General features: G+C 52.7%; 56 protein-coding genes and 2 tRNA genes (2 of these 58 only partly in view). 26 read left to right on the forward strand and 32 right to left on the reverse strand.

Annotation, left to right across the window (positions count from 1 at the left end; translation table 11 throughout):
- A protein-coding gene (locus B1H58_RS04775; RefSeq protein WP_085068230.1) for a fimbrial protein crosses the window boundary here: on the reverse strand, positions 1 to 226 show its start. It extends 296 nt beyond the left edge of the window; the window shows 226 of its 522 coding nt (coding positions 1-226); the start codon lies at positions 224 to 226; its stop codon lies beyond the left edge, outside the window.
- Positions 227 to 803: 577 nt separating this feature from the next.
- On the opposite strand from B1H58_RS04775, the gene B1H58_RS04780 reads away from it, so the two are divergent.
- Positions 804 to 1,289, forward strand: coding sequence for a winged helix-turn-helix domain-containing protein (locus B1H58_RS04780; RefSeq protein WP_085068232.1), 486 nt, complete (start codon positions 804 to 806; stop codon positions 1,287 to 1,289).
- A 38-nt stretch (positions 1,290 to 1,327) separates the two neighbouring features.
- Positions 1,328 to 2,620: a DUF445 domain-containing protein gene (locus tag B1H58_RS04785; RefSeq protein ID WP_085072232.1), complete on the forward strand. Its 1,293-nt coding sequence runs from the start codon at positions 1,328 to 1,330 to the stop codon at positions 2,618 to 2,620.
- On the opposite strand, the gene B1H58_RS04790 is transcribed toward B1H58_RS04785, so the two are convergent.
- From B1H58_RS04790 to lptF, 4 genes are all read right to left on the reverse strand, one after another.
- Positions 2,621 to 3,760, reverse strand: coding sequence for a YsnF/AvaK domain-containing protein (locus tag B1H58_RS04790; RefSeq protein WP_085068233.1), 1,140 nt, complete (start codon positions 3,758 to 3,760; stop codon positions 2,621 to 2,623).
- A 30-nt stretch (positions 3,761 to 3,790) separates the two neighbouring features.
- Entirely contained in the window at positions 3,791 to 4,198 is a 408-nt protein-coding gene (locus B1H58_RS04795; protein ID WP_085068234.1) for a DUF2382 domain-containing protein, read from the reverse strand.
- Positions 4,199 to 4,788: 590 nt separating this feature from the next.
- Positions 4,789 to 5,865 (reverse strand): LPS export ABC transporter permease LptG, encoded by a 1,077-nt coding sequence (gene lptG / locus B1H58_RS04800; protein WP_085068236.1) that lies wholly within the window; start codon positions 5,863 to 5,865, stop codon positions 4,789 to 4,791.
- A complete protein-coding gene (lptF, locus tag B1H58_RS04805) occupies positions 5,865 to 6,965 on the reverse strand; it encodes an LPS export ABC transporter permease LptF (RefSeq protein WP_085068238.1) in 1,101 nt (366 codons plus the stop codon). Before lptF ends, lptG begins: the two co-directional genes overlap by 1 nt.
- A gap of 262 nt (positions 6,966 to 7,227) precedes the next feature.
- On the opposite strand from lptF, the gene pepA reads away from it, so the two are divergent.
- The 4 genes from pepA (at position 7,228) to B1H58_RS04825 (ending at position 12,911) form a co-directional block, all read left to right on the forward strand.
- Complete coding sequence (gene pepA / locus B1H58_RS04810; protein WP_085068239.1) at positions 7,228 to 8,736, forward strand: leucyl aminopeptidase; 1,509 nt, start codon at positions 7,228 to 7,230, stop codon at positions 8,734 to 8,736.
- Between the two features lie 205 nt (positions 8,737 to 8,941).
- Entirely contained in the window at positions 8,942 to 9,412 is a 471-nt protein-coding gene (locus B1H58_RS04815; protein WP_085068240.1) for a DNA polymerase III subunit chi, read from the forward strand.
- A 5-nt stretch (positions 9,413 to 9,417) separates the two neighbouring features.
- A complete protein-coding gene (locus B1H58_RS04820; RefSeq protein ID WP_085068242.1) occupies positions 9,418 to 12,273 on the forward strand; it encodes a valine--tRNA ligase in 2,856 nt (951 codons plus the stop codon).
- Between the two features lie 134 nt (positions 12,274 to 12,407).
- On the forward strand, positions 12,408 to 12,911 hold the full coding sequence (locus B1H58_RS04825; RefSeq protein WP_085068243.1) for a GNAT family N-acetyltransferase: 504 nt from the start codon (positions 12,408 to 12,410) through the stop codon (positions 12,909 to 12,911).
- A 171-nt stretch (positions 12,912 to 13,082) separates the two neighbouring features.
- Here the strand turns inward: B1H58_RS04825 and B1H58_RS21285 are convergent, their stop codons facing one another.
- Complete coding sequence (locus B1H58_RS21285; RefSeq protein WP_418304139.1) at positions 13,083 to 13,430, reverse strand: putative T6SS immunity periplasmic lipoprotein; 348 nt, start codon at positions 13,428 to 13,430, stop codon at positions 13,083 to 13,085.
- A gap of 686 nt (positions 13,431 to 14,116) precedes the next feature.
- On the opposite strand from B1H58_RS21285, the gene B1H58_RS21360 reads away from it, so the two are divergent.
- Positions 14,117 to 14,176, forward strand: coding sequence for a hypothetical protein (locus tag B1H58_RS21360; protein WP_472462603.1), 60 nt, complete (start codon positions 14,117 to 14,119; stop codon positions 14,174 to 14,176).
- On the forward strand, positions 14,170 to 14,496 hold the full coding sequence (locus B1H58_RS04835) for a DUF1493 family protein (RefSeq protein WP_085068245.1): 327 nt from the start codon (positions 14,170 to 14,172) through the stop codon (positions 14,494 to 14,496). The genes B1H58_RS21360 and B1H58_RS04835 overlap by 7 nt, the downstream gene beginning before the upstream one ends.
- 30 nt (positions 14,497 to 14,526) lie before the next feature.
- On the opposite strand, the gene miaE is transcribed toward B1H58_RS04835, so the two are convergent.
- Entirely contained in the window at positions 14,527 to 15,297 is a 771-nt protein-coding gene (miaE, locus tag B1H58_RS04840) for a tRNA isopentenyl-2-thiomethyl-A-37 hydroxylase MiaE (RefSeq protein WP_085068247.1), read from the reverse strand.
- A 66-nt stretch (positions 15,298 to 15,363) separates the two neighbouring features.
- On the reverse strand, positions 15,364 to 15,780 hold the full coding sequence (rraB, locus tag B1H58_RS04845; RefSeq protein WP_085068248.1) for a ribonuclease E inhibitor RraB: 417 nt from the start codon (positions 15,778 to 15,780) through the stop codon (positions 15,364 to 15,366).
- 160 nt (positions 15,781 to 15,940) lie between these two features.
- On the opposite strand from rraB, the gene argF reads away from it, so the two are divergent.
- The 7 genes from argF (at position 15,941) to nrdG (ending at position 24,056) form a co-directional block, all read left to right on the forward strand.
- Positions 15,941 to 16,960, forward strand: coding sequence for an ornithine carbamoyltransferase (gene argF, locus B1H58_RS04850; RefSeq protein WP_085068250.1), 1,020 nt, complete (start codon positions 15,941 to 15,943; stop codon positions 16,958 to 16,960).
- A 238-nt stretch (positions 16,961 to 17,198) separates the two neighbouring features.
- Complete coding sequence (pyrB, locus tag B1H58_RS04855; protein WP_085068252.1) at positions 17,199 to 18,131, forward strand: aspartate carbamoyltransferase; 933 nt, start codon at positions 17,199 to 17,201, stop codon at positions 18,129 to 18,131.
- A gap of 12 nt (positions 18,132 to 18,143) precedes the next feature.
- Positions 18,144 to 18,605: an aspartate carbamoyltransferase regulatory subunit gene (gene pyrI / locus B1H58_RS04860; protein WP_085068253.1), complete on the forward strand. Its 462-nt coding sequence runs from the start codon at positions 18,144 to 18,146 to the stop codon at positions 18,603 to 18,605.
- Positions 18,606 to 18,683: 78 nt separating this feature from the next.
- Entirely contained in the window at positions 18,684 to 19,070 is a 387-nt protein-coding gene (gene ridA / locus B1H58_RS04865; protein ID WP_085068255.1) for a 2-iminobutanoate/2-iminopropanoate deaminase, read from the forward strand.
- 523 nt (positions 19,071 to 19,593) lie between these two features.
- A complete protein-coding gene (gene treC, locus B1H58_RS04870; protein ID WP_085068256.1) occupies positions 19,594 to 21,261 on the forward strand; it encodes an alpha,alpha-phosphotrehalase in 1,668 nt (555 codons plus the stop codon).
- Positions 21,262 to 21,474: 213 nt separating this feature from the next.
- Positions 21,475 to 23,595: an anaerobic ribonucleoside-triphosphate reductase gene (nrdD, locus tag B1H58_RS04875; RefSeq protein WP_085068258.1), complete on the forward strand. Its 2,121-nt coding sequence runs from the start codon at positions 21,475 to 21,477 to the stop codon at positions 23,593 to 23,595.
- The gene (gene nrdG / locus B1H58_RS04880; protein WP_085068259.1) at positions 23,592 to 24,056 is read left to right on the forward strand and encodes an anaerobic ribonucleoside-triphosphate reductase-activating protein; all 465 of its coding nucleotides are present in this window, start codon (positions 23,592 to 23,594) and stop codon (positions 24,054 to 24,056) included. Before nrdD ends, nrdG begins: the two co-directional genes overlap by 4 nt.
- A 56-nt stretch (positions 24,057 to 24,112) precedes the next feature.
- Here the strand turns inward: nrdG and B1H58_RS04885 are convergent, their stop codons facing one another.
- Positions 24,113 to 24,745, reverse strand: a complete 633-nt coding sequence (locus tag B1H58_RS04885) for an NAD-dependent epimerase/dehydratase family protein (protein WP_085068260.1) — start codon at positions 24,743 to 24,745, stop codon at positions 24,113 to 24,115.
- A gap of 150 nt (positions 24,746 to 24,895) precedes the next feature.
- On the opposite strand from B1H58_RS04885, the gene B1H58_RS04890 reads away from it, so the two are divergent.
- Complete coding sequence (locus B1H58_RS04890) at positions 24,896 to 25,417, forward strand: type 1 glutamine amidotransferase domain-containing protein (RefSeq protein WP_085068262.1); 522 nt, start codon at positions 24,896 to 24,898, stop codon at positions 25,415 to 25,417.
- A 92-nt stretch (positions 25,418 to 25,509) separates the two neighbouring features.
- On the opposite strand, the gene B1H58_RS04895 is transcribed toward B1H58_RS04890, so the two are convergent.
- Positions 25,510 to 25,950 carry a YhbP family protein gene (locus B1H58_RS04895; RefSeq protein ID WP_085068263.1) on the reverse strand — a complete coding sequence of 147 codons (441 nt, stop codon included), beginning with the start codon at positions 25,948 to 25,950 and terminating at the stop codon, positions 25,510 to 25,512.
- An 89-nt stretch (positions 25,951 to 26,039) separates the two neighbouring features.
- On the opposite strand from B1H58_RS04895, the gene B1H58_RS04900 reads away from it, so the two are divergent.
- The gene (locus tag B1H58_RS04900; RefSeq protein WP_085072233.1) at positions 26,040 to 26,342 is read left to right on the forward strand and encodes a GIY-YIG nuclease family protein; all 303 of its coding nucleotides are present in this window, start codon (positions 26,040 to 26,042) and stop codon (positions 26,340 to 26,342) included.
- Here B1H58_RS04900 and B1H58_RS04905 read toward each other — a convergent pair.
- Together B1H58_RS04905 and ubiT are read right to left on the reverse strand one after the other, a co-directional pair.
- Entirely contained in the window at positions 26,323 to 26,832 is a 510-nt protein-coding gene (locus tag B1H58_RS04905; protein ID WP_085068264.1) for a GNAT family N-acetyltransferase, read from the reverse strand. The genes B1H58_RS04900 and B1H58_RS04905 overlap by 20 nt on opposite strands.
- A complete protein-coding gene (gene ubiT / locus B1H58_RS04910) occupies positions 26,826 to 27,350 on the reverse strand; it encodes a ubiquinone anaerobic biosynthesis accessory factor UbiT (protein ID WP_085068266.1) in 525 nt (174 codons plus the stop codon). The genes B1H58_RS04905 and ubiT overlap by 7 nt, the downstream gene beginning before the upstream one ends.
- Positions 27,351 to 27,554: 204 nt before the next feature.
- Here ubiT and ubiU point away from each other — a divergent pair, with 204 nt between their 5' ends.
- The 3 genes from ubiU (at position 27,555) to B1H58_RS04925 (ending at position 30,621) form a co-directional block, all read left to right on the forward strand.
- Positions 27,555 to 28,550, forward strand: a complete 996-nt coding sequence (ubiU, locus tag B1H58_RS04915; RefSeq protein ID WP_085068267.1) for a ubiquinone anaerobic biosynthesis protein UbiU — start codon at positions 27,555 to 27,557, stop codon at positions 28,548 to 28,550.
- Between the two features lie 9 nt (positions 28,551 to 28,559).
- Positions 28,560 to 29,438 (forward strand): U32 family peptidase, encoded by an 879-nt coding sequence (locus B1H58_RS04920; protein ID WP_085068269.1) that lies wholly within the window; start codon positions 28,560 to 28,562, stop codon positions 29,436 to 29,438.
- A 172-nt stretch (positions 29,439 to 29,610) separates the two neighbouring features.
- Entirely contained in the window at positions 29,611 to 30,621 is a 1,011-nt protein-coding gene (locus tag B1H58_RS04925) for a luciferase-like monooxygenase (RefSeq protein WP_085068270.1), read from the forward strand.
- Between the two features lie 65 nt (positions 30,622 to 30,686).
- On the opposite strand, the gene B1H58_RS04930 is transcribed toward B1H58_RS04925, so the two are convergent.
- From B1H58_RS04930 to rlmE, 16 genes are all read right to left on the reverse strand, one after another.
- Positions 30,687 to 32,615, reverse strand: a complete 1,929-nt coding sequence (locus B1H58_RS04930; RefSeq protein ID WP_085068271.1) for a DEAD/DEAH family ATP-dependent RNA helicase — start codon at positions 32,613 to 32,615, stop codon at positions 30,687 to 30,689.
- A gap of 178 nt (positions 32,616 to 32,793) precedes the next feature.
- Positions 32,794 to 33,678: a lipoprotein NlpI gene (gene nlpI / locus B1H58_RS04935; RefSeq protein WP_085068273.1), complete on the reverse strand. Its 885-nt coding sequence runs from the start codon at positions 33,676 to 33,678 to the stop codon at positions 32,794 to 32,796.
- 126 nt (positions 33,679 to 33,804) lie between these two features.
- Positions 33,805 to 35,934 carry a polyribonucleotide nucleotidyltransferase gene (pnp, locus tag B1H58_RS04940; protein WP_085068274.1) on the reverse strand — a complete coding sequence of 710 codons (2,130 nt, stop codon included), beginning with the start codon at positions 35,932 to 35,934 and terminating at the stop codon, positions 33,805 to 33,807.
- Between the two features lie 287 nt (positions 35,935 to 36,221).
- Positions 36,222 to 36,491 (reverse strand): 30S ribosomal protein S15, encoded by a 270-nt coding sequence (gene rpsO, locus B1H58_RS04945; RefSeq protein ID WP_085068276.1) that lies wholly within the window; start codon positions 36,489 to 36,491, stop codon positions 36,222 to 36,224.
- Between the two features lie 106 nt (positions 36,492 to 36,597).
- Complete coding sequence (gene truB / locus B1H58_RS04950; protein WP_085068278.1) at positions 36,598 to 37,542, reverse strand: tRNA pseudouridine(55) synthase TruB; 945 nt, start codon at positions 37,540 to 37,542, stop codon at positions 36,598 to 36,600.
- Positions 37,542 to 37,946 carry a 30S ribosome-binding factor RbfA gene (rbfA, locus tag B1H58_RS04955; protein ID WP_085068279.1) on the reverse strand — a complete coding sequence of 135 codons (405 nt, stop codon included), beginning with the start codon at positions 37,944 to 37,946 and terminating at the stop codon, positions 37,542 to 37,544. The genes truB and rbfA overlap by 1 nt, the downstream gene beginning before the upstream one ends.
- 99 nt (positions 37,947 to 38,045) lie before the next feature.
- Positions 38,046 to 40,736, reverse strand: a complete 2,691-nt coding sequence (infB, locus tag B1H58_RS04960; protein WP_085068281.1) for a translation initiation factor IF-2 — start codon at positions 40,734 to 40,736, stop codon at positions 38,046 to 38,048.
- Between the two features lie 17 nt (positions 40,737 to 40,753).
- Complete coding sequence (nusA, locus tag B1H58_RS04965) at positions 40,754 to 42,241, reverse strand: transcription termination factor NusA (RefSeq protein WP_085068282.1); 1,488 nt, start codon at positions 42,239 to 42,241, stop codon at positions 40,754 to 40,756.
- 24 nt (positions 42,242 to 42,265) lie between these two features.
- Entirely contained in the window at positions 42,266 to 42,718 is a 453-nt protein-coding gene (rimP, locus tag B1H58_RS04970; RefSeq protein ID WP_157130228.1) for a ribosome maturation factor RimP, read from the reverse strand.
- A 210-nt stretch (positions 42,719 to 42,928) separates the two neighbouring features.
- Positions 42,929 to 43,005: transfer RNA gene (locus B1H58_RS04975), tRNA-Met, on the reverse strand.
- Positions 43,006 to 43,064: 59 nt separating this feature from the next.
- Positions 43,065 to 43,151: transfer RNA gene (locus tag B1H58_RS04980), tRNA-Leu, on the reverse strand.
- 47 nt (positions 43,152 to 43,198) lie between these two features.
- Entirely contained in the window at positions 43,199 to 43,528 is a 330-nt protein-coding gene (secG, locus tag B1H58_RS04985) for a preprotein translocase subunit SecG (RefSeq protein ID WP_085068285.1), read from the reverse strand.
- A gap of 280 nt (positions 43,529 to 43,808) precedes the next feature.
- Entirely contained in the window at positions 43,809 to 45,143 is a 1,335-nt protein-coding gene (gene glmM / locus B1H58_RS04990; RefSeq protein WP_085068287.1) for a phosphoglucosamine mutase, read from the reverse strand.
- 7 nt (positions 45,144 to 45,150) lie between these two features.
- Positions 45,151 to 45,984 (reverse strand): dihydropteroate synthase, encoded by an 834-nt coding sequence (gene folP, locus B1H58_RS04995; RefSeq protein WP_085068288.1) that lies wholly within the window; start codon positions 45,982 to 45,984, stop codon positions 45,151 to 45,153.
- Positions 45,985 to 46,066: 82 nt separating this feature from the next.
- The gene (ftsH, locus tag B1H58_RS05000; protein WP_085068290.1) at positions 46,067 to 48,001 is read right to left on the reverse strand and encodes an ATP-dependent zinc metalloprotease FtsH; all 1,935 of its coding nucleotides are present in this window, start codon (positions 47,999 to 48,001) and stop codon (positions 46,067 to 46,069) included.
- 171 nt (positions 48,002 to 48,172) lie between these two features.
- A complete protein-coding gene (gene rlmE / locus B1H58_RS05005) occupies positions 48,173 to 48,802 on the reverse strand; it encodes a 23S rRNA (uridine(2552)-2'-O)-methyltransferase RlmE (protein ID WP_085068291.1) in 630 nt (209 codons plus the stop codon).
- Between the two features lie 125 nt (positions 48,803 to 48,927).
- On the opposite strand from rlmE, the gene yhbY reads away from it, so the two are divergent.
- Positions 48,928 to 49,221, forward strand: coding sequence for a ribosome assembly RNA-binding protein YhbY (gene yhbY / locus B1H58_RS05010; RefSeq protein WP_085068292.1), 294 nt, complete (start codon positions 48,928 to 48,930; stop codon positions 49,219 to 49,221).
- A gap of 225 nt (positions 49,222 to 49,446) precedes the next feature.
- Here the strand turns inward: yhbY and greA are convergent, their stop codons facing one another.
- Positions 49,447 to 49,923, reverse strand: coding sequence for a transcription elongation factor GreA (gene greA / locus B1H58_RS05015; protein ID WP_085068294.1), 477 nt, complete (start codon positions 49,921 to 49,923; stop codon positions 49,447 to 49,449).
- 250 nt (positions 49,924 to 50,173) lie between these two features.
- On the opposite strand from greA, the gene dacB reads away from it, so the two are divergent.
- From dacB to pmrB, 3 genes are read left to right on the forward strand one after another with little or no spacing between them, the layout of a single operon-like run.
- A complete protein-coding gene (dacB, locus tag B1H58_RS05020) occupies positions 50,174 to 51,607 on the forward strand; it encodes a serine-type D-Ala-D-Ala carboxypeptidase (protein WP_085072234.1) in 1,434 nt (477 codons plus the stop codon).
- Between the two features lie 5 nt (positions 51,608 to 51,612).
- The gene (pmrA, locus tag B1H58_RS05025; protein WP_085068295.1) at positions 51,613 to 52,275 is read left to right on the forward strand and encodes a two-component system response regulator PmrA; all 663 of its coding nucleotides are present in this window, start codon (positions 51,613 to 51,615) and stop codon (positions 52,273 to 52,275) included.
- Positions 52,272 to 53,366, forward strand: coding sequence for a two-component system sensor histidine kinase PmrB (pmrB, locus tag B1H58_RS05030; RefSeq protein WP_085068297.1), 1,095 nt, complete (start codon positions 52,272 to 52,274; stop codon positions 53,364 to 53,366). Before pmrA ends, pmrB begins: the two co-directional genes overlap by 4 nt.
- Positions 53,367 to 53,527: 161 nt before the next feature.
- Here the strand turns inward: pmrB and cgtA are convergent, their stop codons facing one another.
- The 3 genes from cgtA to rplU form a co-directional block, all read right to left on the reverse strand.
- On the reverse strand, positions 53,528 to 54,700 hold the full coding sequence (gene cgtA, locus B1H58_RS05035) for an Obg family GTPase CgtA (protein WP_085068298.1): 1,173 nt from the start codon (positions 54,698 to 54,700) through the stop codon (positions 53,528 to 53,530).
- A gap of 209 nt (positions 54,701 to 54,909) precedes the next feature.
- Entirely contained in the window at positions 54,910 to 55,167 is a 258-nt protein-coding gene (rpmA, locus tag B1H58_RS05040) for a 50S ribosomal protein L27 (RefSeq protein WP_038628771.1), read from the reverse strand.
- 15 nt (positions 55,168 to 55,182) lie between these two features.
- Positions 55,183 to 55,494 carry a 50S ribosomal protein L21 gene (gene rplU / locus B1H58_RS05045; protein WP_085068300.1) on the reverse strand — a complete coding sequence of 104 codons (312 nt, stop codon included), beginning with the start codon at positions 55,492 to 55,494 and terminating at the stop codon, positions 55,183 to 55,185.
- Positions 55,495 to 55,751: 257 nt separating this feature from the next.
- Between rplU and ispB the strand changes: the two genes are divergently transcribed.
- Both ispB and B1H58_RS05055 read left to right on the forward strand, forming a co-directional pair.
- On the forward strand, positions 55,752 to 56,723 hold the full coding sequence (gene ispB, locus B1H58_RS05050; RefSeq protein WP_085068302.1) for an octaprenyl diphosphate synthase: 972 nt from the start codon (positions 55,752 to 55,754) through the stop codon (positions 56,721 to 56,723).
- Between the two features lie 283 nt (positions 56,724 to 57,006).
- Positions 57,007 to 57,223, forward strand: partial view of a helix-turn-helix domain-containing protein gene (locus B1H58_RS05055; protein ID WP_085068303.1) — the 5' portion only. Its footprint extends 59 nt past the window's final position; only the first 217 of its 276 coding nucleotides appear in the window; it begins with the start codon at positions 57,007 to 57,009; the stop codon falls past the right edge of the window.

The raw sequence follows: 57,223 nt of genomic DNA on the forward strand, positions 1-57,223 counted from the left end.
TCAGAACAAACTGGGTGGTTGAGGCGACAGAGCCTTTCCCGGTAAAGCTGCTTTTATTTACCGAGCCCATAGGGACTATCAGGCTATTGCCGCTGTCGCCCAGTGAAACTACACAGGTATTATCAATAACTTCACCATTAAAATTAACCGTCCCGTCGTAGGCCAGCGTTGAAGCCGAGGCGAACAGGAGCGCCATCCCTAATGAGATTTTATTAAGACGTTTCATATATATCCTTATGAGCTGATTAAAGGTGATAGACCTGAATGCCCGGAATGGGCACTCTTCCTTTTATTCCCTGGTGCAGCCATGAAAATTATTCGCAATGCCGGTAAAAGAGTAGGCAGGCATAACAGAGTTACAGAACGACTATGTTATAAAGCATCATCCAGGCTATTAATTTATTAGCTGAAGCCGCATCCGTTGCAGTCATAATTACTCAAAGAATTAACCACAGCAGGTGAATTGCTCAGCAACAGCAAAACTACAAGAAAACCGGAAAATGAAAAGTGAAGAATGCATAATTCAGGAAATCGAAAAAAAACTTCATAATATAAGAAAACCACAGCGCAACATCAGGCCGAATCAGCAGCTAAAAATGATTAAAATCAAAAAATTAAACCAAAGTGAATAGGTAATTAAAAATTGAAATATTTAAAAAATATGAAAAATAATATTATACATCCTTTCAATTTACCCTGCGTCCGGTAAGTGATTTGAATGAAAAACAACGTTATGTTAGCTTGACGCTCTATTCACTCGTTGCGTGTTGTTACTCATGGATTAGGTTGCTGAGGGATTAACCATGCTCTACTGCATTAATAATAACGTTATCTTCGATCCATTAAAACATACTTTAACCTCAAGTAAATTCTATCCTGAAAAGGATACCCGGCTTAATCAGCCAACCAGCCGCTGCTTATCATTATTAATAGAGAGAAAAGGGAGCATTATTACGCAGGAGGATTTTATGAATGAAGTCTGGCGTAAACATGGAATGGAAGTCACCGTCAATACGCTTTATCAAAACATCTCTATTCTGCGGAAAACATTAAAGCGTGTCGGTATTGATGAAAATATTATTATCACCGTGCCTAAAAAAGGAATTACTCTTTCAGCAAAAGTTGAGACGATGGCGGATAAAAGCTTTCTCTCCACGTCGCCTCATTTAGTGGCGGAACAACAGGACGATATCCCGCTCAACCGAAAAAGCAGCCTGAGCCTGTTTTTAGTGCTGTGGATGGCGCTGCTGTTAAGCCTGTTTGCCTTATGGACGGCGTTTAATCAGTGAAGCACGATTTTCTTAACGCGCTACGCTATGCTGGTAGCATGCAGAAAATAAACGAACTTAAACGAGCCAAGCGCCTGGCGCTTTCACTGCTGCTGATGGCGGCAGCCACCTTTATTGCTACGCTGTTTATGCCGCCCCGACTGTGGGTGAGTGGTTTGAAAGCGGTAGCGGAAGCCGCAATGGTTGGGGCACTCGCCGACTGGTTTGCCGTGGTTGCGCTGTTTCGGCGCGTTCCGGTGCCCTTTATCTCTCGTCATACGGCCATCATCCCCCGTAATAAAGATCGCATCGGCGAAAATCTGGGCCGCTTCGTACAGGAAAAATTTCTTGATGCGGACTCGCTGCTGGCGCTGATTCGTCGGCACGATCCGGCACAGCTGATCGGCAACTGGCTGAGCGCGCCGGATAATGCGCAACGGCTGGGGCAGCACCTGCTGCAGCTGATGCGCGGATTTCTGGATCTTACCGACGATACGCGTATTCAGCACTTTATTCGCCGCGCCGTACATAAAGCGATCGATAAAGTTGACCTGACGCAGTCAAGCGCCCTGCTGCTGGAAAGCCTGACCAAAAATAATCGCCATCAGGCGCTGCTGGATGCCGCCGTGGAACAGCTGCTGCGCCTGATCAATCGCGAAAGCACGCGCGACTTTATCGCCATGCAAATCGTACGCTGGTTGAAGCGCGAGCATCCGATTAAAGCCAAAATGCTGCCAACCGAGTGGCTGGGCGAGCATAGCGCCGAACTGGTCTCCAGTGCGGTGAACTCACTGCTTGATGATGTCAGCCAGGATCAAGGTCATGAGCTGCGTATGGGTTTTAATTGTGCGGTGGAAAAACTGATTTTCCGGCTGAAAAACGATCCTGATATGGCGGAGCGCGCCGAAACCATCAAAGGTTATCTGAAGGAAGATGAAGCGCTGAACCGCTATATCGGTGAATTGTGGGGCGATTTACGTGAATGGCTGAAAGCGGATCTGAATGCTGAAGATTCACGCGTACGACAGCGCGTGGCGGAAGCGGGTTTGTGGCTGGGTGAAACGCTGGTGAATGACAGCGCGCTGCGCTCTTCTCTGAATCAGCATATGGAACAGGCGGCGCGTACCGTTGCGCCCGACTTTGCCGCGTTCCTGACGCGTCATATCAGCGATACGGTAAAAAGCTGGGATGCGCGTGAGATGTCGCAACAGATCGAGTTAAATATCGGGAAGGATTTACAGTTTATTCGTATCAACGGAACGCTGGTGGGAGGCTGTATAGGGCTGCTGCTGTGGTTAATAACGCAGCTGCCCGCGCTGTGGCAAATGCTCAGCGCGGGCCAGAGTCACTGATTACTTCTTCAGGCCGGTAAGACGATCTTTTTCAGGATCGCTGCCGGTAGCGGTCAGGTTATCTTTCTCCAGGCCGGTGGTGCCGGTCAGAGGATCCTGATTCAGGCCAGTGGTACCCGCCAGTTTATCTTTTTCCAGGCCGGTGGCGCCGGTCTGCTCTACTTCTACTTCCTGACGGCGGACGGTATCTTTCACCGTTTCTACACGTTCTGAGGTTTCGTTACGTACGCCCACCTCTTCTTTAATGCGTGCAGTTTTGCTTACCGTTGGGATTTCGTGGGATTCTTCCACTTCAATGGTTTTATCGGACCAGTCAACGTCGCTCAAATAAGCGGGTTCATCAACGGCGGTACGGAAAACGTCGGCGTGCTGTTCAAACAGCGATACGTCTTCAGCGACTTCATCTTCAACGGTATAACGACGCAGACGTACCACACCATCGCTGACCTGACGTTTACCAATAGCCACTTCTTCTTCAGCCAGCTTCAGCGCTTCGGCATCCTCGCTGCCGGTAAGCGTTGCACCCGCGGTGGTGCCTGCAATGCCGGTTGCCGCAGCGCCTGTCGCGCCAGTACCGGTACCGGTGACCACACCGTTGGTATTGGCATCATTAACCAGATCGGTTGCGCCCGTTTTACCTGTGGTAGTGTTTTTATCATCCAGTGTGCCCGGCACGCCTGAAGTCGGATTGTTGCTGCCGGTTACGCCGTTGGCACCGGCAGTAAAGCCTGCTGAGGTGGTACGCCCGGTAAGATCGTTGGTTTCACCCAGGTGTTCACGCTGAGCGCCAGTGGTGTCTGCAACGCCAGAACGATTATAAGAGGCGGAGTAATCGGTGGAATATTGATCCAGCAGCGCTTCAACACGGTCGGCATCTTCTTTCGGTGCGCGTACGGTCAGCAGCACGCCGCCGCCCTGAATCGCTTTGTTATATTCAGTAGCGTAATCATCATCAACGTCATCGCCAAACAGACGCTGCCAGAAGCTTGGATGACGGATCTCTTTACCTTCTACGCGTAATCTTTCACCTGAAATAATATCAATATGATTTTCCGCAATACCTTCGGCAATTAATTTTTCTTTAGCCACTTGCGCCTGCTGTATCTGATTAAAAGCAGTTACGATTTTTTCGTGTGCCATATAATAGTCTCCTCGTGCTTAGGTTGACGGTTAAGTATCTTCCTTGTTGATCTCTATCTCCTGGCTACGTAATGTCACTTTTTGCTGAAACTGTTCGCTTTTCTTCAGCTTGTGAATATGTACTTCTTCTTTCAATATATAGTGGCGAATAATTTCCACCTGCTCTTCAATTACCGGCACAATTAACACATCGCCTTCCTGACGAACCTGTGGGAAATAGCCTTCCTCCACCGGTTCATTTTTTTCGATGTGTTCTATCTTAACTTCTTCATGCCAGAGCTCGGTTTCTAACAGCTTTTCTGCCGTTGTCGTGGAGCGACTAATACGGATGCGACGGTCAACCACGCGCTGCGTGCTTACCTCCGCCTGCTCTTCTGCTAACGGAATGGCTTCATGCTGTTCCGTTACTTCTTCATGCGGCGCAATTTTCTTCGTCATTACTCGCCCTCCATAAAATAGCGCCGATCAGAATATGCATCGATTATCGAACATTTCCGATAACTTACCGTAATAGTTATAAAGCATAGACCAAACGGGAGTTTATGTAATAATCGGGCACGGCAAATTGTTAAGAAATATAAATCCTGTTAATAATGAGCGGGTAAACGGACCTGATTATTGTCGTTTTTTCTGGCTTAACGGCTTTCTTGTTTTCCCTTTTATCCGCTCTACATTTTCTTTAGCGCCTAACTTGTTATAAATGCAGTAGATTAAACAAGCGCGGCGCGTCGGGAAAAAAGCACCGGGACTATTTACATTTACCTTATCAGGGCCGTAATAAATGATAAGCTGGAAAAATTCAGATATTTCGCAAGAAAATAAATTTGCAAAAATTAAAAGGCATGACCCTGGTTAACCTTTATAAAAATAAAATCACAGGAAAGGATAGAAAAATAAGGAAGCAGGAAGCAGGAAGCAGGAAGCAGGAAGCAGGAAGCAGCGTAAACAGAGCAGGAAAGTCGTGCAAGAACAACAGCAGCCCGCCAGGCTGCTAAGCCGGTGCGGCAGTAATCTGCCGCACCAGAAGCTTAACGTCGCTTCATCAGCATCCAGACGCTGATAGCAAAGAAGGCCGCGCTGGGCAGCACCGCGCCCAGAATCGGCGGTAAGCCATATACCAGGCTGAGCGGACCAAAGATCTGATCCAGCACATAGAACAGGAAGCCAAAGCTGATACCGGTCACCACACGCACGCCCATTGATACGCTACGCAGCGGGCCAAAGATAAACGAGAGCGCCATCAGCATCATTACTGCCACCGACAACGGCTGGAAAATCTTGCCCCACATATTAAGCCGATAGCGTCCTGACTCCTGACCGCTCTGCACCAGATATTTAGAGTAGTTATACAGCCCACGAATCGACAGCGCATCCGGGTCCAGCGCCACCACGCCAAGTTTGTCCGGCGTCAGATTGGTTTTCCACTGACCGTTAATGCTCTGCTTGCCGGTGATCTGTTTGGCATCGGTCAGACTGGACTCATCCACCTGCCCCAGATTCCAGCGCCGATGCTCTTTATCCCAGGTAGCGGTAGCGGCATAGCGTACACTCACCAACCGCCGCTGATCGTTAAAGTTGTAGATACTGACGCCATCAAGTTCATTATTGCCCTTCAGGCGCTCTATATAGATAAAGCTATTGCCATCTTTCGCCCAGAGGCCGGAATGGGTAGAGAGCAGCGAGCCACCGAGCAGCTGTTGAGCGCGGAAGTTTCGCGCCATCTGCTCGCCCTGCGGCGCAACAAACTCACCGATCGCCATGGTGAGCAGCACCAGTGGAATGGCGGTTTTCATCACCGACAGCGCGATTTGCAGACGGGTAAAACCAGAGGCTTGCATCACCACCAGCTCGCTGCGCTGCGCCAGGGTGCCAAGGCCCAGCAACGCGCCAAGCAGCGCGGCCATCGGAAAGAACGTCTCAATATCCTTCGGCACGCTGAGCAGAGCATAATAGCCGGCGTCCAGCGCTGTGTAGGCGCCCTGCCCGGTTTTGCGCAGCTGATCGACAAACTTAATAATGCCGGAAAGCGATACCAGCATAAAAAGCGTCAGCATAATGGTGTTAAAGATCGTTTTACCGATATAGCGGTCTAATACGCCAAACATCAGATTGAGCCTCCACGCGTAAAGCGGGCGCGCAGACGGCGCATCGGCACCGTATCCCACACGTTCAGAACAATCGCCAGCGTCAGATAGCTCAGGTTAACCGCCCACATCCAGATTGCCGGATCGAGCCGTCCCTTCGCGCCGTTTGATTTTAGCGAGCTCTGTAACAGGAAGAAGATTAAATAGAGCAGCATAGCCGGCAACATGGAAAGCACGCGTCCCTGACGCGGGTTTACCACGCTAAGCGGTACCACCATAAGCGCCATCGCCAGCACGGCAAATATCAGCGTTAAACGCCAGTGCAGCTCAGAACGGAACTCCGGCGATCTGTTGCCGAACAGATCCTTAAACTCTGCCTGTTCGGCGTCGTTAGGATCGAGCGTGGCGGTTTTATAACCGACAATCGCCTGATAGTGCGTGAAATCCGTAATGCGGAAATCACGCAGCAGCGCGGTGCCCTCAAAGCGGGTGCCTTTATCCAGCGTAACTACCTGCGAACCGTCCGGACGCTGCTCCATATAGCCGCTGTCCGCCATCACAACGGACGGGCGCGCATTGCCTTTCGGACGCAGCTGCGCCAGGAAAACGTGACCGAACTGATTGCCTTTCACATCTTCAATAAAGAGGACGCTATTGCCGTCACTGGAGGGCTGGAATTTCCCCGCCGCCAGCGCCGCAGCGCCAGGGTTAGCTTTCGCATTCTGCGTCACCTCGCTTTGATAGCGCGATGACCAGGGACCAAGCCAGACAACATTGACTGCCGCCACCGCCGCCGTTAGCAACATCAGCACCATCGCCGCTTTGACCAGTACCGCCTTGCTTAAGCCGCAGGCGTGCATCACGGTGATTTCGCTTTCGGTATACAGCCGCCCCAGCGTCATCAGGATGGCCAGGAACAGGCTGAGCGGCAGTATAAGCTGTGCCATTTCCGGCACGCCGAGCCCTAACAGGGTAAGAACTAAGTTTGTCGGGATCTCACCATCCACGGCAGCGCCCAGGATCCTGACTAGCTTCTGACAGAAGAAGATCAACAGCAGGATAAAGAGTATTGCCAGCTGGCTTTTGAGCGTTTCCCGAACCAGATATCTAATGATTATCACGCTTCGTATGCCTGTGAAAACTTGTCTTTTTGCTGGAAAATCGATAGTTTCAACGCTTATTCGCCATTTCTCATCATCAATGGCCGTTGTCATAGATCTATTGTATGACACAAGCGTTCAGGTGACGTCAAAAATAACAATGTCACTGAAACACAAACTGACGCCTGGCTACCAGGAACGTCGTACGCAACGGCGTAAACGTTACGAAGCGGTACATTCTAGCCGCAGCCAGCGCCGTTGTCTTTAAGATTCAGGAGAGTGCATGGAGTTCAGTGTAAAAAGCGGTAGCCCGGAGAAACAGCGTAGTGCCTGTATCGTTGTGGGTGTCTTCGAGCCGCGCCGTCTGTCGCCAATCGCCGAACAGCTGGATAAAATCAGCGATGGCTATATCAGCGCCCTGCTGCGCCGCGGCGAGCTGGAAGGTAAAGTGGGCCAAACGCTGCTGCTGCATCATGTGCCGAATATCCTTTCTGAGCGGATTTTGCTCATTGGCTGTGGAAAAGAGCGAGAGCTGGACGAGCGCCAGTATAAGCAGGTCATTCAAAAAACCATTAATACGCTGAATGATACCGGCTCAATGGAAGCGGTCTGCTTTCTGACCGAACTGCATGTTAAAGGACGCAACACTTACTGGAAAGTACGCCAGGCGGTGGAAACGGCGAAAGAGACCCTTTACAGCTTCGACCAGCTGAAAAGCAATAAAGTCGAACCGCGTCGTCCGCTGCGTAAAATGGTGTTTAACGTGCCTACGCGCCGCGAGCTGACCAGCGGCGAGCGCGCCATTCAGCACGGCCTGGCGATTGCTGCCGGCATCAAAGCGGCGAAAGATCTTGGCAATATGCCGCCGAATATCTGTAACGCTGCCTATCTGGCTTCGCAGGCGCGTCAGCTGGCGGACGCCTGGAGCAACATCACCACGCGCGTTATCGGCGAACAGCAGATGAAAGAGCTGGGCATGAACGCCTATCTGGCGGTCGGCCAGGGTTCGCAGAATGAATCGCTGATGTCGGTGATTGAATATAAAGGCAGCCCTGACCCGGAAAGCAAACCTATTGTGCTGGTGGGGAAAGGGCTGACTTTCGATTCCGGCGGTATTTCCATCAAGCCTGCCGAAGGCATGGATGAGATGAAATACGATATGTGCGGCGCGGCTTCGGTCTATGGCGTGATGCGCATGGTGGCGGAGCTGAACCTGCCGCTGAACGTGGTCGGCGTGCTGGCCGGTTGTGAAAACATGCCGGGCGGCCGGGCGTTCCGTCCGGGCGATGTGCTGACTACCATGTCCGGCCAGACGGTAGAGGTGCTGAATACCGATGCCGAGGGCCGTCTGGTGCTGTGCGACGCCTTAACCTACGTTGAGCGTTTCGATCCGGACGTGGTGATTGACGTTGCCACGCTGACCGGTGCCTGCGTGATCGCGCTGGGTCATCATATCAGCGGCTTGTTGTCGAACCATAACCCGTTGGCGCACGAGCTGATCGGCGCTTCCGAGCAGGCGGGCGACCGTGCCTGGCGTCTGCCGATGGCGGATGAGTATCAGGAGCAGCTGGAATCCAACTTCGCTGATATGGCGAATATTGGCGGCCGTCCGGGTGGCGCGATTACCGCCGCCTGCTTCCTGGCCCGCTTTGCGCGCAAATATAACTGGGCGCATCTGGATATCGCGGGCACGGCCTGGCGTTCAGGTAAAGCCAAAGGCGCGACCGGTCGTCCTGTCGCCCTGCTGTCGCAGTTCCTGTTGAACCGCGCCGGACTGAACGGCGACGATTAAGCCTTCCTCATAATAAAAAGTCCCTGGCGCTTAAGCCGGGGATTTTTTTGCCTGCTGGCGCACTCTTTGTATCGCCTGACGCAGGTTTCCTTACGCCACTCTGTGCCAGGCGGGCAAATCCTGACTCACTTATGGTAAAGTGCTTTTTCTTCCGGCATCTAAGCCCGGAACAAGAATTTTCTGTCACGCATAAAGAATCCAGACCATGAAAAACGCAACGTTCTATCTTCTGGAGCAGGTTCCGGACCAGGGCTCCGCAGCGGATGATCTGAACGCCATTGAACGGCTGACCTGCGACCTTGCTGCCGAACACTGGCGTAAAGGCCAGCGCATTTTGATCGCCTGTGAAGATGAACAGCAGGCGATTCGCCTGGATGAGGCGCTGTGGCAACGTCCGGCCAACGCCTTCGTTCCGCATAATCTGGCCGGAGAAGGCCCGAAATATGGCGCGCCGGTGGAGCTGGCCTGGCCGCAGCGTCGGGGCAACGCGCCACGCGATCTGTTGATCAGCCTGCTGCCGCAGTTTGCAGATTTTGCCACCGCTTTCCATGAAGTGATAGACTTTGTCCCGAGCGAAGAATCTTTGAAACAGCAGGCGCGTGAACGCTATAAAGCCTATCGCAGCGTCGGCTTCCACTTGAATACGGCAACCCCGCCACAGCCGCAAACGACATAGCAGAAATGGAAAAGACATATAATCCGCAAGAGATCGAACAGCCGCTTTACGAGCATTGGGAAAAGCAGGGCTACTTTAAACCGAATGGCGATACCAGCCAGGAAAGCTTCTGCATCATGATCCCGCCGCCGAACGTCACCGGTAGCTTGCATATGGGTCATGCCTTCCAGCAAACCATCATGGACACTATGGTGCGTTATCAGCGCATGCAGGGGAAAAATACCCTGTGGCAGGTCGGAACCGACCACGCTGGTATCGCCACGCAAATGGTTGTAGAGCGCAAAATTGCCGCTGAAGAGGGAAAAACACGCCAGGATTACGGTCGCGATGCCTTTATCGACAAGGTGTGGCAATGGAAAGCGGAATCCGGCGGCACCATTACTAATCAGATGCGCCGCCTCGGTAACTCCGTAGACTGGGAGCGTGAGCGCTTCACTATGGATGAAGGTCTCTCTAATGCGGTGAAAGAAGTGTTTGTTCGCCTGTATAAAGAGAACCTGATCTACCGTGGCAAACGTCTGGTTAACTGGGATCCGAAGCTGCGCACCGCCATCTCCGATCTGGAAGTGGAAAACCGTGAAACCAAAGGTTCCATGTGGCATATCCGCTATCCACTGGCGGACGGCGCGAAAACCGCTGATGGTAAAGATTATCTGGTGGTTGCCACTACCCGTCCGGAAACTCTGCTGGGCGATACCGGCGTGGCGGTTAACCCGGAAGATCCACGTTATAAAGATCTGATCGGTAAGTATGTCGTGCTGCCGCTGGTGGATCGTCGTATCCCGATTCTGGGCGATGAGCATGCCGATATGGAAAAAGGCACCGGCTGTGTGAAGATCACCCCGGCGCACGATTTCAACGACTATGAAGTTGGCCGTCGTCATAAGCTGCCGATGATCAATATCCTGACCTTTGATGGCGATATCCGTGAAAGCGCTCAGGTTTACGATACCAACGGCGAAGAAACTGACGTCTACGCCACGACCCTGCCGGAACAGTTCCGGAAGCTGGAACGTTTTGCCGCGCGTAAAGCGATCGTCGCTGCTGTTGACGCGCTGGGCCTGCTGGAAGAGGTTAAAGCTCACGACCTGACCGTGCCTTACGGCGATCGCGGCGGCGTGGTGATCGAGCCGATGCTGACCGATCAATGGTACGTGCGCACCGCGCCGCTGGCAAAAGTGGCGGTTGAAGCGGTTGAGAACGGCGATATTCAGTTTGTACCGAAGCAGTACGAGAACATGTACTTCTCCTGGATGCGCGATATTCAGGACTGGTGTATTTCTCGCCAGCTGTGGTGGGGTCATCGTATTCCTGCCTGGTATGACGCACAGGGCAACGTCTACGTTGGCCGCAGCGAAGAAGAAGTGCGCGCGGAAAACCAGCTGGATGCCAGCGTTGCGCTGCATCAGGACGATGACGTGCTGGATACCTGGTTCTCTTCCGGTCTCTGGACGTTCTCTACCCTTGGCTGGCCGGAGAATACCGACGCGCTGCGCACCTTCCACCCGACCAGCGTACTGGTCAGCGGCTTCGATATCATCTTCTTCTGGATTGCGCGCATGATCATGCTGACCATGCACTTTATGAAGGATGAAAACGGTAAGCCGCAGGTGCCGTTCAAAACCGTCTATATGACCGGTTTGATCCGCGATGAAGAAGGCCAGAAGATGTCGAAATCGAAAGGCAACGTCATCGATCCGCTGGATATGGTGGATGGCATTTCTCTTGAGGCGCTGCTGGAAAAACGTACCGGCAACATGATGCAGCCGCAGCTGGCGGAGAAAATTCGCAAACGCACCGAGAAGCAGTTCCCGAACGGTATCGAGCCGGCGGGCACCGATGCGCTGCGCTTTACGCTGGCGGCGCTGGCCTCTACCGGTCGCGATATCAACTGGGATATGAAGCGTCTGGAAGGCTACCGCAACTTCTGTAATAAGCTTTGGAACGCCAGCCGCTTTGTGCTGATGAACACCGAAGAGAAAGATTGCGGGCAGAATGGCGGCGAAATGGTGCTGTCGCTGGCCGATCGCTGGATTCTGGCAGAGTTCAACAACACGGTGAAGGCTTACCGTGAAGCGCTGGACAGCTATCGCTTCGATATCGCTGCGAACATTCTGTATGAGTTCACCTGGAACCAGTTCTGCGACTGGTATCTGGAGCTGACCAAGCCGGTGATGCACAACGGTTCAGAAGCGGAGCTGCGCGGTACGCGTCATACGCTGGTTACCGTGCTGGAAGCGCTGCTGCGCCTGGCGCATCCGATTATTCCGTTTATCACTGAAACCATCTGGCAGCGGGTAAAAGTGCTGAAAGGCATCAGCGACGATACCATTATGCTGCAGCCTTTCCCGGCTTATAACGCGGCACAGGCAGACGATGCGGCGCTGGCTGATACGGAATGGCTGAAGCAGGCGATCGTGGCGGTACGTAATATCCGCGCCGAGATGAATATCTCTCCGGGTAAACCACTGGAGCTGCTGCTGCGGGGTGCCAGCGCCGACGCACAGCGCCGCGTTAGCGAGAACCGTAACTTCCTGCAGGCGATGGCGCGTTTAAGCGACATTACCGTGCTGGCACAGGGTGAGAAAGGTCCGCTTTCCGTCACCAAACTGGTGGATGGCGCTGAACTGCTGATCCCGATGGCGGGTCTGGTCGATAAGGAAGCGGAGCTGGATCGTCTGGCGAAAGAGCTGGCGAAGCTGGAAGCCGAGATGGAAAAAATCGACTCTCGTCTTTCCAACGAGTCTTTCGTTGCCCGCGCACCGGAAGCAGTCGTTGCGAAAGAGCGCGATCGTATGGCGGAGCTGGAACAGGGCAAAGCCAAACTGATTGAACAGCAGAGCGTTATCGCCGCGCTGTAATCCGCTAAAGCAAAAAACAACCGTGGCAGGGCAACCTGACCACGGTTTTTTTATGTCTTCGTTCTGTGCCATTGCATCAGGCGGCAAGCGATGTTATTACACTCTTTTTCCTTTTCTTAATCTGAGCCAGACGTATGAATATCGCCCCAGACACTTCGCTTCGCGTCCGCCCGATTACCGCAGCAGATAACCCGTATATTGCGCAGGTAATACGTACCGTATCCGCTGAGTTCGGCCTGACCGCTGATAAAGGCTATACCGTTTCCGATCCTAATCTGGATCGGCTATTTGAGCTGTATAACACGGAGAATAGCGCCTACTGGGTTATCGAGCTGGATGGCAAGATTATGGGCGGCGGCGGCGTGGCTCCGCTGCAGTGCAGCGCGCCGGATATTTGCGAACTGCAAAAAATGTATTTCCTGCCGCAGCTGCGCGGTCGCGGCATGGCGCACCGTCTGGCGTTACAGGCGATGGATTTCGCCCGTGAGCACGGCTTTAAGCGCTGCTACCTGGAAACCACCGCCAGCCTGACGCAGGCGATTCGGTTATATGAAAAACTGGGTTTTCAACATATTGACGGGCCGCTCGGTTGCACCGGTCACGACGACTGCGAAGTAAGGATGTTAAAGGCGCTGTAAGCGCCTTTTATTGGGCTTCTATTAATGAGTTTATCACTGGTGAACACAGCTGTACCTGGTAGCAGTACCAGGTAAAAGCAGTAAGTTGAAATTAATACATATAAGAATTCTCGTTATAGCATAGCATTATACTATGGAAACAAATCTTACCAAAACACTGATAACATTAAGCTATCTTCCTCCCGGGCTAATCTTTCCCTGGCGATCAACGGAAAACTCCAGCCTGTACTTATCGTTATCTAAAATATAAATAAGAGTGTATTTCGCATCTGATTGCAGGTTTGTGGAAATACACGTATCCGGATAGGTTTTATTTATATTATCTTCTGTAGCAATAGGCTTTTTATAATGATTTACGGATGAGCTTAGCAAGTAGTAAGATAACACCTTACCCGGCTGTGCATTAATACACACTGAATTTAAAGTAATGCTTGCGTTACCAGGATTTCTAAATTGCAGTCTGTCCCCTGAACCGCAGGATGTTAAAAAAAACAGAGCGAGTAAAATAAAATTTCTCACAAAGGGAACCCTCCCAATACTTTTTTATAATTCAAAATTAATGTATTATGGTTTTCATTCCGATGAAGGCCTTTATACTTTACAATATAATAATAATTTTTAAACCCGTGTGACGTTAGCAACCAGTAATCAGCGACGATAGCAGCCTGTTGCTCCATTGAATAGTCAGCCAGCCTGGGCTTTGTCAAATCATAAGAGTAATCAACAGCCCAGGAGAATAGCCCACGCATTATCACATACATGCCCTTTTGTTTTTGCCAGACATGCATCATTTCATGTATAAAAAGGTGTTTTAGATCGATGGAACTAATTGCTTAGCTTGTCACACTTGCCAGTATTACGCTTTATCGTAATAGTGTTGTTTTTAACCATTTTTAGATTTGTATTATTAATCCCTACATTATTATCGCACTTATAATTTAAGCATATTTACGGACAGCTCAGTTGCACCTGTTATGGCGACTGTATAATAGTAGTACTAAAGTTGCCGCAAGCGCCCTTTATTATTTATGTATTGACAGTTCTATTATTCAAGGATGTAGCCCTGTACGGTAAGCACGATAAAAAAATTAACATAGTGGACATTACTGAAGAACTGAACAGGAATTATTTTTAACGAGAATTAGTTAATTTTCTTTGATGGGGAACCGGGATAATTTCTGTTAGCAAACGATTTTTCTAAAATCATATTCAAAACGGTAGCAAACTATAATCGGATTGCGCGAGGTGATGATAAAATATGGTAACGGATGAAGCGGTTTTGTCGTTCTTTAGAGAACAGCTTCCTGTATTAGGGTTACTCCCTACGCAAAGTAACGCGCTGAGAATAGATGATATTCTTCAGGAATATACGGAACCCGAAGATTTAATGCCGGTAATACGCAAGTACCAACAGGTCTTCGGTGTGGATATCTCATCAATAAATATGGATAACTACTATCCCTGGAAAGTCAGCTGGTTTTTCCGCAAATGGTTTACGAAAAAACCGATAAAGCAAACCAGCCATCCCCTTACGGTCAGAATGTTTGCTGAATCAGCAAAAGCAGGTCGATGGCTATATGAATGATGATGCGCCCGAAGTTTTTGCTATAGCAACCTACGCGCTACGCCACGCCGGTACGCCGCTGTGGAAGCGTAGCTCGTTATCCGGTTCCTGAATCAAGCGTGCTTCGGCCTCACCGATTTGACGCACCCTGCCGGCAATATCAAAGGGTGCGATGCGTGCCGCCAGCGCCAGATAGTCCTGATAGTGACGCGCCTCGGAGCGCAGCAGCGAGACGTAAAATTTCGCCAGTTCCTCGTCCAGCCAGGGCGCCAGACTGGCAAAGCGTTCGCAGGAGCGCGCCTCAATGTAAGCACCGCAGATTAGCTTATCCACCAGCGTTTCCGGCTCGTGGGTAATCACTTCGCGCAGCAGGCCTTTGGCATACCGGCTGGCGGTGATCTTTTGATAAGCAATGCCGCGTGCCTGCATGATTTCCCATACCTGATAGAAATGGTGCAGCTCTTCTTTAATCAGCAATATCATCTTATCCAGCAGCTCATCGCCCCAGGGGATATCGTTACGGGCGATAATGCGCTTCGACAGGTTTTTATGCGCTTCAATAAACCCGCTGTCATGATCTTCGCGATGCACAAAGGCTTCATAAGGCTTTAGCCACGCAAGGATCGCCTCGCCGCTGGGCTTATCAGCAACATATTTACGAATCAGCCAGGTGGCCGTCTGTGCCGCTTTCAGTTCACAAACCATATGATCAGTGAGCAGCAAGGGGAGGTTTTCTGGTTTGCGCGCTTCATCAATCCACGCCTGCGGCGTACGACAATGCAGAAACTGGTGAATGGGAGCAAGGAGATCGGCGTAATTCATACTATCGCTATGGTTAAAAGGCGCGCCTTAACGGCACGCCGGATCAATATTTAAAGCGGCAGGCTATTAATGGCGGATACCGTCATCGTCTTCGTCAATGTAATCACCCTCTTCTTCATCTTCCGCATCCGGATCTTCGAAGTAGGTGCCCCAGCCGTCATAATCGACATTATGCTTGCCGGCCAGGTTAACCAGTTGCTCAACCTGCGCATCAAGTAGCTCAGGCTTAAGCGCCAGCTCGCTCAGGATATCAACACACATAACGGTTGAACCATCTTCCAGCTCCAGCTCTTCCGGCTCGGTCACCTCATAGCCCAGCTTGAAAGCGTCTACCGCTGCTTTCTCCAGCGCTTCGAAGCTGTCGCAGGAAAGATGATGCTCAATGGTGTAAAGCGCATCGGGGTCGCTGCCATCCTCCAGCAGCTCTTCGATAATCGCTCGCGTCTCTTCGCGCTGCTCTTCCAGCAATTCTTCATATGCCATGATGGGTTCCTCTGTTTTGGCAGACAATGTGATTATTTTCCCACACTGCACTCCGCGCCACTACACAAAAGCAAAAGTTTATTATGTATAGGGTTGAAAATGAATATTCATACGGTTAAATTGAATTTTAATTCAATTTAAAAAGGACAAGGAGTGCTGTATGAGTCAGTTTTATCAACGCCATTTCCTCAGGCTGCTCGATTTTACCCCGGCAGAAATTAATGCGCTGCTGGCCCTCGCTACTGAATTAAAAATCGCGAAAAAAAAGGGTGAGGAAGTGCCGCACCTGCAGGGCAAAAATATCGCGCTCATCTTCGAAAAAGAGTCGACCCGTACCCGATGCTCTTTCGAAGTTGCCGCGTTTGATCAGGGCGCCCGTGTTACCTATCTGGCGCCCAGCGGCAGCCAAATCGGCCACAAGGAATCGATTAAGGATACCGCACGCGTGCTGGGCCGCATGTATGACGGCATTCAGTATCGCGGTCACGGTCAGCAGATCGTAGAGACCTTAGCCGAATATGCTGGCGTGCCGGTGTGGAACGGCCTGACCGATGAGTTCCACCCTACCCAGCTGCTGGCCGATCTGTTAACCATGCAGGAACACCTGCCGGAAAAATCATTACGCGCAATGGTGCTGACCTATACAGGCGATGCGCGCAATAACATGGGCAACAGCCTGATGGAAGCCGCCGCGCTGATGGGCATCGATCTGCGGCTGGTCGCGCCGAAGAGCTGCTGGCCGGAAGAGCATCTGGTGAATGAATGCCGCGAGGTGGCAAAGCTGAACGGCGGAAAAATCACCCTGACGGAAGATATTGCCGAAGGGGTTAAACAGGCGGACTTTATCTATACCGACGTGTGGGTCTCAATGGGCGAAGCCAAAGAGCGCTGGCAGGAACGTATCGCCCTGCTGCGTAATTATCAGGTGAATATGGCCATGCTACAGCTTACCGGTAATGAAAAGGTGAAATTTCTTCACTGCCTGCCCGCGCTGCACGATGATCAAACCACGCTGGGGAAACAGATGGCCGGGCAATACGATCTGCATGGCGGCATGGAAGTCACCAACGAAGTATTTGAATCGGCGCACAGCATCGTTTTCGATCAGGCGGAAAACCGGCTGCATACCATTAAAGCGGTGATGGTCGCCACGCTGGCGAAACCGGGTAAATTAGCGTAACGCAAACAGTTACCCGGCGCGCGTTTTTTACTTGATGCCGCAAACCGAATGCGTATAATGCGCCACAATTTGTCGGGAGGACGCATGCAACTGAGTCATAAAACAGCGATCGCTCAATCACGCCTGAATGCAGGCGGCGCGCCTGTTTCCTTCCGTCAGCGACCAATCGTAAAAAAGCCCCTCATTGCAGGGGCTTTTTTTTCGTCCTTAATCCGGCACGCCTAAAGGAGAGTGACGCATGAATCCGCTGTATCACAAGCATATAATCTCGATTAACGATCTCAGCCGCGAGGAGCTGGAGCTGGTGCTGCATGCGGCGGCCAGCCTGAAGGCGCGCCCACAGCCAGAGCTGCTGAAGCATAAAGTGATTGCCAGCTGTTTCTTTGAGGCCTCTACGCGCACGCGTCTCTCTTTTGAAACGGCCATACAGCGCCTGGGTGCGGCGGTGGTCGGGTTTTCCGACAGCAGCAATACCTCGCTGGGCAAAAAGGGCGAGACGCTGGCCGATACCATTTCCGTTATCAGCACCTATGTCGATGCGATTGTGATGCGTCATCCGCAGGAAGGCGCGGCCCGTCTTGCCACCGAGTTTTCCGGCGCGATTCCGGTGCTGAACGCGGGCGACGGCGCGAATCAGCATCCCACTCAGACGCTGCTTGATCTCTTCACCATTCAGGAAACGCAAAGCCGCCTGAGCAATCTGAATGTGGCGATGGTTGGCGACCTGAAATATGGCCGCACCGTGCATTCCCTGACGCAGGCGCTGGCCAAATTTGACGGCAACCGCTTCTTCTTTATCGCGCCTGAAGCGCTGGCGATGCCCGCCTATATTACCGATATGCTGGATGAAAAAGGCATTGCCTGGAGCCGCCACGCCAGTATTGAAGAGGTGGTGCCGCAGGTGGATATTCTTTATATGACGCGTGTACAGAAAGAGCGTCTCGATCCCTCGGAATATGCCAACGTGAAGGCGCAGTTTGTTCTGCGCGCCGCCGATTTGCAGGGCGCACGCGACAATATGAAAGTGCTGCATCCGCTGCCGCGCGTTGATGAGATCGCCACTGACGTGGACAGAACGCCTTACGCCTGGTATTTCCAGCAGGCCGGCAACGGTATTTATGCGCGTCAGGCGCTTCTGGCATTAGTGCTTAACAGCGATCCGGTTCTGTAAGGAGAAAACAGTATGACGCAAGATAAATTACAGGTTGAAGCCATCAAACGCGGCACGGTAATCGATCATATTCCGGCGCAGGTGGGCTTTAAACTTTTAACGCTGTTCCGCCTGACGGAAACCGAGCAGCGCATTACCATCGGGCTTAACCTGCCCTCCGGCGCGCTGGGCCGTAAAGATTTGATCAAGATCGAAAACACTTTCCTTACCGACGAGCAGATCAATCAGTTAGCGGTCTATGCGCCGCACGCTACCGTTAACCGGATCGATGATTATGAAGTGGTCGCCAAGATCGTTCCTGTGCTGCCGGATCGTATTGAGCGCGTGCTGACCTGTCCGAACGGCAACTGCATCAGCCGCACGGAGCCGGTTTACTCCAGCTTTGCCGTCAGGAAACGCGCTGATAACGTTCAGCTGAAGTGCAAATATTGTGAAAAAGAATTTGCGCATCAGGTGGTGCTGGCGAACTGGTAAACACTTTCCGTCTCCCTATAATGGAAACCACAGGGCGGGCAGGCTGTCCGCCTGGCATCCCACATCTCAGGAGAATTTATGTCACGCGAAATCAGCACGGAAAATGCCCCTGCCGCTATCGGCCCCTATGTTCAGGGCGTCGATCTGGGGAGTATGATCATAACTTCCGGTCAGATCCCGGTCGATCCTAAAACCGGCACGGTCGCTGATGACGTTGCTGCGCAGGCGCGTCAGTCACTGGAAAATGTGCATGCCATTGTAGAAGCCGCAGGTCTGAAGGTAAGTGACATTGTGAAAACCACGGTGTTCGTTAAAGACCTTAACGACTTTGCCACCGTTAATGCCACCTATGAAGCCTTTTTCAACGAGCACGGCGCACCTTTCCCTGCTCGCTCCTGCGTGGAGGTGGCGCGTTTGCCAAAAGATGTAAAAATTGAAATCGAAGCGATTGCCGTACGTCGCTGATCGACATGACGGTAAAGCCGCGTCAGTTGCATGCGGCTTTTTAATACCGCTTTCCCGACAGGTCTCTTTTACTGGCGTAAAGCAGGCTTTTCCTGATTTGCTCATCTGCGCATGCCGATGACGCTGGCCTTTCCCTTTTGCGCGTATGCGCCGCTGCGTCAGTACTGCTAAGCTACTTTATTCACTTAGCGAAACGCCTTTTCTATATTGAACAGATGCAGCCGCGCATAGTGTGCTTTTCCTGACTATGGCGTGGTTAAATCAGCGGTGGCGGAAAATTTTTGCAACATCCCTGTAAAGAGTTTTACCAGGCTGCATAAAGGGCGCGGAGACGGCGCTATATTATGAAGCAACAGCCTTTTTCCACTCCTGAGAGGGCGTAAAAATCGCTTTTTCAGCGGATTCCTCAGCGTCCGGCGTGTCGTAATCGTAAGGAGTAGCTAACCTTACTGAGTGTGAAAAAGTAGACTTTTCGATAAAACGGGCGGCGGTTTTCGCCCCGATAAGCAATCAGGATTGAGCAATGAATAAAACTCCACCATGGTGGCAGAACGGCGTCATTTATCAAATCTATCCCAAGAGCTTCCAGGATACGACCGGTAGTGGCACAGGCGACCTGGCCGGTGTGATTCAGCGTCTGGACTACCTGAAAATGCTGGGTGTGGATGCGATCTGGCTGACGCCTTTTTATATTTCACCGCAGGTTGATAACGGCTATGACGTGGCGAACTACACCGCCATCGATCCCGCTTATGGCACAATGAGCGATTTCGACCATTTGGTTGAGCAGGCGCATAAGCGCGGGCTGCGTATTATCCTTGATATGGTGTTTAACCACTCTTCCACACAGCACCACTGGTTTCATGAATCGCTGAACCCGGAAAGCCCTTATCGCGACTACTATATCTGGCGTGATGGCAAGCCCAACGAACCGCCTAATAACTGGAAGTCAAAGTTCGGCGGCTCCGCATGGCGCTGGCATCCGGAAAGTAATCAGTACTATATGCACCTGTGGGCGCCTGAACAGGCCGATCTGAACTGGGAAAATGACAATGTCCGCGCCGAGCTGAAGCAGATTGTTAACTTCTGGGCCGATCGCGGTATCGATGGGCTGCGCCTCGATGTCATTAACCTGGTCTCCAAGCATCAGGATTTCCCTGACGATCCCGATGGCGATGGCCTGCGTCTTTATACCGACGGGCCGCGCATTCACGAATATATGCGTGAGATGAGCCGCGACGTTTTTCGTCCACGCGAACTGGTGACGGTCGGCGAGATGTCCTCTGCGACGCTGGAGCACTGCCAGCAGTATGGTTCGCTGGAGGGCGACGAGCTGTCGATGGTCTTCAGCTTTGACCATGTTGAAGTAGATTTCTGGAATGGCCAGAAATGGACGCTGACCCCGCTGGATCTGGTGGCGCAAAAGAAAATCTTTACCCACTGGCAGCAGGGTATGCACAATCGCGCCTGGAACGCCCTGTTCTGGTGTAACCACGATCAGCCGCGCGTGGTCTCACGCTGGGGCGATGATGGCGAATATCGTGTGCAGTCGGCAAAGATGCTGGCGATGGTGCTGCACGGTATGCAGGGCACGCCCTATATTTTCCAGGGCGAAGAGCTGGGCATGACCAACCCCGGCTTTACCCGCATCATCGACTACCGTGATATTGAAAGTCATAACATGTATGCAGAACTGCGTGCGCAGGGTCGCGACAGCGAAAACCTGCTGGCGATACTGGCCAGTAAATCGCGCGATAATGGCCGTACGCCAATGCAGTGGGACGCCAGCCAGAACGCCGGCTTTACGACCGGCACGCCGTGGATCGGCATGAGTCAAAATTATGAAACCATTAATGCCGAAGCGGCCATCGCTGACCCGAACTCGATTTTTTATGCTTATAAACAGCTTATTCAGCTGCGTAAGCGTTATCTGATCCTGACCTGGGGCGATTATCTCGATCTGCTGCCGAATCACCCTTATCTCTGGTGCTATCAGCGCCAGTATGAAGGTGAAACGCTGGTGGTGATGGCGAACTTCAGTCGTGAGGCGCAGACCTGGCATCCGGAAGAGTCGTTTGGCAGCAGTTGGGAAGTGCTGATGAGCAACTATCCGGATCCCAAAAACGAGCCAGGCGAGATGATGCTGCGGCCCTGGGAAGCAGTCTGGTGGTATCAGAAGAAAAATCATTGAGTTAAATCGCTGCGCGTGAATAACGCGCAGCGACATCTGTTTTGATCCCTCTTATAAGCTCTGTTTTTGCCGCCGTTTAACTTTTCAACCGCCTCTGGCGATCCTTGTTCTGCGTCAAGAAAAGTGCGCTTAAATCAGGCGCAAACCCCATATATAGCGTTTACTATTCATCACCAGTCCTACATATAGTAATGACTTCACGGGAGAACGGTGGTGAAAACGACGGTAGTAAAACGAGACGGCTGTCAGGTAGCCTTTGATCAGCAACGCATCGCTGAGGCGATTCGCGCCGCAGCCCGGGCCGCTCAGATTGAAGACGAAGCCTATTGCTTAGCGGTAGCCCAGCAGGTCAGTGAACAGGTCAGCAGCCGTGAGCGCGTCGATATTCATGAAATTCAGCAAGCCGTAGAAGACTTACTGATGGCAGGCCGCTATCCGCAACTGGCGCGTCAGTATATTGAGTACCGCCACGAGCGCGATTTAGCGCGTGAGCAGCGCGGTAAACTGAGCAAAGCCATTCGCGGGCTGGTGGAGCAAAACGATCCCGCCCTGCTGCATGAAAATGCCAATAAAGACAGCAAAGTAATCCCAACCCAGCGCGACCTGCTGGCAGGCATTGTTGCTAAACATTATGCCCAGCAGCATATGCTGCCGCGCGATGTGGTACGCGCCCACCAGCGCGGGGAAATCCACTATCACGATCTGGATTATGCCCCTTTCTTTCCGATGTTTAACTGCATGCTGATCGATTTAAAAGGCATGCTGACCAACGGCTTCAAGATGGGCAACGCCGAGATTGAACCGCCTAAATCCATTGCTACCGCAACGGCGGTAACGGCACAGATTATCGCGCAGGTTGCCAGCCATATTTATGGCGGGACCACGATCAACCGCATCGATGAGATCCTCGCCCCCTTTGTGGAGGTGAGCTATGAAAAACATTTAGCGGTGGCGCGTGAATGGCAGATTGGTGAAAGCGAGCGTTATGCCCGCGAACGCACCGAGAAGGAGTGTTACGACGCTTTCCAGTCGCTGGAGTATGAGGTGAATACGCTGCACACCGCCAACGGTCAGACGCCGTTTGTCACCTTTGGTTTTGGCCTGGGAACCAGCTGGGCGGCGCGCCTGATCCAGCAATCTATCCTGCGCAACCGTATTACCGGCCTTGGCAAAAATCGCAAAACCGCCGTGTTCCCTAAACTGGTGTTTGCGATTCGTGAAGGGCTTAACCGCCGTCCAGGCGATGCCAACTATGACATCAAACAGCTGGCTCTGGAGTGCGCCAGCAAACGCATGTATCCCGATATTCTTAATTACGATCGCGTCGTTGAAGTGACCGGCTCGTTTAAAACGCCGATGGGCTGCCGCAGTTTCCTCGGCGTGTGGGAAGAGAACGGTGAACAGGTTCATGATGGCCGCAACAACCTGGGCGTAATCAGCCTTAACCTGCCGCGTATTGGTCTGGAAGCGCGCGGTGACGAAGCGCGTTTCTGGCAGCTGCTGGATGAACGTCTGGCCATTGCGAAGAAAGCGCTGATGACGCGCATCGCCCGTCTTGAACAGACCAAAGCGCGTGTGGCGCCCATTCTCTATATGGAAGGTGCCTGCGGCGTGCGGCTTAACGCGGACGATAACGTGGCGGAGATTTTTAAAAATGGTCGCGCATCCATTTCTCTGGGTTACATTGGCCTGCATGAGACCATCAACGCCCTGAGCGGCGGCGAGACGCATCTCTACGACAGCGAAGCGTTGCGTGCCAAAGCGGTGGCGATCGTTACGCGTCTGCGCGAAGCGGTCGATGCCTGGAAAGAGGAGACCGGCTACGGCTTCAGCCTCTACAGCACGCCCAGCGAAAATCTCTGCGATCGCTTCTGCCGCCTGGATGCCGCCGAGTTTGGTCAGGTCAAAGGCGTAACCGATAAAGGCTACTACACCAACAGTTTCCACCTGGACGTAGAGAAAAAAGTTAACCCGTACGACAAGCTCGACTTTGAAGCCGTTTACCCGACGATCGCTAACGGCGGCTTTATCTGTTATGGCGAGTATCCCAATCTGCAGCACAACCTGAAAGCGCTGGAAGATGTCTGGGACTACAGCTATAACCACGTTCCTTATTACGGCACCAATACGCCCATTGACGAATGTTACGAGTGCGGCTTTACCGGTGAGTTTGACTGTACCAGCAAAGGGTTCACCTGCCCGTCCTGCGGCAATCACGATCCGGCCAGAGTCTCCGTTACGCGTCGCGTATGCGGTTATCTGGGCAGCCCGGACGCCCGTCCGTTTAACGCCGGTAAACAGGAAGAGGTAAAACGGCGGGTAAAACATCTGTGAATATTCACCAGTACTATTCCATTGATGTGATAAACGGACCGGGCACCCGCTGTACACTGTTTGTTGCCGGCTGTGAGCATGCCTGTCCCGGCTGCTATAACCAGCGTACCTGGCGGCTAAACTCCGGCGTGCCCTTTACTATCGATATGGAAGAAAAGCTGATAGGCGATCTGAACGATCGCCGTATTCCACGTCAGGGATTATCCCTTTCCGGCGGCGATCCGCTGCATCCAGCCAACGTGCCCGATGTGCTGCGGCTGGTGCGTCGCGTACGGCGCGCTTGCCCCGGTAAGGATATCTGGCTATGGACCGGCTACACGCTGGCAGAGCTTAGCGAAGCCCAGAGAAAGGTCGTGGCTGAACTGGATGTGCTGGTAGACGGCAAATTTATCCGGGAGTTAAAAGATCCTGCGCTGGTCTGGCGTGGGAGCAGTAACCAGGTTATTCATTACCTGCGCTGAGCATCGCCCCGTCGTCCCTGAGCAATGGCTTGCAGGCTGACGTATTCTTTCACGCTTTATCTGGAGCGGGTAATAGCAGCAGATTCAATAATGGTGACGTTATTGTGGCCAGGCGAAAAAGCCTCGCGCATCATCGCGCCGGCAACATCTTTCGCCGCCACTGCCCGCCAGTTACCCGGCAATAGCTTAAACAGAGGCGCAAAAAACGCTTCGCCCGGCCGCGGTTGCTGCCTGTCGCCCAGCAGCAGAGAGGGACGAATAAGCGTCAGGCGCGGCCAGCTCTGCTGTTGCAACGCCCGCTCCATCTCCCCTTTGACCCGATGATAGAAAAAAGGTGAATTGACGCTGGCTCCATGCGCACTTACCGCCAGCATATGTTTGGCCCCAAGGCGCTGACCAGCAATCGCACTGTCCACCACCAGCGTATAATCAACATGGATAAAGGCAGCCTTGCTGCCCGCCTGCTTACGCGTGGTACCCAGGCAGCAAAAGACAATATCAATCGGTTGCTGCAAAGGGCGCAGCACATCGGTCAGATCCGCTTCCACTGGATTGATCACTTTATTCATTGGCGAAAGCGCGCGTCGCGTGGGCGCAATAATTTCGCTGACGCGCGGCTCGGCAATCAACATCCGCAGCAGGTGACTTCCGACCAGGCCGCTGGCTCCGGTTAATAGTACTCGACTCATTGTCTCTCCCGACAGGCGGCCTGCAGGCTCCGCGTGGCATTTAACTGGCTGTTATCAATGAGGTTAGCAGAGAAAGCGCAGTTGATGGTTTGATTTTTCAGCATACTCAGCCAGGCTTAACCGGTAGCACCACATAAACAGGAGGAAAAGATGAGCAAGAAAATAGCGGTGTTGATAACCGATGAATTTGAAGACTCTGAATTTACCTCCCCTGCAGAAGCCTATACCAAAGCGGGCCATGAAGTTGTGACCATCGAAATGGAAGCCGGTAAAACGGTAACGGGTAAGCAGGGAAAGGCACAGGTAAAAATAGATAAAGATATTGACCATGTTAGCCCGGCGGAATTTGATGCGCTGTTGCTGCCAGGGGGACATTCGCCAGATGCGCTGCGTGGCGACGACCGCTTCGTTAACTTTACTAAAGAATTTGTCGCCAGTGGGAAACCGATCTTTGCGATCTGCCACGGTCCGCAGCTGTTAATCAGCGCCAACGGCGTGCGTGGTCGTAAAATGACCTGCGTGAAAGCCATCGCCATCGATCTGAAAAATGCCGGCGCGGACTTCTACGATAAAGAGGTGGTTGTCGATAATGACAAGCTGGTAACCAGCCGTACGCCAGAAGATTTGCCTGCCTTTAACCAGGAATCGCTGCGTATTCTCAACAACCTTTAAGACTACTCTTTCTCTGCTGTGCGGCAGCCTGTCGCACAGCTTGCATCCTGCACCAGGAAGCGGCTCATCGGAATACGCGCCCTTTTCTGCTGTTACCGGCTTTCTTCTGTATTACGCAGCCAGTGATTTTTTTTACCAAAACCTAATGTGTTGTCGGTCATTTTGATCTCGTCGAGCCGGATCTCCCACAGCGGCGCGGATACCGTGCGCGCCACAGGAAAACGTTGGCAGTAAGCGGCGCGCGCCCGCTGCTCCTGTTCACCCTGCAGTAAATGCGCCGTGCCAAGAAACTGGATGCCCTTAATCAACATCACCGTTTTTGTCTGGCCGCTTACCGTGCCCGCTACCTGTGGCTGCTGCATCATTAAAGCGCCGTGGCGCGTTTCGGCTTCCGTCATTATCCAGAACGCCATACCGGTTTCATCGAACACGTAAAAACAGTTGGCACACCAAACTGTTTCATTATTACCACAGCAAACAGACAGCACATGCTGCTTTTTTAAATAGCGAATTATCGCGCTAACGTCAGACACGCTTGCTCCAGAAATAAAAAAAGCGGCTATCCATGACCAACAGGAACCCTTGCCGTTACAATGCCATATCCGCAATGGAGGTTAACAAGATGAGTGAAATCGCCCCCGCGCCCTGGCAACTTTATATTGTGCGTACCGCTGCCGGTTCGCTTTATACCGGCATCAGCAATAATGTACCGCGTCGCTTTCAACAGCACCTGAAGGGCACCGGCGCTAAAGCATTGCGTGGCAAAGGCCCGCTGGAACTGCTGCTTACCTGTGAAGCGGGCGATCGCGCCATGGCCTCCCGTCTGGAGTATCAGGTTAAACAGCTGTCACGGCAGGAAAAACTCAGGCTGGTGGCCAACCAGCCGATTTCGCTGGCGCGCTGGCTTAGCGATCGTTCAGGTTAAAATGCGTGGAATAAGCCACCTCACCGCTCGCATCCACAAAGGCATCATCCGCCAGCTTGTAGACCTGAAAAGCAGCTTCGGTGCCCGGCCAGGGGCAATGGAGCTGATGGCGTGCGGCCGGCTCAAAGCCATAACGACCAAACCAGGCGGGATCGCCCAGCACCACAACCGCCGCATAACCAAACTCATTTAGCGTATCCAGCCCTTCAAAAAGCAGCTGTTGACCTATGCCCTGGCGGCGCACGCGCTCATCTACCGCCAGCGGAGCCAGCCCCACCCAGTTGCGATCTTCGTCCTGCAAGGTTACCGGGCTGAAAGCGGCATAGCCAAGAACCTGTCCCTCTTCGTCAGTGGCGACCACGCCCAGCGTAAGCTGGCCATCTTCCCGCAGCCGTTGCACCAGATCCGCCTCGGCGCCGGTGGGAAAACAGCGGCGCAGCAGGCTATCGATACCGGCCGCATCCACCCCTATTTCTGTACGAATTAACATGAAACACCTGCGCGATCTCCTGGAGATTTCGCGTCCTCGTTCAGGCCGGCCTCGACAAAGTCAGCCAGCTGCATTAATCCAATGCGCAGCGGCGCTGGCATATTTTCCAGTTCGATGGCATCCATCAGATTTTTCACCTCCAGCCCCAGCTCGGTGTCGCCTTCGATCACCAGCCGACGCTGGAAGAAAAGCGTATCCGGATCGACTTTCCGTGCGGCGATTAGCAGCAGATCGTTAGCGCTGCCGCGGAACAAGACATCCGCGTCATCAAGGTTGCTAATCTGTAACCGACCGTCCTGCAGCGTAACGGCCCAGCGCAGCGCGATATCATGAATATCAATACCCAGCCAACGCCCTTCCAGAAAGTCTAACTCACCTTCCTCCAGCGCATGGCTAAATTGCATATTCAGCAGCTGCTGTAGCAGGCGTTTTTTCAGGGTAAACGGCGTGAACTGCACCGGCAGACGCAGCAGACGCGGTCCATGATTAACACACTGAGCGCGAAGCATATTTAACACAGTCTTTACTCCTTTAAATAAATAAGTGTTATTTTGCCACAGCACCACTTTTCCCGGGCTGGCTGGATCAATAAATCTCGCTGCCAGATGAACAATTCAGCCACACTAATCCGATCAATACGCCATTCGCTGCCTTAAATCAAAATTTCTCGCGCTGAGCTTGTCTACACTCGGCGCAAACATTCATTGCCTACAGGATATCTCATGGAACTCCTTTGCCCGGCAGGAAACTTGCCCGCGCTGAAGGCAGCGATCGAGAACGGAGCAGATGCAGTTTACATCGGACTGAAAGATGACACTAATGCGCGTCACTTTGCCGGCCTGAACTTTACCGATAAACGTCTGAAAGAAGCGGCGCGCGTGGTACATCAGCATCGGCGCAAGCTACATGTTGCCATCAATACTTTCGCCCAGCCGGCAGGATTTAAACGCTGGGAAAATGCGATCGATATGGCCGTGGATAATGGCGCTGACGCGTTGATTATTGCCGACCTGGCGATGCTGGAGTATGCCGCTAACCGCTATCCGCATGTTGAGCGGCATGTCTCGGTGCAGGCATCAGCCACTAACCTGGAAGCGATACGCTTCTACCATCAACATTTCGATGTCGCGCGTGTGGTTTTGCCACGCGTGCTCTCCATACACCAGGTGCGCCAGCTGGCACGTAATACGCCGGTTCCGCTGGAAGTGTTCGCTTTCGGCAGCCTGTGTATTATGGCGGAAGGACGCTGCTATCTCTCTTCATGGATGACCGGCGAATCGCCTAATACCGTCGGCGCCTGTTCACCCGCCCGCTTTGTACGCTGGCAGCAAACGCCCACCGGACTGGAGTCGCGCCTGAATGAAGTGCTGATTGATCGTTATGAAGCCCATGAAAACGCGGGCTATCCCACCTTATGCAAAGGGCGTTATCAGGTCGATGGAGAACGCTATCATGTTCTGGAAGAACCGACCAGCCTGAACACCCTTGAGTTATTGCCCGACCTGTTAGCCGCCAATATCGCTTCGGTAAAAATTGAAGGCCGCCAGCGCAGCCCGGCCTATGTCGCGCAGGTTGCCCGCATCTGGCGTCAGGCTATTGACCGCTGTAAAGCAGAGCCAGGCACTTTTGCTGTTCAGGAAAACTGGATGACGGAATTAGGCGCGCTGGCTGAGGGTACGCAAACCACGCTGGGTGCTTACCACCGCAAATGGCAATAAGGAAACAGCATGAAATATTCTTTAGGGCCGGTACTGTGGTACTGGCCAACCGATACGCTGGCCGATTTTTATCAGGCCGCAGCACAAAGCAGCGCAGATATTATCTATTTAGGGGAGTCGGTATGCAGCAAACGCCGTGCTACCCGCTTTAATCAATGGATGGAGTTCGCCCGTCTTCTGGCGCAAAGCGGCAAACAGGTCGTGTTCAGTACGCTGGCGCTGGTACAGTCTGCGTCGGAATTACAGGAGCTCAAACGCTACGTTGATAACGGCGAGTTCCTGATTGAAGCCAACGATCTGGGCACCGTGAATATGGCGGCGGAGCAGAAGCTTCCCTTTGTGGTCGGCCATGCGCTCAACTGTTATAACGCCGTTACGCTGCGTATGCTGCTGCGACTTGGCATGACGCGATGGTGTATGCCGGTTGAGCTGTCGCGTGACTGGCTGCTCAATATTCAACAGCAGTGCGACGATTTAGGCATTCACGGCAAGTTCGAAACCGAAGTGCTGGCTTATGGTCATCTGCCGCTGGCGTTGTCGGCTCGCTGCTTTACCGCCCGGTCAGAAGATAAGCCCAAAGATGAATGCGAAACCTGTTGTATTAACTATCCGCAGGGGCGTCGCGTGCTCTCGCAGGAAGATCAGCAGGTTTTTGTGCTGAACGGTATCCAGACCATGAGCGGCTACTGTTATAACCTCGGTAACGAGCTGACCAGCATGCATGGCCTGGTAGATGTGGTTCGTCTGTCGCCGGAAGATAAACAGACGTTGGCGCTTATCGATCGCTTCCGTGCAAATGAAGAAGGCGCGGCCCCATTAATGATGGCGCAACGCAATGACTGCAACGGCTACTGGCGCAAGCTGGCGGGAATGGCGCTGCAATCATAAAGCGTGGCGCAGCGATCTAACGTTGCGCCCTCTGTTTTAACGTTCTGCCCGCCGCCGCTTTGCTCTCAGGGCATATTCTGGCTACTCTGCTAAAAGTGCAATACGGTAAAGTGCATGCATGATTTTTTACAAGGCTGACGCTTTCGGCCTGTAGCCAACAAAGTGAGCAGATATGTCTGAGAAAAAAAGTGTTCCTCTGTCAGTACTCGATTTGGCACCGATCCCGCAAGGCGCCTCGCCGCGTGATGCTTTCCACGCCTCGCTGGCGCTGGCACAGCAGGCAGAAGAATTAGGCTTCCATCGCTACTGGCTGGCGGAACATCACAATATGACCGGCATTGCCAGCGCGGCTACATCCGTGCTGATCGGTTATCTGGCAGCAAATACCAAAACGCTGCGCCTCGGCTCAGGCGGTATTATGTTGCCTAACCATGCGCCGCTGGTGATTGCTGAACAGTTCGGCACGCTGGAATCGCTTTATCCTGGCCGTATCGATCTTGGTCTGGGGCGCGCTCCAGGCTCCGATCAGCGCACCATGATGGCGTTACGTCGTTATCAAAACCCGAATATGGTTGATAGCTTCCCGGAAGATGTGGAAACGCTGATTGCCTGGTTTGACGCAGAGAAAGACGCGCAGCCGCCGGTGCAGCCAGTGCCAGGCCTGGGTTTGAAAATTCCGGTCTGGTTATTGGGTTCCAGTCTGTACAGCGCACAGCTGGCAGCAAAGCTGGGACTGCCATTTGCCTTTGCTTCCCATTTTGCGCCCGACCTGCTTTTCCAGGCGTTGCATATGTATCGTGAGAACTTCCAGCCCTCTGCGCGTCTGGATAAGCCTTACGCTATCGTCTGTATCAATATTGTCGCGGCTGATAGCGAACGGGAAGCCCGCTTCCTGTTTACCTCTATGCAGCAGCAGTTTATCAATCTGCGCCGGGGTCAACCGGGCCCGCTACCGCCGCCGGTAGAGAATATGGATCATCTCTGGACGCCGTCGGAGCAGTATGGTGTTCAGCAGGCGCTGAGTATGTCAGTGGTCGGCGATCTCACGAAGGTACAGCACGGGCTGGCGGCTTTGATCCGTGAAACTCAGGCGGATGAAATTATGGTTAACGGCCAAATTTTCGATAGTCAGGCCCGTCTGCGCTCGTTTGAACTGGCAATGCAGGCCGCCCGCTCCCTGTAATCATCCTGAATAACAGACATAAAAAAACCAGCCTTTCGGCTGGTTTTTTATTTCACGCTTAGCGATTAGTAATCGCGACGGCGTACTGCGCCTGTACCGGTGCTCTCTTCACGACGCGGTCCACGGCTGGCACCGTCACGGTTACCGCTACTGCGCGCGCCGGCACCTTCACGACGCTCGCCGAAACGACGACCGCCTTCACGACCAGCGCCGCCTTCACGACCAGCACCGCCGAAGCCGCCACGACCGCCAGGACGACGCTCACCGCCGCGCTCACCGCCACGTTCAGAACGCTCACGCGGCTGCGCATCACCCATCAGCTGCATATTCATCGGTTTATTCAGAATACGCGTGCGGGTGAAGTGCTGCAGGATTTCACCCGGCATGCCTTTCGGCAGCTCGATAGTGGAGTGAGAAGCAAACAGCTTGATGTTACCAATGTAACGGCTGCTGATGTCGCCTTCGTTAGCGATAGCGCCAACGATATGACGCACTTCGACGCCATCATCACGACCCACTTCGATACGATACAGTTCCATATCGCCAACGTCACGACGCTCGCGACGCGGACGATCGCCACCTTCACGGCTGTCACGGCTGTCACGACCTTCGCGTGCTTCACGCGGGCTACGACGCTCATCACGCTCACGGAATTCACGACGCTGCGGACGCGGAGCTTCCGGCGGCACAATCAGCGGACGTTCGCCCTGTGCCATTTTCAACAGTGCGGCAGCCAGCGTTTCCATTTCCAGATCGTTTTCCGGCGACAGCTTGCTCAGCAGGGCACGGTACTGGTCCAGATCGCTACTTTCCAGCTGCTGCTGTACTTTCGCGGCGAATTTTTCCAGACGACGCGCGCTCAGCAGCTCTCCGTTCGGCAGTTCTACTTCCGGGATCGTCAGCTTCATGGTGCGCTCGATGTTGCGCAGCAGGCGACGTTCACGGTTTTCTACGAACAGCAGCGCACGGCCAGCACGGCCAGCACGACCGGTACGGCCGATACGGTGAACGTAAGACTCTGAATCCATAGGGATGTCATAGTTTACCACCAGGCTGATACGCTCAACGTCAAGACCACGCGCCGCTACGTCAGTGGCGATCAGGATATCCAGACGACCATCTTTCAGACGTTCCAGCGTCTGCTCACGCAGTGCCTGATTCATATCGCCGTTCAACGCAGCGCTGCTGTAGCCGCTACGCTCCAGCGCTTCAGCAACTTCCAGCGTGGCGTTTTTAGTACGTACGAAAATAATCGCCGCATCAAAATCTTCAGCTTCCAGGAAGCGAACCAGCGCATCGGTCTTACGACCCCATACAGTCCAGTAGCTCTGGCTGATGTCAGGACGCGTGGTAACGCTGCTCTGGATACGCACTTCCTGCGGATCCTTCATAAAGCGACGCGTAATACGGCGAATCGCTTCCGGCATGGTGGCAGAGAACAGTGCGGTCTGATGACCTTCCGGAATCTGCGCCATGATGGTTTCTACGTCTTCGATAAAGCCCATGCGCAGCATTTCATCTGCTTCGTCCAGCACCAGGCCACGCAGGTTAGACAGATCCAGCGTACCGCGTTTCAGGTGATCCAGCAGACGACCCGGCGTACCGACGACGATCTGCGGACCCTGGCGCAGCGCACGCAGCTGCACGTCATAACGTTGACCACCGTACAGAGCCAGTACGTTAACGCCATGCATATGTTTAGAAAATTCGTTGCACGCTTCTGCAACCTGCACCGCCAGCTCACGCGTCGGTGCCAGCACCAGAATCTGCGGTGCTTTCAGTTCAGGGTCGAGGTTATGCAGCAGCGGTAAGGAGAACGCTGCAGTTTTACCGCTACCGGTTTGTGCCATACCCAGTACATCGCGGCCTTCCAGCAGATGTGGGATACAGGCGGCCTGAATGGGTGAAGGCTTTTCATAGCCCAGGTCATTCAGTGCTTTAAGGATGAATTCGTTAAGACCCAGATCGGAAAAAGTGGTTTGGATATCAGTCATGTAGTACAAGTGCCTCTTAGATTACGGCGGCCAGTCTACATAACTCATCCTGAAAATATGCAATCATTTTCATTGAAAAATGTGAACCGGCTCAAATTAGATGTTTTGACGAACAAAAAAGCCGTCACCCCGGAAGGTGATGACATTTTTTACAAAAATGGACTCAGGTGTTCGTCAGCTATTGCTGGTCAGATTCTGTTAAATCGTCTTGTGTCTGGCCTAACAGCGCCAGTTCCAACAATGCGTATCGGTGCTCAACAAAGTTATGTACGTTGTTAGCAACCGCCAGTTTGAACAACGCTTCCGCGCTGTCCTTCTCCCCCAGACTTAGGTAGTACTTACCTAAATAGAAGTTGGTTTCACTGAGATGTTCAGCGAGCGAGGTGTTATCCGGTGCGTCCGCCTTGAGACGTTCCATCAGCGTTTTTTCACTGATGTCGCCAAGGTAGAACTCGACAATATTCCATCCCCATTGATCGCGGTCCGCCCTGTCGTAACGCTGTTTCAGCGCCACTTTCGCCTTATCGGCATCTATCTCTTGTTCATCGAGATAAAGCCACAGGCTGCGGAAAGGATCGTTAGGATCGTCTTGATAAAACGCCAGCAGATCATCTTGCGCTAACTTGTATCGTCCGCCGTAATAGAGGGCGATACCACGGTTTAAATGCGCATAATTGTAAGTTGGATCAAGCTCAAGTACAGAATCAAACGCTTCATAGGCGGCATCAAAGTTGCCCGCCTGCGTTAAGTATATACCTAAATAATTAAATACTTCAGGCATATCTGGTCTTATAGACAGCGCTTGCGAAAAATCGTTCCGCGCTAATGCCCTCAGACCTAAGCTATCATACAACACTCCGCGCTCATATAATAGCTGTGCACGCTCATCATCGGTCAGTGCCCGACTGGCAAGAATTTGTTCCATGCGCGCCAGGATGACTTCCTGTTGCAGAGTTGGCTGTAGCGGAACCGCCAGCACATCGCTCTTACGCCAATTTGAGTTGCTGCATCCTGCCAGCGTGATAGCTGTCGCAACGAAACACCAGCGCAAAAAAGGCTTCATTTCCCACTCCCGAATACCAACATTGGGATGTACGTCCTGTCATCCGCCTGCCATGCACAAGGATTCCCGCCCTCGCAACGAAACAGCTCTCCCCACTGGGGGGAGAGCTCAATGTCGAACGCGCTTTTACTCTGCTTCAGGGTTAACGGCTGCAGTTTCTGCCTGCGGCTGCTGTTCTGAGGCTTCTTTAATGCTCAGACGTACACGGCCCTGACGGTCCACTTCCAGTACCTTAACCGGTACTTCCTGGCCCATCTGCAGGTAGTCGGTTACTTTCTCAACGCGCTTGTCGGCGATTTGAGAAATATGAACCAGACCTTCTTTACCGCCGCCAATTGCAACGAAGGCACCGAAGTCAACGATACGTGTAACTTTACCGTTGTAGATGCGGCCCACTTCGATCTCTGCCGTGATCTCTTCGATACGACGGATAGCATGCTGCGCTTTGTCACCGTCGGTCGCAGCGATTTTCACCGTACCGTCATCTTCGATTTCGATAGTGGTGCCGGTCTCTTCAGTCAGAGCACGGATTACGGAACCGCCTTTACCGATCACATCCTTGATTTTGTCCGGATTGATCTTGATGGTATGGATACGCGGTGCAAACTCAGAGATATCACCACGCGGCGTGCTGATAGCCTGCTCCATCACGCCCAGAATGTGCAGACGCGCACCTTTGGCCTGATTCAGCGCAGCCTGCATGATTTCGCGGGTAATGCCTTCAATTTTGATATCCATCTGCAGCGCGGTGATACCTTCACGGCTACCAGCGACTTTAAAGTCCATATCGCCAAGGTGATCTTCATCGCCCAGGATATCGGACAGAACCACATAACGGTCGCCTTCTTTCACCAGGCCCATCGCGATACCGGCTACGGCCGCTTTGATCGGCACGCCAGCATCCATCAGCGCCAGAGATGCGCCACAGACGGAAGCCATAGAAGAAGAACCGTTAGATTCGGTGATTTCAGATACCACGCGCACGGTATACGGGAATTCATCCAGTTTCGGCATTACTGCCAGTACACCGCGTTTAGCCAGACGACCATGGCCGATTTCACGACGCTTCGGTGAACCTACCATTCCGGTCTCGCCTACGGAGTACGGAGGGAAGTTATAGTGGAACAGGAAGTTATCGGTACGCTCGCCCATCAGCTCATCAAGGCTCTGAGCATCACGTGCGGTACCCAGCGTTGCGGCAACCAGCGCCTGCGTTTCACCACGGGTAAACAGAGCGGAACCATGAGTACGCGGCAGCACGCCAGTACGAACGTCCAGACCACGAATCATATCTTTTTCACGGCCATCGATACGCGGTTCGCCGTTCAGAACACGGCTGCGCACCACGTTTTTCTCGATGTTGTGCAGAATGTCGCTGATCTCGCCATCATCCAGCGTCTCATCTTCCGCCAGCAACGCTGCGATGGTTTCTGATTTGATCAGATCAACCTGCGCATAGCGCTCCTGCTTTTCAGTGATACGGTAAGCATCGCTAAGACGGGATTCGGCCAGAGCCGCGATACGTGCGTTCAGCGCCTGGTTAACAGCTTCAGGCTGCCAGTCCCAACGCGGTTTGCCTGCTTCAGCAACCAGCGCATTGATGTTTTCAATAACGACCTGCTGTTGCTCATGGCCGAAAACAACCGCGCCCAGCATCTGCTCTTCAGTCAGGATATCCGCTTCGGACTCCACCATCAGCACTGCGCCCTGAGTACCTGCAACCACCAGGTCCAGACGAGACTGTTTAATCTCATCAGAAGTTGGGTTCAGCACATACTGATCGTTGATGTAGCCTACGCGAGCGGCGCCAATCGGGCCGTTAAACGGCATACCAGACAGGCTCAGCGCGGCAGAAGCACCAATCATTGCAACGATATCAGGGTTAACCTGCGGGTTTACTGATACCACAGTGGCGATAACCTGAACTTCGTTAACGAAGCCTTCCGGGAACAGCGGACGAACCGGGCGGTCAATCAGACGCGCAATCAGGGTTTCGCCTTCGCTTGGACGGCCTTCACGGCGGAAGAAACTTCCCGGGATACGACCGGCAGCGTAAGTACGCTCCTGATAGTTTACGGTCAGCGGAAAGAAGTCCTGACCGGCTTTCGCCTTTTTCTGACCAACAACGGTAACAAATACAGCGGTATCATCCATGCTGACCATAACGGCAGCAGTGGCCTGGCGAGCCATCATACCGGTCTCAAGCGTCACGGTATGCTGACCATACTGGAATTTACGAATAATCGGATTTAGCAAAATGACTTCCTTTACGTCAAAGCAGGCACATAAAGCTTGCCTGCAGTGGGTTTTAAACCTTTATTGCATCCTCGCGACTAATGACAATCCTTATACCTGTCGGGCATAAAGTCTCTCATTAGCCGCGCGAACCTCTGCAAATAAAGATCACATACTGCAACAATACAATAGATTGCTATGGATTGCTGCGGATTGCTTGAAAAAAGGGGCCCGGAGGCCCCTTTTCTTTCGAAACTTGCACCATACCGTTCTGATAGCGTATTCGCCATAAAACAGCATGTTAAGACTTAGCGACGCAGGCCCAGGCTTTCGATCAGGCTGGTGTAGCGAGCAACATCTTTACGCTTCAGGTAATCCAGCAGCTTACGACGCTGAGAAACCATGCGCAGCAGACCGCGACGGCTGTGGTGATCTTTCTTGTGCTCAGAAAAGTGGCCTTGCAGGTGATTGATCTGAGCAGTCAGCAGTGCAACCTGAACTTCGGTTGAGCCGCTGTCGTTAGTGCCACGACCGTATTTAGCAACGATCTCTGCTTTAGCTTCGGTACTTAGAGACATAATGAACTCCGGTTAAATGATAAATTTCAGGGTGCCAATCTCTAATTCAGCGACCCCATGTAAAGCCGCATTATTCTACTCTCAGGCTGAGATGAGTGCAAATAGCTCAGGCAGAATATTCTACAACCAAACGGCGTGGTGCTACGCGTCCATCGTCAGCGATTTCAGCCATCCCGATAAACTTACGCGCATCCCCTTCAGTAACCCGCACCAGTCCGCTATGCGGCGCGCCTGACGCCTGCACCGGTTGTCCCTGCTTGAAATAACCCGCAGCAATTTCGCTCAGATTAACTTCCGGATAATCGGAGGCCGGGCTATCCATTGGCATCAACAACGCATCCAGCTGCGTCTGCGCCTCTTCGCTTAAGTCTCCCGGCTCGCCCTGTAAGGCGTGCAGTTGCTCAAGCGTAATCATTTTCTCAATGGGATAGCGGGCCACCTGCAGACGACGCAGCATAATCACATGCGCGCCGCAGCCCAGCTTTTCACCCAAATCATCAATAATAGTGCGAATGTAGGTGCCTTTAGAACAGTGAATTTCCAGCTCCAGCTCATTGTCCTGCCAGCGAATAAACTGCAGTTCATGAACCGTAATGGAACGAGCTTCACGCGGCACTTCCAGCCCCTGACGCGCATATTCGTACAGAGGACGCCCCTGATATTTCAGGGCAGAGTACATGGAAGGCACCTGCTGCGTTTCGCCACGGAAACTTTCCAACGCTTCATCAAGCTGCGCCTGGCTGAAGGTAACAGCGCGTTCGCTGATAATCTGCCCGTCGGCATCTGACGTATCGGTACGCTGCCCCAGACGTGCAATGACCCGATAACGTTTATCCGCATCCAGTAAATATTGCGAGAACTTGGTTGCTTCACCCAGGCAGATCGGCAGCATGCCGGTTGCCAAAGGGTCCAGCGCGCCGGTGTGGCCCGCTTTATTCGCCCGGAAAATACGCTTCACTTTTTGCAAAGCATCGTTCGAGGAGAGCCCCTGAGGCTTATCGAGCAGCAACACGCCATGAATATCGCGGCCGCGACGACGAGGACGACTCATTACTCCTCCTTGTCGTCTTCTTCCGCCGGGCCCCGGCGCTGAACATCTTTTTTCACTACGTTAGTGACCAGGTTGGACATACGCATCCCTTCCACCAACGAATTATCGTAAAAGAAAGTGAGCTCAGGCACGATACGCAGACGCATCGCTTTGCCGAGCAGAGAACGGATGTAGCCAGACGCATCCTGCAGCGCTTTGATGCCGCCCTTGATGGCGTCAGCATTATCATCATTCAAAAAAGTAACAAACACTTTGGCATAGGCCAAATCGCGCGAAACCTCTACGCCTGAAACGGTCACCATCATGCCTACACGCGGATCTTTAATCTCACGCTGGATGATCATGGCGATCTCTTTTTGCAGTTCCTGTGCGACACGCTGTGGGCGACCAAATTCTTTCGCCATAATTATTTCTCCTGATAATGGCTGAGCCCCGACCATGAAATGGCGGGGCTCAGTCCGGGGAAGCGCAGGGCTTCCCAAATGCCACTTGCGATGCGATCGTTATTCGATGGTACGCTGGATTTCGATCACTTCGAAGACTTCGATCATGTCGCCAGTGCGAACGTCGTTGTAGTTCTTAACGCCGATACCACACTCCATGCCGTTACGCACTTCGTTAACGTCATCTTTAAAGCGACGCAGAGATTCCAGCTCGCCTTCATAGATAACCACGTTGTCACGCAGTACACGGATTGGGTTATGACGTTTAACCACGCCTTCGGTAACCATACAACCAGCAATCGCGCCGAATTTCGGTGATTTGAACACGTCACGCACTTCGGCCAGACCGATGATCTGCTGTTTGTATTCCGGTGCCAGCATACCGCTCATCGCTGCTTTCACTTCATCGATCAAATTATAGATGACCGAGTAGTAGCGCAGATCCAGGCTTTCCGCTTCGATAACACGGCGCGCTGAGGCGTCGGCACGGACGTTGAAGCCCAGGATGATAGCGTTGGATGCCGCGGCCAGCGTTGCGTCGGTTTCGGTGATACCGCCCACGCCTGAACCCACGATCTTCACTTTCACTTCATCAGTAGAAAGTTTCAGCAGGGAGTCGGAAATGGCTTCGACAGAACCCTGTACGTCGGCTTTCAATACGATGTTCAGCTCGGAAACGTCGCCTTCGGTCATGTTGGCAAACATGTTTTCCAGCTTAGATTTCTGCTGACGTGCCAGTTTAACTTCGCGGAATTTGCCCTGACGATACAGCGCAACTTCACGCGCTTTTTTCTCGTCACGAACCACGGTCGCTTCATCACCGGCCGCAGGAACGCCAGACAGGCCGAGGATCTCTACCGGAATGGAAGGACCCGCTTCGGTCACTTCATGGCCCATTTCGTCGCGCATTGCACGTACACGGCCATATTCAAAACCGCAGAGTACGATATCGCCTTTACGCAGCGTACCTTCGCGTACCAGAACGGTAGCAACCGGGCCACGACCTTTATCCAGGAAGGATTCGATCACGACGCCGCTGGCCATACCGGCACGTACTGCGTTCAGCTCAAGTACTTCAGACTGCAGCAGAATAGCGTTCAGCAGATCGTCAACGCCGGTACCTGCTTTCGCAGAAACGTTAACGAACATGTTCTCACCACCCCACTCTTCCGGAATGATACCGTACTGCGTCAGTTCGTTTTTCACACGATCCGGATCCGCGTCAGGCTTATCAATCTTGTTGACAGCAACAACGACCGGCACGCCAGCGGCTTTCGCATGCTGAACGGCTTCAATGGTCTGAGGCATTACGCCATCGTCGGCAGCAACAACCAGCACCACGATATCCGTTGCCTGCGCACCACGTGCACGCATAGCGGTAAACGCGGCGTGACCCGGGGTGTCAAGGAAGGTGATCATGCCGTTGTCGGTTTCAACATGGTAAGCACCGATGTGCTGAGTAATGCCGCCCGCTTCGCCAGAGGCGATTTTGGTAGAGCGGATGTAATCCAGCAGAGAGGTTTTACCATGGTCAACGTGACCCATGATAGTAACCACTGGCGCACGAGACTCAGCAGCAGCACCGGTATCACGATCGCTCATTACCGCTTCTTCCAGCTCGTTCTCGCGGCGCAGGATCACTTTGTGTCCCATCTCTTCCGCGACCAGCTGAGCAGTTTCCTGATCGATAACCTGGTTGATGGTAGCCATCGCGCCCATCTTCATCATCGCTTTGATGACCTGAGAGCCTTTAACCGCCATTTTGTTAGCCAGTTCCGCAACGGTGATGGTTTCACCGATGATTACGTCACGGTTAACAGCCTGCGCCGGTCTGTTAAAGCCCTGCTGCAGCGCACTGCCTTTACGATGCTTGCCGCCTTTACCGCCACGAATAGCCGCACGGGCTTCTTCACGATCGGTTTTAGCTTCTGCATGTTTGTTGCCCTTACGCGGGCGCGGCGCTTTAGCGGTGGTGCGAGTACGGCTACGACCACCTTCAACTTCGCGGTCGTTTTCGTCTTCAGCCTGGCGGGCATGTTGAGAAGTGGTAACGTGATAGTCAGCGTCATCGCTCTCGGTTGGTTTTACTTCCCAGTCGCCTGCTTTCTGCTCGGCCAGTTTGCGCGCTTCTTCTGCTACACGGCGCGCATCTTCTTCCAGCTTACGGCGGGCTTCTTCTTCCACTTTACGCTTCAGCTCTGCGGCTTCTGCTTCGCGGCGGGCTTTATCAGACTGTCCGGCCCGGGTCATTTCGTCGGTTTGTTGGTTCGTCACTTTCTCACTTTCCGCTGCTTCGCGCTTAGCCTTTTCCGCGGCTTCGCGTTTGGCTTGCTCTTCGGCTTCACGCTTCGCTTTTTCCGCTGCTTCGCGCGTGGCTTTTTCTTCCGCCTCACGACGAGCCTGTTCTTCCGCTTCACGCTGCGCCTGCGCTTCTGCTTCAGCCTTAGCTTTTTCAGCCTCAGCATCCTCTTTTACATAGGTGCGCTTTTTGCGGACTTCGATTTGCACCGACTTACTTTTACCCCCGGTGCCAGGAATATTCAAGGTGCTACGCGTTTTACGCTGCAGCGTTAACTTACCTGACGGGCTGCCATTATCGCGGTTCAGGTGCGTCAGTAAGGTTTCTTTTTCTTGCTGGGTTACAGAGTCATTTTCAGACTTACGGATCCCTGCATCAGCAAACTGCTGTACCAGGCGTTCTACCGAGGTCTGTATCTCTGCGGCCAGCGATTTTACGGTTACATCTGTCATGCTGTTCCTTCCTGTTATTACGCGTCATCGCCGAACCAGCAGATATTACGCGCCGCCATAATCAGAGCGCCGGCCTTCTCATCATCCAGGCCTTCAATATCTGTCAGATCGTCAACACCCTGCTCAGCCAGATCTTCCAGCGTGCAAACACCTCTTGCCGCCAGCTTATTGGCCAGATCACGCTCCATACCTTCAAGGTTTAGCAGATCGTCAGCAGGTACGCCGTTGCCAAGGCTCTCCGCCTTTTCCAGCGCCAGGGTCGTTAACGCATTTTTCGCACGTTCGCGTAGTGCTTCTACAGTCGCTTCATCCAGGCCGTCGATTTCCAGCAGCTCATGCATCGGCACATAGGCCAACTCTTCCAGAGAGGAGAAACCTTCCTCGACCAGCACGGTCGCGAACTCTTCGTCGACATCCAGGTGTTTAGTAAAGACACCAATAGCAGCATGCGCTTCTGCCTGATGCTTCGCCTGCAGATCGTCGACAGTCATTACGTTCAGCACCCAACCACTCAGTTGCGAAGCTAAACGTACGTTTTGGCCGTTACGGCCAATCGCCTGGGCCAGATTTCCAGCTTCTACAGCGATATCCATGGTGTGATTATCTTCATCAACCACGATTGAAGCGACGTCGGCAGGCGCCATCGCATTAATCACGAACTGCGCCGGATTATCATCCCACAGCACGATATCAATACGTTCGCCGCCCAGCTCGCTGGATACAGCCTGAACGCGCGCGCCGCGCATGCCTACACAGGCACCAACGGGGTCGATACGCTTATCATTGGTTTTCACCGCAATTTTAGCGCGAGAACCAGGATCGCGTGCCGCCGCTTTAATTTCAATCACTTCTTCGCCGATTTCCGGCACTTCGATGCGGAACAGCTCGATCAGCATCTCAGGTTTGGAACGGCTGACAAACAGCTGAGCGCCACGCGCTTCCGGACGCACCGCATAAAGCACGCCACGGAGACGATCGCCAGGGCGGAAGTTTTCACGCGGCAGCATATCTTCACGCAGGATAACGGCTTCAGCATTGTTACCCAAATCCAGCGTAATATTATCGCGGTTAACTTTTTTCACCACGCCAGTGATGATTTCGCCTTCCTGCTCGCGGAACTGATCAACCACCATCGCGCGCTCTGCTTCACGTACTTTCTGTACGATAACCTGCTTGGCAGTCTGCGTCGTGATGCGGTCGAATTTTACTGACTCAATCTGATCTTCGACAAAATCGCCCAGATTGATGGTTTCATCTTCGTAACGGGCGGCTTCCAGCGTGATTTCACGCGTCGGCTGCGTCACTTCTTCAACGGCCTGCCAGCGGCGGAAAGTATCGAAATCGCCGCTTTTACGATCGATGCTAACGCGAACATCGATCTCCTGCTCATATTTTTTCTTGGTTGCAGTGGCCAGTGCGCTCTCCAGCGCTTCGAAGATTTTCTCACGCGGCAGGGCTTTTTCGTTAGAAACGGCTTCTACAACAGCTAAGATCTCTTTATTCATCCTGGTTAGCCTCAATCCGGACTTTTAAAAGTGGGGGACCAGGTTCGCTTTCTGAATATTGCTCAGCGCGAACACTTCATCTTTACCCTCGACGGTCACCGTAATCATTTCACCTTCGACAGCTTTAATGATGCCCTGCCATTTGCGGCGGTTCTGGACGGCCATACGCAGCACCAGGCTGACTTCCTCACCTGTGAATCGTGCATAGTGTTCAGCAGTAAATAGTGGGCGCTCAAGACCCGGCGAGGAAACTTCAAGGTTGTAAGGCACGGTGATGGGATCTTCCACATCCATGACTGCGCTTACCTGGTGGCTGACATCAGCACAATCATCAACATTGATGCCATCTTCACTATCAATATAGATGCGCAACGTTGAAGTGCGACCACGAATGAACTCGATACCGACCAGTTCGTAGCCAAGCGCTTCTACCGGTGCTGAAATCATCTCTGTTAATTTCTGCTCTAATGTGGACAAGCCCACCCCCAAGACATAAAAAAAGGGCATATAGCCCAGTATTGCGATTCCTGATAACAAAAAACCCCGAAAAATCGGGGCTTAATGCGACTGGACCCTGTATGCCGCATCTGCGGCTCGGCACACCATCCAAAGAATTTTTTTCAAAATTGGCTGCGGATGCGTCCGGAGATGCATACAGTATATTTGAAAAATAACTCTAAGGGAAAGTGGTTGCGGGGGCCGGATTTGAACCGACGACCTTCGGGTTATGAGCCCGACGAGCTACCAGGCTGCTCCACCCCGCGTCCGAAAACGTGGCGAATATTACGCCGAACATGCACAAAATGCAAGTAAAACTGAGATTTGGTACCGAGGACGGGACTTGAACCCGTAAGCCCAATCGGGCACTACCACCTCAAGGTAGCGTGTCTACCAATTCCACCACCTCGGCACTTTAAGACTGCGACCTTATCCTGAGCCGCGTCGAAAGCTTAATACTTATTGCGGGATATCGCTGCCCGGCGCTGCCGGTTTAGCTGGTGCAGTCTGCGACTGTGCCGGCTGAGTCAGGTTTTCCCACTCGCTTCCTTTGGAAGTTTTATTGCTGTTCAGGTTACCCAGAATCAGGCTGATAACGAAGAACAGGGTCGCCAACACTGCGGTCATACGGGTCATGAAGTTACCAGAACCGGAAGAACCAAATAGCGTGCCGGAAGCGCCTGCACCAAAGGAGGCTCCCATATCAGCGCCTTTACCCTGCTGCAGCATGATCAGACCAACAAGGCCAATTGCTACTAACAGAAAAACGACTAACAGAGCTTCGTACATAATCAACCTGTTTCCTTGCGCGGTCACCGCACATCAAAAGCTTCAAACCAATTGACGGGATAATTGTTATTACCCATCAGAAGCGGGTGTGAATACTAACCAAAGGCATAAACATCTGCAAGCGCAATTTTTCCCTGCGGCACTGATTGCAGAAAAAAGCGCCATCATGCTGTTTTTTACGTCGAAACCACCGGTTCCCTGGCAGACAAAAGGTGGTCAGCCAGGGAACATATTATCGATAGCGGGCGTTAAAACAGCGTGTGCGTTTACAGCCGCACTATCAGGCCGCTTTCACCGCATCGGCGATACGATGCGCCAGCGCGGTAACCTGCGCCTCATCCTCGCCTTCAACCATCACGCGGATTAACGGCTCAGTGCCCGATTTACGCAGCAGAACGCGTCCACGCCCCGCTAACGTTTTTTCGACTTCAGCCGTAACCGCTTTAACCTCAGCGCTCTCCAGCGGGTCTGTGGTGCCGCTAAAGCGCACGTTGACCAGGATCTGCGGCAGCAGCTTCATTCCGCTGCACAGATCGTGTAGCGTCATGTGATTACGCGCCATAGCGGTAAGCACTTGCAAACCTGCAACGATGCCGTCGCCGGTGGTGGTTTTGTCCAGCAAAATGACATGCCCGGAATTTTCTGCGCCCAGACGCCAGCCTTTTTCCTGCAATTTTTCCAGCACGTAGCGGTCGCCGACTTTGGCGCGCGCGAATGGAATTCCCAGCTGCTTCAGTGCCAGCTCAAGCCCCATATTACTCATCAGCGTCCCCACTACGCCGCCGCGCAGCTGCCCCTGACGCAGGCCTTCACGCGCAATGATGTAGAGGATCTGATCGCCATCAACCTTATTGCCCAGATGATCAACCATCATGACGCGATCTCCGTCGCCGTCAAAGGCCAGCCCAACATCCGCTTTGGATTCAAGAACGCGCTGCTGCAATGCACGCACATCGGTCGCGCCACACTCTTTGTTGATGTTCATGCCGTCAGGCTGCACGCCAAGCGAAATTACCGTTGCGCCCAGTTCACGCAATACGTTAGGCGCGATGTGATAAGTGGCGCCATTTGCGCAATCGACTACTATTTTCAAGCCGTTCAGATTCAATTCGCTGGGGAACGTGCCTTTGCAAAACTCAATATAACGCCCAGCGGCATCGACAATACGGCTGGCGCGCCCCAGCAACGCAGACTCCACGCAGGTTAACGGCTTTTCCATTTCCTGCTCGATCGCTTCTTCAACTTCGTCCGGCAGTTTAGTGCCTTCAGAAGAGAAGAACTTGATGCCGTTATCCTCAAACGGATTATGCGAGGCGGAAATTACGATCCCTGCTTCAGCACGAAACGTACGGGTTAAATAAGCAATAGCGGGCGTTGGCATCGGGCCGGTGAACGCGGCAGAAAGGCCGGCAGCGGCCAGACCCGCCTCCAGCGCCGACTCCAGCATATAGCCGGAGATGCGCGTATCTTTACCAATAATGATTTTTTTCGAGCCGTGACGCGCCAGCACTTTTCCTGCAGCCCAGCCCAGCTTAAGCACGAAATCAGGCGTAATAGGCATTTCGCCTACTTTTCCGCGAATGCCGTCGGTGCCAAAATACTTACGATTACTCATAGCGTTATTATTCCTTCGCTGAACGTGTCGCTTCAACGACGCGCATTGCTTCTACCGTCTCTTTAACATCGTGCGCGCGTATAATCTGCGCACCCTGCATCGCAGCAATCACCGCACAAGCCAGGCTACCAGTTAAACGCTGAGAAGGTCCTACGTTTAGCAGTTGCCCAATCATTGATTTACGCGACATTCCCACCAGTAGCGGCAGGCCAAAATCATGGAAATCGGCCAGATGCGCCAGAAGCTGATAATTGTGGCTGAGATTCTTACCGAATCCGAAGCCCGGGTCGAGTAGCAACTGCGATTTTTTGATGCCTGCGGCTTCACAGCGGGCAATATGATGAACAAAAAAGTCGTTCACTTCTTGCAGCAGGTTTGTGTAGTGCGGCGCGGCCTGCATGGTGTCTGGCTCTCCCTGCATATGCATCAGACACACCGGTAAGCCAGTCTCTGCCGCAGCCTCAAGCGCGCCGGGCAGCCGTAACGAGCGGACATCATTTATAATGTGAGCGCCCACTCGCGCTGATTCACGAATAACTTCAGGCTTTGAGGTATCAACGGAAATCCATACTTCAAACCGTTGCGCAATTGCCTCGACCACCGGAATAACGCGCTCCAGCTCCTCGTCCGTGGTTACCGCATCCGCCCCAGGGCGGGTTGATTCACCGCCGACATCAATAATGGTCGCACCTGCGTTCACCATCTCATTGGCATGCGTTAGCGCCGCTACCAGTGAATTATGCTGACCACCATCGGAGAAAGAATCAGGAGTCACGTTAAGAATGCCCATAACATGGGGATGAGACAGATCCAGTAGGGAATCCCTTGCGTACAACTTCATCTTTTTCTCCTTAGGATATTTGGTCATGTAATAGATGTAAAAAACCCCGGACCAGCCGGGGTTTTTAATGGTCTGAAGGCGTTTATTTATTAAACTGCTCAGACATTGTGTTACCTGGGTTCGGCGTGCGCGGCTCATCAACCGGACGCGGCGCTTTTGGCGAACCGTCATTGTCCGAATGGTTAGAGTTGGAGGTTGCATCTTCCCAACCCGCTGGCGGACGCACTTCACGGCGAGCCATCAAATCGTCGATTTGCGGCGCATCGATGGTTTCATATTTCATCAGCGCATCTTTCATTGAGTGCAGGATATCCATGTTCTCGTTGAGGATGCGACGTGCACGTTCGTAGTTATTATCAATCAGCAGTTTCACTTCCTGATCGATCAAACGCGCCGTTTCATCAGACATATGTTTCGCTTTAGCCACTGAGCGACCAAGGAAAACTTCGCCCTCTTCTTCCGCATACAGCAACGGACCCAGTTTTTCCGAGAAGCCCCACTGCGTCACCATGTTACGCGCCAGGTTTGTCGCGACTTTGATGTCGTTAGACGCACCGGTAGAAACATGTTCCGGACCGTAGATGATCTCTTCAGCCAGGCGGCCGCCGTACAGGGTTGAAATCTGGCTTTCCAGTTTCTGACGGCTGGCGCTAATCGCATCGCCTTCCGGCAGGAAGAAAGTTACCCCAAGCGCACGTCCACGCGGAATAATCGTTACCTTGTGCACCGGATCATGTTCCGGCACCAGACGACCAATAATGGCATGGCCCGCTTCGTGATAGGCGGTAGACTCTTTTTGCGCTTCCGTCATTACCATAGAGCGACGTTCCGCACCCATCATAATTTTGTCTTTCGCTTTTTCGAACTCCACCATCGACACAACGCGCTTGTTACCACGAGCGGCAAACAGAGCGGCCTCGTTCACCAGGTTAGCCAGATCGGCACCGGAGAAGCCAGGCGTACCACGTGCAATAATCGCAGCATCAACATCGGTTGCCAGCGGCACGCGACGCATATGTACTTTCAGAATTTGCTCACGACCACGCACGTCTGGCAGACCAACAACAACCTGACGGTCGAAGCGGCCCGGACGCAACAGTGCCGGGTCCAGTACATCAGGACGGTTGGTTGCGGCAATCACGATGATGCCTTCATTGCCTTCGAAGCCATCCATTTCTACCAGCATCTGGTTAAGCGTCTGCTCACGTTCATCGTGACCGCCGCCTAAGCCAGCGCCACGCTGACGGCCTACCGCATCGATCTCATCGATAAAGATGATGCACGGTGCTGCTTTTTTCGCCTGCTCAAACATGTCGCGCACACGAGAAGCACCCACACCCACAAACATCTCTACGAAGTCAGAACCGGAGATAGTGAAGAACGGCACTTTAGCTTCACCGGCGATCGCTTTCGCCAGCAGCGTTTTACCGGTACCCGGCGGGCCGACCATCAGTACGCCTTTCGGAATTTTACCGCCCAGTTTCTGGAAGCGGCTGGGTTCGCGCAGGTATTCTACCAGCTCGCCCACTTCTTCTTTTGCTTCATCACAGCCTGCAACATCAGCAAAAGTGGTTTTGATCTGATCTTCCGTCAGCATGCGGGCTTTGCTTTTACCAAAGGACATCGCGCCTTTGCCACCCCCGCCCTGCATCTGGCGCATAAAGAAGATCCAGACACCAATCAGCAGCAGCATCGGGAACCAGGAGATGAAGATGGAAGCCAGCAGGCTTGGCTCTTCCGGTGGTTCACCGACAACTTTTACATTTTTAGTCAACAGGTTATCGAGTAACTTGGGATCGTTGACGGGAATGTAGGTCGTATATCGATTACTGTCTTTTTTGGTAACGTTGATTTCACGCCCGTTAATACGTGCCTCGCGGACCTGATCCTGGTTCACTTCCGACAGGAAGGTTGAATAATCAACCCTACGGCCATTCGACTCGCTGGGCCCAAAGCTCTGGAAAACAGACATCAGCACAACTGCGATGACCAACCAGAGAATCAGGTTTTTCGCCATGTCACTCAAGGGATTAACCTCTTATTACAACTGTGTTAACAGACAGCGTAGGGTACTATATATCCACCATACTTGGAATCGCTGCGGTGTGACTGCGTTCGCTAACCCAAACCACTTACTGCGTAAGCTCCTTGGGACGTGCATGCCTTGCCGCGGCTCCAGTTATTTTGGCTATAGTTTGCGCCCTGTCGCTACAATGTACACTTCGCGTGAACGTGAACGCGAAGCGTCCGGCTTACGAATTTTCACTTTCGTAAACAGGGAGCGAATTTCCCGCAGGTATTCATCGAAGCCATCTCCCTGAAATACTTTCACTACAAAACTGCCACCAGGTGCCAGTACATCGCGACACATTTCCAGTGCCAGCTCCACTAAATACATCGACCGGGGAATATCAACGGCTGGAGTGCCGCTCATATTGGGCGCCATATCGGACATGACAACCTGGACTTTCTCTTCGCCGACGCGTTCCAGTAGTGCTTTCACTACGGATTCTTCACGAAAATCGCCCTGAAGGAAATCGACACCAACGATAGGATCCATCGGTAAAAGATCACAAGCGATAATACGTCCTTTTGAGCCAATCTGGGTCGCAACGTATTGAGACCAACCGCCAGGCGCTGCACCAAGATCGACCACGGTCATCCCGGGCTTAAACAGCTTATCGCCCTGCTGTATTTCATCAAGTTTAAACCAGGCGCGCGAACGCAACCCCTTTTTCTGTGCCTGTTGCACATATTTATCGCTAAAGTGTTCCTGAAGCCAGCGGCTGGAACTGGCTGAACGCTTTTTACCTGTCATACTTTTTCCAACTATTCTTCATCGTAGCGATAAATAACCAAACATAGTGATGTCCTGTTTGGTGATATACCAGAGATGGCGGTAGAATGTACCGTTTTCAATCCCAATGTAAGTAAAAATATACGATGAATCTGAGTACCAAACAAAAACAGCACCTGAAAGGTCTGGCCCATCCGCTGAAACCCGTTGTTATGCTGGGTAACCACGGCCTGACCGAAGGCGTGCTGGCCGAAATCGAACAGGCGCTTGCGCATCACGAACTGATTAAGGTGAAGATCGCTACCGAAGATCGGGAAACGAAAAACCTGATGGTAGAAGCCATTGTTCGTGAAACGGGGGCCTGTAACGTGCAGGTTATCGGCAAGACGCTGGTGCTGTACCGTCCGTCAGAAGAACGCAAAATCTCCCTGCCGCGCTAACCGGGCAAGCTGATTATACGCTAAATAATTCGGGTTGCGTGAAAGCAGCAACGCAGCAAATCCTGGAAGCTTACTGAGTAAGTGAGCAAGGAAAGCCAATGCACATGCAGCCTGAAATATAACGATTATAGTCAGCCGGAAGAAGTTGCCATGCTCCTGCTCAGGATAAAAGGCCGCAACGCGGCCTTTTTCCTTTCTTTACAATTATGTGATGCGTCAGAGCGATTAAAGATATTCTACTTTCAGAATTTCATACTCGACGTCACCGCCGGGCGTTTTAATCACCACTACATCATCCACTTCTTTACCAATCAACCCGCGCGCCATCGGCGAGTTTACGGAAATCAGGTTCTGCTTAAAGTCCGCCTCATCATCACCAACGATACGATAGGTTGACTCTTCATCAGTATCGATATTCAGCACGGTTACCGTCGCGCCAAAAATCACCCGGCCATTGTTAGCGATTTTAGTAACATCGATCACCTGCGCATTAGACAGCTTGGCTTCGATCTCCTGAATACGCCCTTCACAAAAGCCTTGTTCTTCACGCGCGGCATGATACTCGGCATTCTCTTTCAGATCGCCATGTTCACGCGCTTCCGCTATTGAGGCAATAATACGGGGGCGTCTGACGGTCTTCAGCTCTTCGAGTTCTTCACGCAGCTTCTCCGCGCCCCTTAACGTCATCGGAATCTGATTCATTTTAATACCTCGTCATCGGTCCTGTTTGCTTGTTGTCGTCCTGACCAGTGGGTCGTCGGCCTGACGCGTTGTGCAACGCTACCGGCTGATTCGCAAACAAAAGAAACCTGACCCGGAGCAGGCTCCAGGTCAGGATTCAGGTTTGCATTTTGATACGTATTTTAACCCAGAGTTCCCTATGGGTCATCGTTTACTTTCTACTACGATGCACCGTAGTATGACGGCTTCACCCGTCAGTTACCGCGAGATTATGCGATTTTCACGACTTGTTACCGGACTAACCTGTGCGTTTATGCTGCAAGCTCAGGCAGCACCCGTGGAAGAATACACACAATATTTACCGGATGGCGCAAACCTGGCGCTGATGGCACAAAAAGTGGGTTCATCAACGCCGCTGGTCGATTATCACAGTAAACAAATGGCTTTGCCAGCCAGCACCATGAAAGTAGTGACGGCGCTCGCAGCGCTGCTGGAATTGGGTCCAGACTTCCGCTTTCGCACCACGCTGGAAACGCAGGGCAAAGTGGATAATGGCACCCTGCAGGGCGATCTGATTGCCCGCTTTGGCGGCGATCCTACGCTTTCACGCCAGGATTTACGTAATATGGTTACCGCTCTGACCAAACAGGGCATTACCCATATTCAGGGCAATTTGGTGATCGATACCTCGGTCTTCGCCAGTCACGATAAAGCGCCAGGCTGGCCATGGAACGATAATACTCAGTGCTTTAGCGCGCCACCTGCCGCTGCTATTGTGGATAAAAACTGTTTTTCCGTGTCGTTGTACAGCGCCGATCGTCCCGACGATAACGCCTTTATTCGCGTAGCGTCTTATTATCCGGTTACCATGTTCAGTCAGGTACGTACGTTAGCGAAAGGGTCGCCCGATGCGCCTTACTGCGAACTGGATGTCGTACCGGGCGAGCTGAACCGCTTTACAATCACCGGCTGTATGACGCAGCGCAGCGAACCTTTGCCGCTGGCCTTTGCTATTCAGGATGGCGCCGCCTGGTCCGGAGCCATTTTAAAAGCCATGCTGCAGGATGCCGGTATTGATTACACCGGACATCTGGTGCGCCAAACGCGCGTCACCGAGCCAGGCACTCTCCTGGCGGAGACCCAGTCCGCGCCGCTGCGTGATTTGCTGAAAGTGATGCTGAAAAAATCGGACAATATGATCGCCGATACGGTTTTCCGCACCATCGGGCGTCACTATTTCAACGTCCCTGGCACCTGGCGTGCGGGTTCAGATGCGGTGCGCCGTGTTCTGCGCCAAAAGGCGAATATCGATCTTGGCAACAGCATCCAGGTCGATGGATCCGGGCTATCGCGTCACGATCTGATCTCTCCGGCAACCATGATGCAGGTGCTGCAATATATTGCTCAGAACGATCAGCAGTTGAACTTTATCTCTATGCTGCCGCTGGCGGGCTACGATGGCACGTTGCGCTATCGCGGCGGTCTGCATGAAGCAGGCGTGGATGGCAAAGTTTCCGCCAAAACCGGTTCGCTGTCAGGGGTTTATAACCTGGCCGGTTTTATTACCACCGCCAGCGGTCAACGCGTGGCATTTGTCCAGTTCCTGTCCGGGTATGCCGTACCGCCAGAGGACAAACGCATCCGCCGCGTGCCGCTGGTGCGCTTTGAAAGCCGGCTATACAAAGACATCTATCAGAATAACTGAGGCGCATGAAAATTCTCATTGTGGAAGATGATGTGCTATTGCAGGAAGGCATAGCCCTCGCGCTAAGCAGCGAGGGCTATGCCGTTGATTGCGCGGATAAAGCGGCACAGGCGGATGCTCTGCTGCACAGTGGGGAGTACAGTTTAGCGGTGCTGGATCTTGGCCTGCCGGATGCGGATGGAACCGATTTGCTGCGCCGCTGGCGTCGAAAAAATATCGACCTGCCGGTATTGATTCTCACAGCCCGCGATGCGCTGGAGGATCGGGTTGACGGACTGGATGCTGGCGCTGACGATTATCTGGTTAAGCCTTTTGCGCTGGCTGAATTAAAAGCGCGCGTACGGGCGCTCATCAGACGTTACCAGGGCCACAGTGACAATCAGATCCAGCATGGAGATCTGGCACTCAACCTCTCCTCTTTGCAGGTCTCGGTGGATAATCAGCCAATAGAGGTTACGCCTAAAGAGTTCGCTCTGCTTTCCAGGCTGCTGATGCGAATCGGTCAAACCGTGCATCGCGAGACATTACAGCAGGATATCTACAGCTGGCAGGACGATAACAGCTCGAATGCGCTGGAGGTTCATATCCATAATCTGCGCCGCAAGTTGGGTAAAGATCGTATCAAAACGGTACGCGGCGTGGGATACCGGCTGGAAGAGCGTCAATGAACAGTATGCGTCGGCGTTTGTTAATTATGCTGGCGCTTATTTTGCTGACTTGTCAGCTAATGAGCGCCATTTGGTTATGGCATGAAAGCCGTGAACAGATCGGTTTCCTGGTAAACGAAACGCTGACGGCGAAATCACGTAATCAGCATGTTGAAAACGAGATCCGTGAGGCGATAGCCTCTCTTCTGCTTCCGTCGTTAGTAATGGTCGGCTTTACGCTGATTCTCTCTTTCTGGGCGATCAGCTGGGTTATTCGTCCACTCAAGGCCTTACAAAACAGTCTGGCTGAGCGCTCCGCCGATAATCTCTCGCCGTTGCCTGTCTATTCGGAGATGGAAGAAATCGTGGCGGTAACCGGAGCAATGAATCAGCTGCTTGCCCGCCTTAATCAAACGCTTCAGCAAGAAAGGTTATTTACGGCCGACGCGGCCCATGAGTTACGCACGCCGCTGGCAGGGATGCGCCTGCACCTTGAGCTGATGGCGCAGCAGGAGATCAAGCAGGCGCCTATGCTGGTGGCGCGTATCGATCAGCTAATGCACGTTATCGAGCAACTGCTGATGCTGTCGCGTGCCGGGCAGGCGCTGGCCAGCGGTCATTATCAAACGCTGAGCTGGCAGCGGGATATTTTTCTTCCCTTGCAGGCTGAAATGAGTGAGTTACTGCAACAGCGACAGCAGACGCTGAAGTGGGCGCAACAGGATATGAAAGTGCAGGGTGATGCAGTTTTATTGCGCCTGATGGTGCGTAACTTACTGGAAAACGCTTCCCGCTATAGTCCGGAGCACTCACCCATTACGCTGCAGCTACAGGCGCAAGATAATGGCAGCCTGCTGACGATTCGTGATGAAGGTCCCGGTATTGATGAAAAGAGCGCGGGAGAACTTACCCAGGCGTTTCATCGACGCGATCGGCGTTACGGCGGCAGCGGGCTGGGTTTAAATATTGTGCTGCGAGTTTTACAGCTCCACGGCGGGAAGATGCAGTTAAGCAATCGCCAGGATCGTTCAGGACTGGAAGCGCAATGCTGGTTGCCGGCTATCCTGAATCAGGGCAGCGGACAAACCAGCACAAGCCAGTATTCAGGTTAATACCGGGCGCGCCAAACCGGTAACGTCCTTCAATCATTTGCACACTCCCTGCACGGCAACAGGGCTTATCAGTATGCTCTGCAGGTCAGGCGTACGGCCCGCTGCGATAAAACAGCAAAAAAAAGCCCGGCGATAAGCCGGGCTGCAGTTATCAGGCATGATTAATGCTGATAGATGATTTCGACACCTTCGTCGTCATCTTCGTCCCAGTCATCATCCCAATCTTCATCCACTTCTTCTTCTGCCTGTTCCAGCGCTTCACGGTGGTAATCGTCCCACATGAATTCAGCTTTCTCAGGTTTCTTCTCTTCCTGTTCCGCCTCTTTGGGATTGGCGATCAGGAAGGACATCACATCCCAGCACAGCGCATTCACGCCGGTCTGACTGGCGGCAGAGATAAGATAATATTTCTCATCCCAGCCAAGCGCTTCCACAATGGCCTTCGCACGCGTTTCCGCTTCTTCTTTACTCAGCAGATCCACTTTGTTGAAGACCAGCCAGCGCGGCTTGTCATACAGTTTTTCACTGTATTTCTTCAGCTCGCCGAGGATGATACGCGCATTTTCTACCGGATCGGATTCATCAATCGGCGCCAGATCGATCAGGTGCAGCAGAACGCGGCAGCGTTCCAGATGCTTCAGGAAGCGAATGCCCAGGCCCGCGCCATCCGCAGCGCCTTCAATCAGGCCAGGAATATCGGCGACCACAAAGCTTTTTTCATTATCCATACGCACTACGCCAAGGCTCGGCACCAGCGTGGTAAAGGGATAATCAGCCACTTTCGGCTTGGCGGCAGACACCGCGCGGATAAAGGTTGATTTACCGGCGTTTGGCAGACCCAGCATGCCAACATCGGCCAGCAGCATCAGCTCCAGCTGCAGATCGCGCTTCTCACCCGGCGTACCCATGGTTTTCTGACGCGGGGTACGGTTAACGGAAGATTTAAAGCGCGTGTTGCCCAGACCGTGCCAGCCGCCTTTTGCTACCATCAGCTTTTGCTCATGGCGCGTCAGGTCGCCCAGCGTTTCACCGGTACCCTGATCGATAACGCGCGTGCCGACCGGCACTTTAATCACGATATCTTTACCACGCTTGCCGGTACAGTCACGGCTCTGCCCGTTCTGTCCACGCTCGGCGCGGAAAGATTTTTCAAAGCGATAATCGATCAGCGTGTTAAGGTTTTCATCGGCCAGCAGATAGACATCGCCGCCGTCACCGCCGTCGCCGCCGTCCGGGCCGCCTTTCGGAATATATTTTTCGCGGCGGAAGCTAACGCAACCATTACCGCCGTCACCTGCAACGACCAGAATCGTCGCTTCATCAACAAACTTCATTTACCTTCTCCGTAAATCATTCACCTGGCGACCGGATAAACCGGTGCGGCTTTAATTCCGCCGAGGCCATAAGCGATGACCCGTTGCGGAAAGACTGTACGTAAATTGTACAGCAAATCAGGCAAGCTCAAAATGTAAAAAGCCCCGCAATATTCTGCGGGGCTTTCATTCTCTGGCAGGCAGATTAACCAGCCTGCAGCACGACAACCTTACTCAGCAACGATGCTGACGTATTTACGGTTGTTCGGGCCTTTAACTTCGAATTTCACTTTACCGTTTGCAGTAGCAAACAGAGTGTGGTCACGGCCAAGACCAACGTTAGTGCCTGCGTGGAACTTGGTGCCACGCTGACGAACGATGATGTTGCCAGCCAGTACAGATTCACCGCCGAAACGTTTTACGCCCAGGCGCTGTGCATTTGAGTCGCGACCGTTACGTGTTGAGCCGCCAGCCTTTTTGTGTGCCATTTGTCAGATCTCCTCTCAGGCGCTGATGCCAGTGATTTTCACATCAGTGAACCACTGACGATGGCCCTGCTGCTTACGATGGTGTTTACGACGACGAAACTTAACGATCTTAATTTTCTCGCCACGACCATGAGCAACAACTTCTGCTTTGATCACGCCACCTGAAACCAGCGGTGCGCCGATTGTAACGTCGTCACCATTTGCAATCATCAGAACCTGATCGAACTCAATAGTTTCGCCGGTTGCGATGTCCAGCTTTTCCAGGCGAACGGTTTGACCTTCGCTTACTCGGTGTTGTTTACCACCACTTTGGAAAACCGCGTACATATAAAACTCCGCTTCTGCGCTTACCTTCTTCAATTGTCAGGCGGCGCGATAAATATTCACAATAGGGCGCGAATTCTACGCAAAAATCCCTGCGTTGACAAGAGGACATAGCAAAGGATTGCAGAAAAAAAACGCAGCGCCATACCCAGGATTCAAGAGCCTCGTTTTTCAAGTACAATCTGTAATACATTACATGGCACAGACATGGGCAAAGTCGCTTAACATGGCGCTGAACAGAGCAATAGCTGAACAGACTGATGAATTTAGAACAAATTAATGAATTAACCGCCCAAGATATGGCGGCCGTCAACGAGACCATCCTCTCACAGCTGAATTCAGATGTTTCGCTCATCAATCAGTTGGGTTACTACATTATCAGCGGCGGCGGAAAGCGTATTCGTCCTATGATTGCCATTCTTGCGGCGCGAGCGCTCGGCTATGAAGGTAAGCAGCACGTGACTATTGCCGCGCTGATTGAATTTATTCATACCGCGACGCTATTGCATGACGATGTAGTGGATGAATCTGATATGCGGCGCGGAAAAGCCACGGCCAACGCGGCCTTTGGCAACGCAGCCAGCGTGCTGGTTGGCGATTTTATTTATACCCGCGCCTTTCAAATGATGACCAGCCTTGGTTCGCTGCGTATTCTGGCTTTGATGTCAGAAGCAGTAAACGTTATCGCCGAAGGCGAAGTGCTGCAGCTAATGAACTGTAACGATCCGGATATCACTGAAGAGAGCTATATGCGGGTGATTTACAGTAAAACAGCGCGTCTGTTCGAAGCCGCGGCGCAATCTTCCGGTATTCTGGCGGGCGCGACTGAAGCTCAGGAGCAGGGTTTACAGGATTATGGCCGCTATCTCGGCACCGCCTTTCAGCTGATTGACGATCTGCTTGATTACAGCGCCGATGGACAAACGTTGGGGAAAAACGTCGGTGACGATCTCAGCGAAGGTAAACCTACCCTGCCGTTGCTGCATGCCATGCGCCATGGCAATGCCCAGCAGACCGCCATGATACGTGAAGCCATTGAACAGGGTAATGGTCGCCATTTGCTGGATCCGGTACTGGAGGCGATGCGTCAATGCGGTTCTCTTGAGTGGACGCGCAGCCGTGCCGAACAGGAAGCAGATAAAGCTATTGCTGCTCTGCAGGTGTTGCCAGAATCTCCCTGGCGCAGCGCGCTGGAAGCGCTGGCTCATATGGCAGTACAGCGCGACTCCTGATGCGTTACGGGGGGCGCTTTTTAACGCTCCCCCACTCTTTATTTTTTCCTTCCGTTTGCAATCACCCATCACGCTTTTGCGAAGAGAAACACATTTCTCTCGCTTCATTTGGAATTTACTGGAAATAAATGGATTCTGTTTGCTATAAAAAACCACTTTCTGGCAAGATGGAGCTTGAACTACAAACAGAAATATACTCTTTCCCCTAACTCTTTTAGTTTAAAGTTTCTTAAAAACTCCAACAATTTTCGTCAAGAATAATCAGCATAGGGAGACGTGCGCTATGGGTAATGTGAATAAAACAAAGCAAGACTGGCATACGGCGGATATCATTGCCGCCCTGCATAAAAAGGGAACCTCTCTTGCTGCAGTATCGCGCCAGGCTGGCCTGAGTTCATCAACGCTGGCTAATGCGCTCAATCGTCCATGGCCGAAAGGGGAATGGTTAATTGCCGAGGCGCTCGCGGTTCATCCGGCGGAAATTTGGCCCAGCCGCTACT

This window comes from Pantoea alhagi (genome assembly GCF_002101395.1).
Taxonomy (GTDB): Bacteria; Pseudomonadota; Gammaproteobacteria; order Enterobacterales; family Enterobacteriaceae; genus Mixta; species Mixta alhagi.

Coding starts and splice junctions, on each gene's coding strand:
- B1H58_RS04780 (WP_085068232.1), top strand. CDS start 804: ATGCTCTACTGCATTAATAATAACGTTATCTTCGATCCATTAAAACAT.
- B1H58_RS04785 (WP_085072232.1), top strand. CDS start 1,328: ATGCAGAAAATAAACGAACTTAAACGAGCCAAGCGCCTGGCGCTTTCA.
- B1H58_RS04790 (WP_085068233.1), bottom strand. CDS start 3,760: ATGGCACACGAAAAAATCGTAACTGCTTTTAATCAGATACAGCAGGCG.
- B1H58_RS04795 (WP_085068234.1), bottom strand. CDS start 4,198: ATGACGAAGAAAATTGCGCCGCATGAAGAAGTAACGGAACAGCATGAA.
- lptG (WP_085068236.1), bottom strand. CDS start 5,865: ATGTTTGGCGTATTAGACCGCTATATCGGTAAAACGATCTTTAACACC.
- pepA (WP_085068239.1), top strand. CDS start 7,228: ATGGAGTTCAGTGTAAAAAGCGGTAGCCCGGAGAAACAGCGTAGTGCC.
- B1H58_RS04815 (WP_085068240.1), top strand. CDS start 8,942: ATGAAAAACGCAACGTTCTATCTTCTGGAGCAGGTTCCGGACCAGGGC.
- B1H58_RS04820 (WP_085068242.1), top strand. CDS start 9,418: ATGGAAAAGACATATAATCCGCAAGAGATCGAACAGCCGCTTTACGAG.
- B1H58_RS04825 (WP_085068243.1), top strand. CDS start 12,408: ATGAATATCGCCCCAGACACTTCGCTTCGCGTCCGCCCGATTACCGCA.
- B1H58_RS04835 (WP_085068245.1), top strand. CDS start 14,170: ATGGTAACGGATGAAGCGGTTTTGTCGTTCTTTAGAGAACAGCTTCCT.
- miaE (WP_085068247.1), bottom strand. CDS start 15,297: ATGAATTACGCCGATCTCCTTGCTCCCATTCACCAGTTTCTGCATTGT.
- rraB (WP_085068248.1), bottom strand. CDS start 15,780: ATGGCATATGAAGAATTGCTGGAAGAGCAGCGCGAAGAGACGCGAGCG.
- argF (WP_085068250.1), top strand. CDS start 15,941: ATGAGTCAGTTTTATCAACGCCATTTCCTCAGGCTGCTCGATTTTACC.
- pyrB (WP_085068252.1), top strand. CDS start 17,199: ATGAATCCGCTGTATCACAAGCATATAATCTCGATTAACGATCTCAGC.
- pyrI (WP_085068253.1), top strand. CDS start 18,144: ATGACGCAAGATAAATTACAGGTTGAAGCCATCAAACGCGGCACGGTA.
- ridA (WP_085068255.1), top strand. CDS start 18,684: ATGTCACGCGAAATCAGCACGGAAAATGCCCCTGCCGCTATCGGCCCC.
- treC (WP_085068256.1), top strand. CDS start 19,594: ATGAATAAAACTCCACCATGGTGGCAGAACGGCGTCATTTATCAAATC.
- B1H58_RS04885 (WP_085068260.1), bottom strand. CDS start 24,745: ATGAGTCGAGTACTATTAACCGGAGCCAGCGGCCTGGTCGGAAGTCAC.
- B1H58_RS04890 (WP_085068262.1), top strand. CDS start 24,896: ATGAGCAAGAAAATAGCGGTGTTGATAACCGATGAATTTGAAGACTCT.
- B1H58_RS04900 (WP_085072233.1), top strand. CDS start 26,040: ATGAGTGAAATCGCCCCCGCGCCCTGGCAACTTTATATTGTGCGTACC.
- B1H58_RS04905 (WP_085068264.1), bottom strand. CDS start 26,832: ATGTTAATTCGTACAGAAATAGGGGTGGATGCGGCCGGTATCGATAGC.
- ubiU (WP_085068267.1), top strand. CDS start 27,555: ATGGAACTCCTTTGCCCGGCAGGAAACTTGCCCGCGCTGAAGGCAGCG.
- B1H58_RS04920 (WP_085068269.1), top strand. CDS start 28,560: ATGAAATATTCTTTAGGGCCGGTACTGTGGTACTGGCCAACCGATACG.
- B1H58_RS04925 (WP_085068270.1), top strand. CDS start 29,611: ATGTCTGAGAAAAAAAGTGTTCCTCTGTCAGTACTCGATTTGGCACCG.
- B1H58_RS04930 (WP_085068271.1), bottom strand. CDS start 32,615: ATGACTGATATCCAAACCACTTTTTCCGATCTGGGTCTTAACGAATTC.
- nlpI (WP_085068273.1), bottom strand. CDS start 33,678: ATGAAGCCTTTTTTGCGCTGGTGTTTCGTTGCGACAGCTATCACGCTG.
- rpsO (WP_085068276.1), bottom strand. CDS start 36,491: ATGTCTCTAAGTACCGAAGCTAAAGCAGAGATCGTTGCTAAATACGGT.
- truB (WP_085068278.1), bottom strand. CDS start 37,542: ATGAGTCGTCCTCGTCGTCGCGGCCGCGATATTCATGGCGTGTTGCTG.
- rbfA (WP_085068279.1), bottom strand. CDS start 37,946: ATGGCGAAAGAATTTGGTCGCCCACAGCGTGTCGCACAGGAACTGCAA.
- infB (WP_085068281.1), bottom strand. CDS start 40,736: ATGACAGATGTAACCGTAAAATCGCTGGCCGCAGAGATACAGACCTCG.
- nusA (WP_085068282.1), bottom strand. CDS start 42,241: ATGAATAAAGAGATCTTAGCTGTTGTAGAAGCCGTTTCTAACGAAAAA.
- secG (WP_085068285.1), bottom strand. CDS start 43,528: ATGTACGAAGCTCTGTTAGTCGTTTTTCTGTTAGTAGCAATTGGCCTT.
- glmM (WP_085068287.1), bottom strand. CDS start 45,143: ATGAGTAATCGTAAGTATTTTGGCACCGACGGCATTCGCGGAAAAGTA.
- folP (WP_085068288.1), bottom strand. CDS start 45,984: ATGAAGTTGTACGCAAGGGATTCCCTACTGGATCTGTCTCATCCCCAT.
- ftsH (WP_085068290.1), bottom strand. CDS start 48,001: ATGGCGAAAAACCTGATTCTCTGGTTGGTCATCGCAGTTGTGCTGATG.
- rlmE (WP_085068291.1), bottom strand. CDS start 48,802: ATGACAGGTAAAAAGCGTTCAGCCAGTTCCAGCCGCTGGCTTCAGGAA.
- yhbY (WP_085068292.1), top strand. CDS start 48,928: ATGAATCTGAGTACCAAACAAAAACAGCACCTGAAAGGTCTGGCCCAT.
- greA (WP_085068294.1), bottom strand. CDS start 49,923: ATGAATCAGATTCCGATGACGTTAAGGGGCGCGGAGAAGCTGCGTGAA.
- dacB (WP_085072234.1), top strand. CDS start 50,174: ATGCGATTTTCACGACTTGTTACCGGACTAACCTGTGCGTTTATGCTG.
- pmrA (WP_085068295.1), top strand. CDS start 51,613: ATGAAAATTCTCATTGTGGAAGATGATGTGCTATTGCAGGAAGGCATA.
- pmrB (WP_085068297.1), top strand. CDS start 52,272: ATGAACAGTATGCGTCGGCGTTTGTTAATTATGCTGGCGCTTATTTTG.
- cgtA (WP_085068298.1), bottom strand. CDS start 54,700: ATGAAGTTTGTTGATGAAGCGACGATTCTGGTCGTTGCAGGTGACGGC.
- rpmA (WP_038628771.1), bottom strand. CDS start 55,167: ATGGCACACAAAAAGGCTGGCGGCTCAACACGTAACGGTCGCGACTCA.
- rplU (WP_085068300.1), bottom strand. CDS start 55,494: ATGTACGCGGTTTTCCAAAGTGGTGGTAAACAACACCGAGTAAGCGAA.
- ispB (WP_085068302.1), top strand. CDS start 55,752: ATGAATTTAGAACAAATTAATGAATTAACCGCCCAAGATATGGCGGCC.